This is a genomic window from uncultured Pigmentiphaga sp., from assembly GCF_937950555.1.
Lineage (GTDB): Bacteria > Pseudomonadota > Gammaproteobacteria > Burkholderiales > Burkholderiaceae_B > Pigmentiphaga.
The window spans coordinates 1-57671 of record NZ_CALFCW010000076.1 but is presented as its reverse complement, the minus strand read 5'-3'; the positions used below and the strand labels follow the sequence as shown (position 1 = coordinate 57671).

The 57671-nt window shown below is 66.3% G+C and carries 48 protein-coding genes (1 of these 48 running past the window's edge); 28 read left to right on the top strand and 20 right to left on the bottom strand.

Annotation, left to right across the window (positions count from 1 at the left end):
* Positions 1-1829, top strand: partial view of a BamA/TamA family outer membrane protein gene (locus tag Q0319_RS18910; RefSeq protein ID WP_296465448.1) — the 3' portion only. It extends 67 nt beyond the left edge of the window; only the last 1829 of its 1896 coding nucleotides appear in the window; its start codon lies off the left edge, out of view; the stop codon is at positions 1827-1829.
* Complete coding sequence (locus Q0319_RS18905; protein WP_299455172.1) at positions 1826-5938, top strand: translocation/assembly module TamB domain-containing protein; 4113 nt, start codon at positions 1826-1828, stop codon at positions 5936-5938. The genes Q0319_RS18910 and Q0319_RS18905 overlap by 4 nt, the downstream gene beginning before the upstream one ends.
* A 39-nt stretch (positions 5939-5977) precedes the next feature.
* Here the strand turns inward: Q0319_RS18905 and fahA are convergent, their stop codons facing one another.
* Genes fahA through Q0319_RS18890 form a run of 3 tightly spaced genes read right to left on the bottom strand, consistent with a single transcriptional unit; the run spans position 5978 to position 8817 of the window.
* Positions 5978-7252, bottom strand: coding sequence for a fumarylacetoacetase (gene fahA, locus Q0319_RS18900; RefSeq protein ID WP_296465440.1), 1275 nt, complete (start codon positions 7250-7252; stop codon positions 5978-5980).
* 2 nt (positions 7253-7254) lie between these two features.
* Complete coding sequence (locus Q0319_RS18895) at positions 7255-8208, bottom strand: tripartite tricarboxylate transporter substrate binding protein (RefSeq protein WP_296465438.1); 954 nt, start codon at positions 8206-8208, stop codon at positions 7255-7257.
* Positions 8209-8247: 39 nt separating this feature from the next.
* Positions 8248-8817 (bottom strand): cupin domain-containing protein, encoded by a 570-nt coding sequence (locus Q0319_RS18890; RefSeq protein ID WP_296465435.1) that lies wholly within the window; start codon positions 8815-8817, stop codon positions 8248-8250.
* 155 nt (positions 8818-8972) lie between these two features.
* On the opposite strand from Q0319_RS18890, the gene Q0319_RS18885 reads away from it, so the two are divergent.
* The 4 genes from Q0319_RS18885 to Q0319_RS18870 all read left to right on the top strand — a co-directional run bounded on the left by Q0319_RS18885 (position 8973) and on the right by Q0319_RS18870 (position 14039).
* Positions 8973-9641, top strand: a complete 669-nt coding sequence (locus Q0319_RS18885; RefSeq protein ID WP_296465432.1) for a TetR/AcrR family transcriptional regulator — start codon at positions 8973-8975, stop codon at positions 9639-9641.
* Positions 9642-9789: 148 nt separating this feature from the next.
* Positions 9790-10353 (top strand): dCTP deaminase, encoded by a 564-nt coding sequence (gene dcd, locus Q0319_RS18880; protein WP_296465429.1) that lies wholly within the window; start codon positions 9790-9792, stop codon positions 10351-10353.
* A gap of 207 nt (positions 10354-10560) precedes the next feature.
* On the top strand, positions 10561-12822 hold the full coding sequence (locus Q0319_RS18875) for an arginine/lysine/ornithine decarboxylase (RefSeq protein ID WP_296465426.1): 2262 nt from the start codon (positions 10561-10563) through the stop codon (positions 12820-12822).
* On the top strand, positions 12822-14039 hold the full coding sequence (locus Q0319_RS18870) for an NAD(P)/FAD-dependent oxidoreductase (RefSeq protein WP_299455167.1): 1218 nt from the start codon (positions 12822-12824) through the stop codon (positions 14037-14039). Before Q0319_RS18875 ends, Q0319_RS18870 begins: the two co-directional genes overlap by 1 nt.
* Here Q0319_RS18870 and Q0319_RS18865 read toward each other — a convergent pair.
* From Q0319_RS18865 to Q0319_RS18850, 4 genes are read right to left on the bottom strand one after another with little or no spacing between them, the layout of a single operon-like run.
* Positions 14036-14587, bottom strand: a complete 552-nt coding sequence (locus Q0319_RS18865) for a hypothetical protein (RefSeq protein WP_299455165.1) — start codon at positions 14585-14587, stop codon at positions 14036-14038. The genes Q0319_RS18870 and Q0319_RS18865 overlap by 4 nt on opposite strands.
* Positions 14588-14589: 2 nt before the next feature.
* Positions 14590-15861, bottom strand: a complete 1272-nt coding sequence (locus Q0319_RS18860) for an aconitase family protein (RefSeq protein WP_299455162.1) — start codon at positions 15859-15861, stop codon at positions 14590-14592.
* Positions 15862-15910: 49 nt separating this feature from the next.
* Positions 15911-16555: an RraA family protein gene (locus tag Q0319_RS18855; RefSeq protein ID WP_299455160.1), complete on the bottom strand. Its 645-nt coding sequence runs from the start codon at positions 16553-16555 to the stop codon at positions 15911-15913.
* Between the two features lie 2 nt (positions 16556-16557).
* Complete coding sequence (locus tag Q0319_RS18850) at positions 16558-17559, bottom strand: tripartite tricarboxylate transporter substrate binding protein (RefSeq protein ID WP_299455158.1); 1002 nt, start codon at positions 17557-17559, stop codon at positions 16558-16560.
* Between the two features lie 202 nt (positions 17560-17761).
* Here Q0319_RS18850 and Q0319_RS18845 point away from each other — a divergent pair, with 202 nt between their 5' ends.
* From Q0319_RS18845 to Q0319_RS18800, 10 genes are all read left to right on the top strand, one after another.
* A complete protein-coding gene (locus Q0319_RS18845) occupies positions 17762-18715 on the top strand; it encodes a LysR family transcriptional regulator (protein ID WP_299455155.1) in 954 nt (317 codons plus the stop codon).
* An 81-nt stretch (positions 18716-18796) separates the two neighbouring features.
* Positions 18797-19660 carry a class I SAM-dependent methyltransferase gene (locus Q0319_RS18840; RefSeq protein WP_296465420.1) on the top strand — a complete coding sequence of 288 codons (864 nt, stop codon included), beginning with the start codon at positions 18797-18799 and terminating at the stop codon, positions 19658-19660.
* Positions 19661-19699: 39 nt separating this feature from the next.
* Complete coding sequence (gcvT, locus tag Q0319_RS18835) at positions 19700-20806, top strand: glycine cleavage system aminomethyltransferase GcvT (RefSeq protein ID WP_296465417.1); 1107 nt, start codon at positions 19700-19702, stop codon at positions 20804-20806.
* Positions 20807-20868: 62 nt separating this feature from the next.
* Entirely contained in the window at positions 20869-21249 is a 381-nt protein-coding gene (gcvH, locus tag Q0319_RS18830; RefSeq protein WP_296465415.1) for a glycine cleavage system protein GcvH, read from the top strand.
* Positions 21250-21331: 82 nt separating this feature from the next.
* Complete coding sequence (gene gcvP / locus Q0319_RS18825) at positions 21332-24199, top strand: aminomethyl-transferring glycine dehydrogenase (protein ID WP_299455150.1); 2868 nt, start codon at positions 21332-21334, stop codon at positions 24197-24199.
* Positions 24200-25072: 873 nt separating this feature from the next.
* Positions 25073-25402 carry a hypothetical protein gene (locus tag Q0319_RS18820; RefSeq protein WP_296466861.1) on the top strand — a complete coding sequence of 110 codons (330 nt, stop codon included), beginning with the start codon at positions 25073-25075 and terminating at the stop codon, positions 25400-25402.
* Between the two features lie 87 nt (positions 25403-25489).
* The gene (locus Q0319_RS18815; protein ID WP_296466857.1) at positions 25490-26737 is read left to right on the top strand and encodes a TolC family protein; all 1248 of its coding nucleotides are present in this window, start codon (positions 25490-25492) and stop codon (positions 26735-26737) included.
* Positions 26734-27882 carry an efflux RND transporter periplasmic adaptor subunit gene (locus Q0319_RS18810; RefSeq protein ID WP_296466852.1) on the top strand — a complete coding sequence of 383 codons (1149 nt, stop codon included), beginning with the start codon at positions 26734-26736 and terminating at the stop codon, positions 27880-27882. Before Q0319_RS18815 ends, Q0319_RS18810 begins: the two co-directional genes overlap by 4 nt.
* Positions 27883-27887: 5 nt before the next feature.
* On the top strand, positions 27888-30989 hold the full coding sequence (locus Q0319_RS18805; RefSeq protein ID WP_299455146.1) for a CusA/CzcA family heavy metal efflux RND transporter: 3102 nt from the start codon (positions 27888-27890) through the stop codon (positions 30987-30989).
* Between the two features lie 61 nt (positions 30990-31050).
* Complete coding sequence (locus Q0319_RS18800; RefSeq protein ID WP_296466845.1) at positions 31051-31395, top strand: P-II family nitrogen regulator; 345 nt, start codon at positions 31051-31053, stop codon at positions 31393-31395.
* On the opposite strand, the gene Q0319_RS18795 is transcribed toward Q0319_RS18800, so the two are convergent.
* Complete coding sequence (locus Q0319_RS18795; protein WP_296466864.1) at positions 31371-31865, bottom strand: dihydrofolate reductase; 495 nt, start codon at positions 31863-31865, stop codon at positions 31371-31373. The genes Q0319_RS18800 and Q0319_RS18795 overlap by 25 nt on opposite strands.
* Before the next feature lie 213 nt (positions 31866-32078).
* Here Q0319_RS18795 and Q0319_RS18790 point away from each other — a divergent pair, with 213 nt between their 5' ends.
* Complete coding sequence (locus tag Q0319_RS18790; protein ID WP_296466842.1) at positions 32079-32747, top strand: dienelactone hydrolase family protein; 669 nt, start codon at positions 32079-32081, stop codon at positions 32745-32747.
* A gap of 68 nt (positions 32748-32815) precedes the next feature.
* On the opposite strand, the gene Q0319_RS18785 is transcribed toward Q0319_RS18790, so the two are convergent.
* A complete protein-coding gene (locus Q0319_RS18785) occupies positions 32816-33787 on the bottom strand; it encodes a thymidylate synthase (RefSeq protein WP_296466839.1) in 972 nt (323 codons plus the stop codon).
* A gap of 206 nt (positions 33788-33993) precedes the next feature.
* On the opposite strand from Q0319_RS18785, the gene yccS reads away from it, so the two are divergent.
* The gene (yccS, locus tag Q0319_RS18780) at positions 33994-36207 is read left to right on the top strand and encodes a YccS family putative transporter (protein WP_299455141.1); all 2214 of its coding nucleotides are present in this window, start codon (positions 33994-33996) and stop codon (positions 36205-36207) included.
* Positions 36208-36314: 107 nt separating this feature from the next.
* Here the strand turns inward: yccS and Q0319_RS18775 are convergent, their stop codons facing one another.
* On the bottom strand, positions 36315-37901 hold the full coding sequence (locus Q0319_RS18775; protein WP_299455138.1) for a gamma-glutamyltransferase family protein: 1587 nt from the start codon (positions 37899-37901) through the stop codon (positions 36315-36317).
* Positions 37902-38105: 204 nt separating this feature from the next.
* Here Q0319_RS18775 and Q0319_RS18770 point away from each other — a divergent pair, with 204 nt between their 5' ends.
* Complete coding sequence (locus tag Q0319_RS18770; RefSeq protein ID WP_299455136.1) at positions 38106-39986, top strand: clostripain-related cysteine peptidase; 1881 nt, start codon at positions 38106-38108, stop codon at positions 39984-39986.
* 128 nt (positions 39987-40114) lie between these two features.
* Complete coding sequence (gene ettA, locus Q0319_RS18765; protein WP_296466827.1) at positions 40115-41788, top strand: energy-dependent translational throttle protein EttA; 1674 nt, start codon at positions 40115-40117, stop codon at positions 41786-41788.
* A gap of 62 nt (positions 41789-41850) precedes the next feature.
* On the opposite strand, the gene Q0319_RS18760 is transcribed toward ettA, so the two are convergent.
* The gene (locus Q0319_RS18760) at positions 41851-43014 is read right to left on the bottom strand and encodes a hypothetical protein (RefSeq protein ID WP_299455133.1); all 1164 of its coding nucleotides are present in this window, start codon (positions 43012-43014) and stop codon (positions 41851-41853) included.
* Positions 43015-43249: 235 nt separating this feature from the next.
* Here Q0319_RS18760 and Q0319_RS18755 point away from each other — a divergent pair, with 235 nt between their 5' ends.
* From Q0319_RS18755 to Q0319_RS18740, 4 genes are all read left to right on the top strand, one after another.
* The gene (locus Q0319_RS18755; protein ID WP_296467279.1) at positions 43250-44122 is read left to right on the top strand and encodes a fumarylacetoacetate hydrolase family protein; all 873 of its coding nucleotides are present in this window, start codon (positions 43250-43252) and stop codon (positions 44120-44122) included.
* Positions 44123-44145: 23 nt separating this feature from the next.
* Positions 44146-45204: a gentisate 1,2-dioxygenase gene (gene gtdA / locus Q0319_RS18750; RefSeq protein WP_299455129.1), complete on the top strand. Its 1059-nt coding sequence runs from the start codon at positions 44146-44148 to the stop codon at positions 45202-45204.
* A 90-nt stretch (positions 45205-45294) separates the two neighbouring features.
* A complete protein-coding gene (locus Q0319_RS18745; RefSeq protein ID WP_296467269.1) occupies positions 45295-46500 on the top strand; it encodes an NAD(P)/FAD-dependent oxidoreductase in 1206 nt (401 codons plus the stop codon).
* 40 nt (positions 46501-46540) lie between these two features.
* Positions 46541-47539 (top strand): tripartite tricarboxylate transporter substrate binding protein, encoded by a 999-nt coding sequence (locus Q0319_RS18740; RefSeq protein WP_296467266.1) that lies wholly within the window; start codon positions 46541-46543, stop codon positions 47537-47539.
* Between the two features lie 94 nt (positions 47540-47633).
* On the opposite strand, the gene Q0319_RS18735 is transcribed toward Q0319_RS18740, so the two are convergent.
* Entirely contained in the window at positions 47634-47834 is a 201-nt protein-coding gene (locus Q0319_RS18735) for a glycine zipper 2TM domain-containing protein (RefSeq protein ID WP_296467286.1), read from the bottom strand.
* 262 nt (positions 47835-48096) lie between these two features.
* On the opposite strand from Q0319_RS18735, the gene Q0319_RS18730 reads away from it, so the two are divergent.
* Entirely contained in the window at positions 48097-48897 is an 801-nt protein-coding gene (locus Q0319_RS18730) for a ferritin-like domain-containing protein (RefSeq protein WP_296467283.1), read from the top strand.
* Here Q0319_RS18730 and Q0319_RS18725 read toward each other — a convergent pair.
* Entirely contained in the window at positions 48882-49214 is a 333-nt protein-coding gene (locus Q0319_RS18725; protein ID WP_296467263.1) for a hypothetical protein, read from the bottom strand. The two genes, Q0319_RS18730 and Q0319_RS18725, sit on opposite strands and share 16 nt — an antisense overlap.
* A 47-nt stretch (positions 49215-49261) precedes the next feature.
* Positions 49262-49564, bottom strand: coding sequence for a PepSY domain-containing protein (locus tag Q0319_RS18720; RefSeq protein WP_296467258.1), 303 nt, complete (start codon positions 49562-49564; stop codon positions 49262-49264).
* Positions 49565-49679: 115 nt separating this feature from the next.
* On the opposite strand from Q0319_RS18720, the gene Q0319_RS18715 reads away from it, so the two are divergent.
* From Q0319_RS18715 to Q0319_RS18705, 3 genes are read left to right on the top strand one after another with little or no spacing between them, the layout of a single operon-like run.
* The gene (locus tag Q0319_RS18715) at positions 49680-50024 is read left to right on the top strand and encodes a PepSY domain-containing protein (RefSeq protein WP_299455123.1); all 345 of its coding nucleotides are present in this window, start codon (positions 49680-49682) and stop codon (positions 50022-50024) included.
* 3 nt (positions 50025-50027) lie between these two features.
* A complete protein-coding gene (locus Q0319_RS18710) occupies positions 50028-50693 on the top strand; it encodes a response regulator transcription factor (protein ID WP_296467252.1) in 666 nt (221 codons plus the stop codon).
* On the top strand, positions 50690-52057 hold the full coding sequence (locus Q0319_RS18705) for a HAMP domain-containing sensor histidine kinase (RefSeq protein WP_296467248.1): 1368 nt from the start codon (positions 50690-50692) through the stop codon (positions 52055-52057). Before Q0319_RS18710 ends, Q0319_RS18705 begins: the two co-directional genes overlap by 4 nt.
* A gap of 46 nt (positions 52058-52103) precedes the next feature.
* On the opposite strand, the gene minE is transcribed toward Q0319_RS18705, so the two are convergent.
* From minE to Q0319_RS18675, 6 genes are all read right to left on the bottom strand, one after another.
* A complete protein-coding gene (minE, locus tag Q0319_RS18700; RefSeq protein WP_296467245.1) occupies positions 52104-52364 on the bottom strand; it encodes a cell division topological specificity factor MinE in 261 nt (86 codons plus the stop codon).
* 3 nt (positions 52365-52367) lie between these two features.
* Positions 52368-53183, bottom strand: coding sequence for a septum site-determining protein MinD (minD, locus tag Q0319_RS18695; protein ID WP_296467242.1), 816 nt, complete (start codon positions 53181-53183; stop codon positions 52368-52370).
* 21 nt (positions 53184-53204) lie between these two features.
* Positions 53205-53993: a septum site-determining protein MinC gene (minC, locus tag Q0319_RS18690; protein ID WP_296467240.1), complete on the bottom strand. Its 789-nt coding sequence runs from the start codon at positions 53991-53993 to the stop codon at positions 53205-53207.
* Between the two features lie 99 nt (positions 53994-54092).
* Positions 54093-55859 carry a glutamine--tRNA ligase/YqeY domain fusion protein gene (locus Q0319_RS18685; RefSeq protein WP_296467237.1) on the bottom strand — a complete coding sequence of 589 codons (1767 nt, stop codon included), beginning with the start codon at positions 55857-55859 and terminating at the stop codon, positions 54093-54095.
* A gap of 84 nt (positions 55860-55943) precedes the next feature.
* On the bottom strand, positions 55944-57452 hold the full coding sequence (locus Q0319_RS18680; protein ID WP_299455118.1) for an ATP-binding protein: 1509 nt from the start codon (positions 57450-57452) through the stop codon (positions 55944-55946).
* The coding region (locus Q0319_RS18675; RefSeq protein ID WP_299455116.1) for a winged helix-turn-helix domain-containing protein at positions 57449-57671 on the bottom strand (223 nt) is incomplete at its 5' end. The genes Q0319_RS18675 and Q0319_RS18680, both read right to left, overlap by 4 nt.

Below are 57671 nucleotides of genomic sequence, written 5' to 3'. Positions count from 1 at the left end.
TGGCGACGGTCATGCTGGCCCTGGGCCTGGCCCGTCCAGGGTTCGCTGCGCGACCTGAAGTCACCATCGATCCTGGCGACCTGCCGGCGAGCGCCTTGGAGGCCGTCACGCGTGCCGTCGACAGCATGGCAGCCATGGCCGACGACCAAGACGGCGGAGAAGGCATACGCCTGCGCCGCCGTGCCCGTGAGGCGACGATCGACGCGCTCGCCACCGAGGGATATTTTTCGCCGCAGGTCGAGCTCGAGGCCGGGACGGACGTCGCCGGGCCGACCTGGGACATTTCCATCGTACCGGGCGAGCGCACGGTGGTGGAGGCCGTGGATATCGTTTTTCTCGGCGCGCTGGCCGAACCCGAGTACGCGGAGCGGGCGGAGCAGCTGCGGTCGAGCTGGGGGCTCAAGGAGGGCTCGCCGTTTCGCAACGACGAATGGGAGGCCGCCAAGCGCAGTTTGCTCGATGCGGCCTCGGAACGCGATTTTCCTGCGGCCCGGCTCGTCGATACCGCCGCCGATATCATTGTGGAACGGTCCCGGGCCGTGCTCCACGTCAAGCTCGACAGCGGCCCGGCAGTGCGCCTGTCGGGCGTCGAGGTGCGCGGCCTCAAGCGCGTGCCGGCCGGCGTTGTCGAGCGCTACGTGCGGATCCGTCCGGGTGAGCCCTACGACCGTGCGCGCATGGTCGAGTGGCAGCAGACGCTGCAGGCGGCACCTTTTTTCTCCGGCGCCAAGCTCGACGTCGACCGTACTGGCATATCGGCCAACCCGGAAGAGGATCCGGGCATGATGCCGGAGAGCTTGGACTCGCAGCAGACGCGCACCGAACCGGCCTATCGCGGGCCCACTCATTTGACGCTGCCGGTGGTGGCCGACGTGGTCGAGTCGCGGCCGCGCCGCATGAGCGTCGCGCTCGGCGTGGACGACGAAGCCGGCCCCCGGATCGAAACCGTTTATCGCCAGAACGTTGTGGCCGGACAGGCGGTCGAGCTCGAAACCGGGGTGCGGCTCGACCGGCTGCGCCGGCTGGGGTACGCGGACATTCATCTCGTCCCCAATGAGAACGGATTCCGTGACAGCTTCGGGGTGCTGGCGCAGGATTCAGATATCCAGGGCGTGCATGTGCGGCGGCTCGCTGTCGGGGCGATCCGGGCCAAGACCTACCCCGCCAGCTTCAAGAGCCGGGTCGAGTACGAGACCCGCTATGGGGCGCGCCTTTCGCACGAGCGCACGGACATCGACGGCCTGAATGCATTTACTGCCAACAACGCCACCGCCACGGCCGAGTTGATCCGCCGCGACGTCAACGACAAATACGATCCGCGCGAAGGAACCTTGCTCGGATTGGGGGCTGGCGTGGGCACGGCACTCGACGCGCGCAACCGTTTCGGCCGGCTCTCGGTGCGGGGCCAGTACTGGTGGTCGCCCACCAAGCGCGACGTGATCACGGTGCGCGGCGAAGTCGGCCGCCTCTGGGCGCGGGACCTCAACCGCGTTCCCGATGACTTCGCGTTCCGCACCGGTGGCGCGCGTTCGGTGCGCGGTTACCGTTACCTCGGCCTGGGGCGCGAAGTGGGCAATGCGGTGCTCGGCGACGCCGTACTCTTCGTGGCCAGCATCGAGGGCACGCGGTATTTCGATGAACGCTTCGGCGCGGCGCTGTTCGTGGACACCGGCAACGTGGCGTCGACCTTCGGCTCGATGAAGCTCGCCACTGGCGTGGGCACCGGCCTGCGCGTGCGCACGCCCGCGGGCCCGCTTAGCGTGGACCTGGCCTACGCGGTGCGCGATAAGAACGTCCGCCTGCATTTTTCCTTGGGGATTGCATTTTGAGTCCGTCTGTCCCAGACCATCCGGAACCTGCCCGGCGTCGTCGCCGATGGCCATGGGCGCTGGCAGGCGCCGTGGCCGCGGGCGCGATGGCGCTCGCCGGCGCGGCAGCCTGGATTGCGTCGACTTCGGGCGGCGCCGCATGGGCGCTGCGCATGGGGGGGCGGCTGGCCGGCGGTGAAATACGCGCCGAGGGCGTGCGCGGATCGCTATGGTCCGGCCTCGAGATCGATGCGTTGACGGTGCGCGTGCCGGACCTCGACGCTGATGTGGAGCGCCTGCGCCTGGACGTGCGCTGGCGCGCGCTGGGTGGCATGCGGCTGCACGTGGCAGAGCTGTCCGCGCGGCGCGTGCGATTGAACCTGCGTCCCTCGGACGAGCCCGCACCACCGCCCGAGTCGCTGCGGTTGCCGCTGGCCTTGGACGTGGACAGGCTCGCGCTCGGCGCGCTCGACATCGAGACTGACGGCGAGCGATTGCCTGCGGCCTTGTCTTCCCTCGACCTGCGGGCCAGCTCGTCGGGCGAGGAGCACCGAGTCTGGCTCACGAACTTGCACATCTCCGCACCCCAAGCCGAGGCCACGCTGCGCGGCGAAGCGAGGCTGGGCGCGGCCTCGCCTTTCCCGATCGACGCGACCCTGCACGCGGGTGGCAGGCAGGCCGAGCGCGCTTTCGACATCGAGGCAAAGGGGACAGGCTCGCTCGGGCAGCTGGCCTTTACCGTGCGCGGAGACGGCGCCGGCGTGGGCATCGACGCCGAAGGCCAGGCCGCGTTGCTCGGCGGATTCCCGCTGCGAGGGCTGAGGCTCGCGCTAAAGGGCGTCGATCCTGCTGCCTGGGTTCCGGGGGCGCCGGCGGCGGCCCTCAGCCTGGATGCCGAGTTGGCCATGTCGTCCGGGACGGGGCCCGCCCTGCTGCAAGGCCCGATTGCGGTGCGCAATGCCGCGCCGCGTCCGGTCGACCGGGACGGGGTGCCCGTGAGTGCGGTTTCGGCGCGCTTGAGCGTACCGGTGGAAACGTTCGATGCGTTGGACTTGAACGAACTCGCAATCGAGGTGGCGGGCGGCGGAAGACTGGATGGGCAGGTGAGCTGGCGCCGGTCCGGCCGTCCCGATGATGCCTTCGGCCAAGTGCAGGGAAAGCTGCGCGCGGCGAACGTGGACGCTGCGCGTATTCACGGTGCGGCGATGCCTACCCGCTTGGCCGGGGTCTTGTCATTCGAGGCCGATGCGGCGGTCCAGTCCCTCGCTGCGGACCTTTCCGATCGTTCCGGGAAAATGCCGCTCGCGCTCAAGCTCGCGGCGCGCGTGCGCGAATCCGTCTTGCAGGTCTCAGAAGCCGTGTTGTCCGCGGGCGAGGCGAGGGCGCAGGGCAAAGCTGAGTTGCAGCTCGCCGAGCCCCAGCGTTTTACGGCTGAGCTGCGGCTCGACCGTTTCGATCCGGCGCATTGGGTGCGCAGCGACGTGTTGCCGCCCGCGCGCGTGTCTGCGACGGCGACGGTCGAAGGCGCGCTCGCGCCCGAGCTCGCGGGCAAGGCTGCGCTTCGCATCGACGAGGGCAGCCGCTGGAACAAGCAGCCGCTGGCCGGACGTGCGGAGCTGGCATTTGCGGGGCCGCGGATCGAGCGTGTCGATGCGGCGCTGAGCGCCGGCGGCAATCGGCTGGAGGCGCGCGGGGCATTCGGCCGGCCTCGCGACAGACTGCATTTCGACCTCGATGCGCCGTCGCTGGCGGCGCTCTCGCCGCTGCTCAACGGACAATTGACCGCACGCGGCGTCCTGGGCGAGACGCTGGATGCGCCTTTCCTCGACATGACGCTCGACGCCCGGGAGCTGCGGGTGCCGGGCGGGGTGAGCGTGGGGCGCGCCCAAGGGCGTGCCAACCTGGGGGCAGCGACTTCTTCGTCGAACGCACGCCGCGTCCAGGGCGGGTTTGCCGCCGCGCCGGCGGACCTCGACCTGCGGATCGAGCGTCTTGCGGTGTCGGATGCGCCCCAGGCCGTGATGAAGCAGGCGACTTTGGCGTTGCAGGGCACGATGGCCCGCCACGACGGCACCGTGGACGCCCAGTTCACGCCGGCGGACGGATCGGCGCCCGCGACGCTGAAGGCCGCGTTCAGCGGCAGCTGGGGCAGCACGGGCAAGGATCCGCGCACCACCGGGTGGCGCGGCGCGCTCTCGCGCCTGGATCTCGTCCGGGCGCCGCTGGGCATTCTGCTGGAGTCGCCGGTGAGCTTGAACTACGTGCCGGCGGCACCGGCACCCCAGTGGCAATGGGAAGTGGGCCCAGCCCGGATTACGCTCCAGCTCCCGGGCGGACAGCAGGGCAAACTGGTGCACGAAGGGTCGCGCGGGGCCGGCGACCGCTGGGAGACCCGCGGGCGCGCCGAAGGCCTGACCTGGACGCCAGACATCTTGATGGAAGCCATGGGCGGCAAGACGATCCCACCGGGGCGGATGCTGGTATTGGACGCTGACTGGGACCTGCGTTTCTCCGGTGCCTTGGAGGGGACGGCCGGCATCCGGCGCCGGGGCGGGGACTTATGGGTGCCGGGCACGCCGCCCTTCGCCCTGGGCTTGAGCGCGCTTGAGGCGCAGGTCCAGGCGACGCCGGACGGCAATGCGGGGCACAGCCGAGTGGTGCTGACGGGACGCATCGAGGGACAACGCATGGGCACGGTGCGCGTGGACGGCCAAGCCGGCGTGGTCGCGCGCGAAGGTTCCATCGGCCTGGACCGCGACCGGCCTGCCAACGTCGAGGCCAAGCTCGATTTGCAGGATCTGAGCTGGATCAGCCTGTTCACCGGCGACAGCGTCGAAGTGGGCGGCAAGCTGGCGGGCGCGGCGCGCGTGGTGCAAGAGGCCGGCCAATGGCGGGCGTCCGGAGGCTTCAATGGCGAAGGCATACGCGTCGTGCGCCTGGACGATGGCGTGCGGCTGCTCGAGGGGACGCTGAAAGCGTCGCTGCACGACGATCGCATCGTCCTGGACTCCCTGCGCTTTCCCAGCGTCATCCGGGTCAACCCGCGCGATTCGCGCGTGCAATCCTGGATCAAGAACGAAAGCGAGGGCGGGGAGCTCGAGATGACGGCGCAGTGGAGCTTGTCCGAATCGTCGGGAAGCGCTGCGCTCAGGGCCCAGCGCTTCCCGGTGATCCAGCGCGCGGATCGTTTCGTGGCGGGATCGGGCAAGGTGGACATGGACATCATCCCGGACCGCATGCGCATCGCCGGGCAGTTCGAGGTGGATACCGGCTGGGTGGACCTGGGCACGCAAGCCCCGCCCAAGCTCTCGGACGACGTCTACCTGCAGCGCAGTGGGGACCCCGCTCGCAAGAAACCGCTGGGCATCGCGATCGACGTGGGCGTCAAGCTGGGCGACCGCTTCTACCTGCGCGGCTATGGCCTGGATACGGGCGTGACCGGAGAGCTGCGCGTCGCCGGGACGGCGAGTGCCTTGTCGTCGAGTGGCACGGTGCGCACGCGTGGCGGTCGCTTCGAGGCCTATGGCCAGACCCTGACCGTGCGCCGCGGCGTGCTGACCTTCCAGGGGCCGATCGACGATCCCTTGCTCGACATCGTGGCGGTGCGCGTGGGGCCGCGGGTGGAAGCCGGGGTCAGCATCAGCGGGACGGCGCGGCATCCGCGCATCGCCCTGGTCTCCACGCCCGAGGTCAGTGACGTGGAAAAACTCTCCTGGCTCTTGCTGGGCCGGGGGCCCGATGAAGGCGGCGGGGGAGCGGATGCGACGCTGCTGCTGAGCGCCGCGACTTCCTTGCTCGGCCCGCAAGGCAGCGAGCCCATATCCCGCCAATTGGGGCTGGACGAAATCGGCGTGCGGTCGGGCAACGTGGGCAGCTCGCGCGGCCTGCTGCCGGACCGTACCGTCGCGGGGGACAGCACGTCGTCTTCCTATGCCTTGTCGAACAGCCAGTTCCTGGTGGTCGGCAAGCGCCTGACCGATCGCCTGTACGCCAGCTTCGAGCAAGCCCTGTCGGGCAGTGACGGCGTGGTCAAGCTGAGCTACCGGCTGTCCCGGGGCCTCTCGGCAGTGGTCAAGGGCGGCACCCTCAACGGCCTGGATCTCCTGTACTACGTGTTGTTCGACGATTGAGCCGGACGAAGCCGGGAGCTTCCCTCCGGCTGTCCGTCGTCATGGCCAGGGAGGAAGGACGCGGCCGAGGACGCAGCCAAAGCCGATGCGCAGTGCGCCGCGTTTGGCGTGGCCGCGCATGACGACTTCGTCGCCGTCTTCCAGGAAGGCGCGCGTCGAGCCGTCCGGCAGGGTCAACGGGCGTTTGCCGTTTTCCGTGATCTCCAGCAGGCAGCCGCGCGCCTGCCGCGTGGGGCCGCTGATCGTGCCCGAGCCCATCAGGTCACCCGGGCGGACATTGCAGCCGCTGCTGGTGTGATGCGCGAGCTGTTGCCCCATGGTCCAGTACAGGTGCCGGAAGTTGCTGCGCGTGACGACCATGCCCTCGCCGCCTTGCGGCCTGAGCTCCACGGTGAGCTCGATGTCGTAGGCGTGGCGGTCGCTTTCCCGCAGATAGGGCAGGGGCGCGGGGTCCTGCTCTGGCGCCGGCGCACGGAAGGGTTCGAGCGCGTCCAGGGTTACTACCCAGGGCGAGATCGAGGTCGCGAAGGCCTTGGCCTGGAACGGGCCGAGCGGCACGTATTCCCAGCGCTGGATGTCACGCGCGCTCCAGTCGTTCATCAGCACCATGCCAAAGATGTACTCGGGCGCTTCGTCCGGGGCGAGCCGCTCGCCCAGGTGGCTTTCCTTGCCGACGAAGAAAGCGGTTTCCAGCTCGAAGTCGAGCTCTCGGCACGGGCCCCATTCCGGCGCGCCGCCGGCCACCGGCAATTGCCCCATGGGACGGTGGAAATCGCGTCCGGACACGATGACCGAGCTGGCGCGGCCGTTATAGCCGATGGGCATGTGCTTCCAATTCGGCGTCAGTGCGTTGGCTGGATCGCGGAACAGCTTGCCCACGTTGGTGGCGTGATCTTCCGAGGAATAGAAGTCCGTATAGGACGCAATCTCGAACGGCAGGTGCAGCGTGCAGGCGTCCATCGGCACCAGCGCCCGCGCGCGCAGCGCCGCATCGTCGCGCAACCGCGGGTCAATGCCCGACAGCAGCTCGGCCAGGCGTGCGCGGACCGCGCGCCAGACGGGCCGGCCGGCGGCTGCGAAGGCATTCAGGCTGCCGTGGCCGAAGAGTGCGAGCGCCGGGTCGACCGGCAGCAGGCCAGCCTGCTCGAGGGCGAGGAGGTCGACGATCCACGCGCCCAAGGCGACGCCAGCGCGCTTTCCGCCGCCTGCACCGGAGAAGATGCCGTAGGGCAGGTTCTGGATGGGGAAGTCGCTGCCTTCGTCGACTTCGACGAAGGCGCGCAAGGACGGATCGATGATTTCGAAGCCGGCCATCGTCAATTGCCCGTCTTGAGCAGGCCGAGCGACTGGATCAGCGCACGGTTGGTTTCGTTGTCGCCCGCGAGCTTGGCCGCGAAGGTGGCGCCGTCGAGATAGTTCACTTGCTGGTAGAGCTGGCGCGCGGCAGTTTGGAATCCCGGCTTCTCCGTTGCCGCGTGGCAGGCCTGCTGCAGCTTGTCGCGGGCGGCTTGCGGCACGCCTTCATTGACGTAGAGGCCATTGCGCGCGATGACGGCATGCTTGACGCCGAACTCGGTGATGGCCGGCACGTCGGGCAGGCCGGGCAATCGCTTGTCGCCATACACGGCGAGGATGCGCAGGTCCTTGCCGACGACCGAGGAGACGCCCAATGCGCCGAAGTCGAGATGGCCGCCCAGGACTTGCGGAATGACCTGGGCGTCGCCGCGGAAGGCGATCTCGTTGAAGCTGACGCCCGTGGACTTGGCAAGGTTGGCCGTCGCCAGGTGCGGCACCGACCCGGGACCGGCATGGCCGTACGACAGCTGGCCAGGCCGGCGGCGCGCCTCATCCAGCAAGTCTTTGAGCGAGCCGATGGGGGATTCTTTGCGTACCGCGATGACGAACGGGTTCTCGAAGATCTGGCAGATCGGGACGATGCTCTCGGGCCGGTAAGGCACGCGGCCCATGAGGAAGGGGGCTTGGGTCAGCGGCGACGAGGGCGAGAAGAGCGCCGTGTAGCCGTCGGGACGCGCCGAGGCCACGGCGGCCACGCCTATGGTGCCGCCCGCCCCGTCGCGGTTGTTGACCACGATCTGGGTGGAAAGGATGTCCGCGAGTTCGCGGGTGAAGGCACGCGCCATGACGTCGACGCTGCCCCCGGCCGAGTACGGCACGATAACCTCGATGGAACGCGAGGGATAGTCCTGGGCGGCGGCCGCGCCGCACGCCGCGGCGAGCAGCGGAGCGAAGAGAAGCTTGCGGATTTGCATGTCGAGTCTCCCGTATTTGGATTGGACGTGGGGAAAGGGTCAGAAGTGACGGGCGATGTCTGCGTCGAACTTGCCGTCGATCAACACGAACAGCACGCGCGCCGGTTCGCTCGTGCGGTTGGTCCAGGCGTGATTGGTGCCGCGCTGGATGAGCACGTCGCCTGCCTTGAGCGTGACTTCCGAGTCGTCGAGCAGCATCGTGATCTCTCCGGACAGCACGATGGCGTAGTCAATGGTTTCGGTGCGGTGCATGAAGGGGTGGCGCTTCTTGCCGCCATGTCCGGTGAGCGCGTCCTGCCCGCCGAACATCGCGAAGGCCTGCTTGGCTGCCTCGGCGTCCACATCACGCAGCTCGAGCGAAGCGGGAGGGAATTCGATGATGCGCACGACCGTGCCCAGCGGGGGCGGGGCCAGCGATACCGGGCCGAGCGTGGGGTCCGGCCCGTTGTCGATGGGAGCGGGGGCAGTCGGCGTTTGCCACAGCTGGGTCAGGTAGTAGCCGGGGCGGCTGGCGTCATGCCTGACGTTGGGCGCGTAGCCGTCTTCCAGCACCACGGAGCGGCCCTGTTCATCGTGGCCGGTGATGACGCGGCGGATTTTTCCGTTCATGAGGCGGTGTCCTTCCTGCAAGGTGTCTTTTTTTCATGGTAAGAAGTGGCAAGGGTTTAGTCAAACGACTGATTTAATCAATTGACTGAAACAGGGTGGCGCCGCTTCCGGGTAACATAGAAAAAACAACCACTTTTCCCCGAATCGTCCCGCCCATGTCGCTTCCTCCTGCCGAAACTCCCGACGCCGCATCCACGCGCGCCCGCATCCTGGACGTCGCCGAGCGGCTGTTCGCCGAACACGGCTACAACGGCGTTTCCCTGCGCACGATCACCGCCACGGCAGGCGTCAACATGGCTGCCGTCCACTACTACTTCAGGACCAAGGAAGGGTTGCTGCGCGCCATATTCGAAGCGCGGGCAGGACGCATGAACGAGGAGCGCCGCGCGCTGCTGCAGGCCTGTTGCCCGGCCGATCCCGCGGCGCGCCCGAACGTGCGCGCGGTGCTCGAGGCCTTCATCGGGCCTGGCATGCGCCTGGGGCAGACCGAGCAAGGGGCCTGGTTCAACCGGTTGTCGGCAATCTGTTCCGTGGAGCCCGACCCCGCCGTCAAGAACATCGTGTTCGGCGTGCACGACGACGTGGCCCGTTTGTTCGTGGACTTGCTGGCCCGCGCCTGCCCGCACTTGTCGCGCGAGGAGCTCTACGTGCGCCTGCAGTGCATCTACGGGAGCATGATGTACATCCGCGCCGACAACGGCCGCGTCGCGCGCCTCATGCCCGACGTGAAGGCCGCGCCCGTCTCGGAGGAGGGCGTCGCCCAAACCCTCTCCCGGATGCTGGATTTCATGGCGGCGGGGTTGGAGGCCCCGGCCTCGCGCTGATGCCGCGGGGTGCAGGCCTCCGGTCCTGGCGGCGGGAGCAAGGTGTTGCCGGAATCCCGCGGGCTGCCCGCGGCGCCGTTCCGGACGCCCCGCCGGGGGGTACAATTCCCAGCTTTCTTCCTTGCGTCATTCGACGAGGCCCCGTCCCATGAGTATCAAAAGCGACCGCTGGATCCGCCGTGCAGCGGCCGAAGGCATGATCGAGCCATTCGCGCCTGGCCAAGTGCGGGAGCTGGATGGCAAGCGCATCGTCAGCTACGGCACCAGCAGCTACGGCTACGACGTGCGCTGTGCGGACGAATTCAAGATCTTCACCAACATCAACTCGACCATCGTCGACCCCAAGGCATTCGACGAGAAATCCTTCGTGGATTTCAAGGGCGACGTCTGCATCATTCCGCCCAATTCCTTTGCGTTGGCGCGCACGGTCGAGTACTTCCGCATTCCCCGCAATGTGCTTACCATTTGCCTCGGCAAGAGCACGTATGCACGCTGCGGCATCATCGTCAACGTCACGCCGCTGGAACCGGAATGGGAGGGCCACGTCACGCTGGAGTTCTCGAACACCACGCCGCTGCCGGCCAAGATCTACGCCGGAGAGGGATGCGCCCAGATGCTGTTCCTCGAGAGCGACGAGGTCTGCGAGACGTCGTATAAAGACCGTGGCGGCAAGTACCAGGGGCAGCAAGGCGTGACGCTGCCCAGGACGTAACGTCGCCCGCCATGGTTGTTGGGTTGTGAGTAGTTCCGTGCCCGGGAGCGACATGCGAGGCGACTCGTCCCGCGGCCGGCCGTTGTTCAACCGATTCGATCCCTGCCGCCGGCGCTCTTCCATCCAAGGCACTGAGGAACTGGCGCCCCCAGTCCGTCCATGCCTTCCGTGGGAGGGGCGCGCAAAGCGCGTAGGGGGGAGCTAGCATTGAAATTCCGCTTCCCCATCGTCATCATCGACGAAGATTTCCGCTCCGAGAATGCATCCGGGCTCGGCGTGCGTGCCCTGGCCGCGGCGATCGAGGCCGAGGGCATGGAGGTGCTGGGCGTCACCAGTTACGGTGACCTCTCGTCGTTCGCCCAGCAGCAGAGCCGCGCCAGCGCTTTCATCCTGTCCATCGACGACGAAGAGTTCGGCGATGGCATGCCCGACGACGTCGCCAACGCAGTTGCCAAGCTGCGTGCGTTCATCGGCGAGCTGCGCTTCCGCAACGCCGAGATCCCCATCTACCTTTATGGGGAGACGCGCACGTCGCGCCACATTCCCAACGATATCCTGCGCGAGCTGCATGGCTTCATCCACATGTTCGAGGACACGCCGGAGTTCGTGGCGCGCCACATCATCCGCGAAGCCAAGAGCTATCTCGAATCGTTGCCGCCGCCGTTCTTCCGGGAGCTGGTCAAGTACGCGCAGGATGGCTCGTATTCCTGGCATTGCCCCGGACACTCCGGCGGCGTGGCCTTCCTGAAGAGCCCGGTCGGGCAGATGTTCCACCAGTTCTTCGGCGAGAACATGCTGCGCGCCGACGTTTGCAACGCGGTGGACGAGCTCGGGCAGCTGCTGGACCATACCGGCCCGGTGGCGGCTTCCGAGCGCAATGCCGCGCGCATCTTCAGCGCGGACCACTGCTTCTTCGTGACCAACGGCACCTCCACCTCGAACAAGATCGTCTGGCATGCCAACGTGGCGCCGGGCGACATCGTCGTGGTGGACCGCAACTGCCACAAGTCCATCCTGCACGCCATCATCATGACCGGCGCGGTGCCGGTGTTCCTGCGGCCCACGCGCAATCACCTCGGCATCATCGGCCCCATTCCGCTGGACGAGTTCCGCCCCGAGAACATCCAGAAGAAGATCGATGCCAACCCCTTTGCCAAGGACGCGCGCAACCGCAAGCCACGCATCCTGACCATCACCCAGAGCACGTACGACGGCGTGGTGTACAACGTGGAGATGATCAAGGAGCTGCTGGGCTCGAGCATCGACACGCTGCATTTCGACGAGGCATGGTTGCCCCATGCGGCCTTCCACGACTTCTACAAGAACATGCACGCCATCGGCAAGGACCGGCCGCGCAGCACCGACGCGATGATCTACGCCACGCACTCCACGCACAAGCTGCTGGCGGGCATCTCGCAGGCGTCGCAGATCATCGTGCAGGAGTCCGAGACGCGACGGCTGGACCGGCACGTGTTCAACGAGGCGTACTTGATGCACACCTCTACTTCGCCGCAATACGCCATCATTGCGTCCTGCGACGTGGCGGCCGCGATGATGGAGCCGCCCGGAGGCACGGCGTTGGTCGAGGAAAGCATCCTCGAGGCGCTGGACTTTCGCCGCGCCATGCGCAAGGTCGAGGCCGAGTTCGGCGCCAACGATTGGTGGTTCAAGGTCTGGGGCCCGGATCACTTGGTTCCGGACGGGATCGGCGAGCGCGACGACTGGCTGCTGGAGACCGATGCGGAATGGCACGGCTTTGGCTCGCTGGCGCCCGGCTTCAATATGCTGGATCCGATCAAGGCGACCATCGTCACGCCTGGGCTGGACGTCTCCGGTACCTTCGGGCAGACCGGCATCCCGGCCTCCATCGTGACCAAGTTCTTGGCCGAGCACGGCGTGATCGTCGAAAAGACGGGCCTGTATTCGTTCTTCATCATGTTCACCATCGGCATCACCAAGGGCCGGTGGAACACGTTGCTGACTGCTTTGCAGCAGTTCAAGGACGACTACGACAAGAACCAGCCGATGTGGCGCATCCTGCCCGAGTTCTGCCACGATTACCCGCAGTACGAGCAGGTGGGCCTGCGCGACCTGTGCACGCGCATCCACGAGATGTATCGCGCCTATGACGTCGCGCGCCTGACCACGGAGATGTACCTGAGCGACATGGTGCCCGCGATGAAGCCGTCCGACGCCTTTGCCAAGATGGCGCACCGCGAGATCGAGCGCGTGGACATCGACAGCCTGGAGGGCCGCGTCACCAGCGTGCTGCTGACCCCGTACCCACCCGGCATTCCCTTGCTCATCCCCGGTGAGCGCTTTAACTCGACCATCGTCAAGTACCTGCAGTTCGCACGCAAGTTCAACGCCCAGTTCCCCGGGTTCGGCACCGACATCCACGGCTTGGTCGAGGAGGTGCTTCCCAACGGCGAGCTGCGCTTCTACGTGGACTGCGTCAAGGACGCCTGATGGCTTCCTCCAGGCCGCCCGGGGCGGCCTATGACGTAGCGGTGGTCGGCGCTGGCGCTGCCGGCATGATGTGCGCGGCGGTGGCGGGCCAGCGGGGGCGGCGCGTGGTACTGATCGATCACGCACGCAAGCTGGCCGAGAAAATCCGCATCTCCGGCGGAGGCCGCTGCAACTTCACCAATCGCGACGCCGGGCCGGCCAATTTCATTTCCGAGAATCCGCACTTCTGCCGCTCGGCGCTGTCGCGCTACACGCCGCAGGATTTCCTGGCGCTGGTCGCACGGCATCGCATCGCCTGGCACGAGAAGCATCGCGGCCAGCTGTTCTGCGACGAGTCGAGCGAAGACATCATCCGCATGCTGCGCGCAGAATGCGAGGCGGGAAACGTCTCGTGGCGGATGCCTTGCGCCGTCGACGCCATCGACGCTAGCGCGGGCGGCTTTGCCTTGCGGACGTCCTCGGGCCTGGTCCGCGCCGCACGCGTCGTGATCGCGACAGGCGGGTTGCCGGTGCCGCAAATAGGCGCCTCGGACTTCGGGCTGCGCATCGCCCGCCAGTTCGGCCTGCGCATCGTCGAGCCCCGGCCGGCGCTGGTTCCGTTGACGTTTGACCCCATTGCCTGGCGGCCCTTTGCACCGCTGGCTGGCATTGCGCTCGAGGTGGGGATACGCACCGGGGAAGGCAAGCGCGTGGCCGAGTTCCGCGAGGGCCTCCTGTTTACCCATCGTGGGTTGTCGGGGCCGGCCGTACTCCAGATTTCGAGCTATTGGCAGCCTGGCCAGGCCATCGTCGTGGACCTCGCCCCGGGCATCGATCTCGCGGCGGAACTGCTCGGCGCCAAGGCTGGCGGGCGGCAGCACCTGGCCAATGTCCTCGCCGGCTTGGTGCCGCGCCGCCTGGCCGAACAATGGCTGGCCGTCGCGCACCCGGGGGCTGGCGAGCGGCGCATTGCGGATCTTCCCGACAAGCTGTTGCGGGAGATCGCCGATGGCATGAAGCGCTGGACGCTCGTTCCGCAAGGCACGGCCGGATACAAGAAGGCCGAAGTCATGCGCGGCGGCGTGGACACGCGCGACCTGGACCAGCAGACCATGGAGGCCCGGTCCGTGCCAGGCCTGTATTTCGTGGGCGAGGTCGTGGACGTGACCGGCTGGCTGGGCGGCTACAACTTCCAGTGGGCGTGGGCGTCGGGCGTTGCGTGCGGACGCGCGGTCTAAGATGCCGGCTGGCGCGGCACGCGCATGTTGGGATGTTCGTTGAGCCAGGCCGCAAGCATGCCGCGCGTGCCTCCGCGGCGGACGGTGTCGGCCAGCAGGGGCGACAACGGCGGCAACGCCAGGCATTGCGCATTCTCCAGGTTGGAGATGGCCCCCCGCATGAAGTCGACCGCGACTCGGTCGCCGGTGCGAAATGCCTCGCAAGGGGCCGGCAGGCCGGTCAAGACGGGCACGCCTTTGGAGATCGCACCGCGCAGCGTCTTGTAGGGCATGGAGGCGCAGACGACCGAGAGTCCCAGCGCAGCCATGGCAATGAAGCCCTGGAAATGGGGTTTGCCGCAGCCGAAGTTTTCACCGGCGATGATGATGTCGCCGGGCTGCACGCGCCTCGGGAAATCCGGGTCCATCATCCTGAATAGCTCGGGAACCAGCCGGGCCGGGTCGTCGATGCGCTGGATCGCCATGTCGAAGGGAATGAGGCCGTCGTCCAGTGGGATGTCGTTGCCGAAGACGTGGCAGCGGCCCGAGCGGATAAGGGAGTGGGTCATGGCTAGGGGGCGTCCGATAGCAATGCGCGGGGGTCGGCGATGCGGCCCTCCAGGGCCGAGGCGGCGACGGTGAGTGGGCTGCCCAGGTAGGCCTGGGCGTTCTTGGAGCCGAACCTGCCTGCGTGATTCGTCGCTGCCGTGGAAATGGAGGTTTCGCCGTCGGCCAGCGGCCCCATTGCGCCGCCGGCGCACGGGCCGCAGCCGGCGGGTAGCACCATGGCACCGGCCTCCTGGAATACGTCGATCAGGCCATCGCGGGCGAGCCGGCGCGCAGTCTCTACGGTGCCTGGGACGACGAGCAGCCGCACGTGCGGGGCGATCCGGCGGTTGCGCAGCAGTGCGGCCGCGGCGGCGAAATCCTCGTACATGCCGGAGCCGCAGGAACCGATGTAGGCATGGTCAACGCGCGTGCCGGCGACCTGCTCGATGTTTACGCCCCGATGCGGACCTCCGGGAAGCGCGACCTGGGGAGGGAGGTGGCCCAGGTCGAGTTCCAGTTCGGCTTCGAAGTGCGCGTCGGGGTCGCTGGATACCATTTCCTCCGGGGCGCCGGCGGGCGGCGGAAACCATATGTTGGCAACGCCGATCTCGGTCAAGGAGTTGCAGAGCGCGACGCGCTCAGACAGTGGAAGCGCCTCCACGTAGCTGCCGGCGAGCTCGACGATGCGGTTGTCGTACGCACATAGCCGGCCGCTGGCAAATAGCGTGGTGACGTAGAAACCTACGTCGCGCGCGGTGACTCCCCGGCCCACCGGTCCGTGCAAGGTCAAGCGGACGGTTCGCGGCACCTGTTCCCATACGGTGCCGGTGGCAAGGACCGAGACGATCTCCGGGCCCGGCGCACAGGCCAGCGCGCCCATGGCGCCGAAATTCGTGCAGTGCATGTCGTAGCACGACAAGAACATGCCGGGGCGGACCAAGCCCGCCTCGATGGGGAATATGTGGCCATGGCCGCCGCGTCCCGCGTCGAAGAAGCGGCCCACTCCCCACTCGCGCGCAATCTTGCGCAGGCGGGCGCCGCGCATCGCACCCGCCGGCGTGGCGTAGGCCACTTCATGGTCGGTCACGATCACGACGCGTTCGGGATGGGCGATGCGCCGATAGCCCAGGCCGGCCAGCTCGTTGTATGCCGATTCGACGAAGCCGTCATGGATGATGACGAGCTGTGGATCGGGCGCGATGATGTCGCCGGGGCGGACATAGGGTTTGCCGCTGGCGCGGGCAAGGATTTTTTCTGCGGCGGTCTGGGGTGGCCGAAGGGCTGCATGATGCATGGCGATGGGGGCTGCGCGGCGATCAGTCGTCGTGCGTGCGGAGAGGGGGTTATTCGATGCGAGGGGACTTGGCGGCGATGACGTCGGCATATCGGCCGTCCGCGTCCACGATGCGCGAGGCTTCACGTTCGAACGCCAGGCGCGCCTGCAGGCGGTCCAGGACGGTGGCAGCCTCGTCCTGCGGGAGGACGACGACGCCGTCGTCGTCGGCGCAAATCAGGTCGCCCGCGCGCACGATCCTGCCGCCTACCGAAACGGGGTCTCCCGTGGATCCCGGCCGGCCGCGGGCCCAGCCGCTCGCGATGACGCCACGGGCGAACACAGGAAAGCGCGCGCGCCGTATTTCTGCGATGTCGCGCACGCGGCCATTGCTGACGACGCCGGCGATGCCACGGCGCCGCGCCACGGCGGTGCCGGTACCGCCCCAGGTGCAAACGTCTTGGGCCGGCCCGACGTCGATGACAATGACCGAGCCCGGCGGGGCTTCGTCGGCCGCACGGACGATTTCGTCCCCGTAGCCGGCCGGCGCGCGCACGGTGTAGGCAGGGCCTGCGCACAGCAAGTTTGGCACCAGCGCGCTGATGTCGGGCGACAAGTGGCCGCGTCCGTCCATGGCTTCGCATGCCGCGGCGGCGGAGGCGGTGCGCAGGAGCCGGCACAGTTCGGCGAGGGATGCGTCCAGCAGTGGAGTCACGTTCATTCCTGGGGGATGTGGGCAGCCTCGACGATGTCCTTCCAGCGCTTGGCGTCCGTGCGGAGGAATTGCGCGAATTGCTGCGGCGTGTTGACGGGCGCCACGGCGATGTTGGCTTTGGCGAGCCGGTCCTGCATCTCGGGCGAGGTGAGGATGTCGGTGATCGCGCGGTTCAGGCGCTGGGTGACCCCGGGCGGCATGTCTTTGGGCCCGAGCAGCCCGACCCAGCCTTCGATTTCGAAATCCTTGAGCTCCGGCAGCGATGATTGCGCCGCCGCCGGGACCCCTGGCATCTGGGGGATGGGTCCGAGGCTGGCCACGGCCAGCGCTTTCAGGCGACCTGACTCCACGTGGGGCCGGCCGGACAGCACGGCGTCGAACATGAATTGAACCTGGCCGCCTATCAGGTCCGTGAGCGCCTGCGGGCTGCCTTTGTATGGGACGCCGAGTACGTCGGTCTTGATGCGCGAGAGAAAGGCCGCGATGGCCAGGTGCTGGATCGTGCCGGTGCCGGCGGTCGCATAGGTATAGCGGCTGGGGTCCCGCCGCAGCTGCGAGACGAAATCCTCGAGGCTGGAGTAAGGCGCGTCTGCCTTGACCAACAAGACCATGGGCGCCACCGCGACCCGCACGATGGGCGTGAAATCCTCGAGGATGTTGAACGGCATGGATTTGTAAATGGCCGGGCTGATGGTTGCCGAGGTCGATGTCATCAACAAGGTGTAGCCGTCGGAATCGGCCTTGGCGACGTAGGCGGCGCCGACTTGCCCGGATGCCCCCACCTTGTTTTCCACCACAAAGGGCTGCCCGAGCCGGGCGGCGAGCTGCTCGCCCAGGAATCGTGCGGCGACGTCGGAGGAGTTGCCCGGAGGAAAGGGCGCGATGATGCGCACGGGCTTGGTCGGATATCCCTCGTCGGCCGCGGCGGGAAGGGCGGCCATGAGCACGGCGGCGCAGCTGCAGAAGGCGAGCAGGCGCCGCCCGGAAAAACGTGAACGATGCATGGCGTGTCTCCGTGTTCGCCGCGACCTCAACCCGCGCGTGCCAAGGCGGCAAGGTGTGTCCGCTCCAGGGAATGTCGGTATGCGGCAGGACGTTGTTTGCGCGCAGTGTAGGAATTCACCGAAGAATCAACAAACGAAATTATTTTCCGGATTGTTTTGGTTTTCCTTACAATCTCGCCGTGACGGACTTTCCATTCCCATCATGGCAATAGGCGGCGATCCCATCGCTTCGGTGAACCTGAAGCTCCTGCATACGTTCATGCTGGTAGGTGAAAGCCAAAGCTTCCGTACCGCGGCCGGCCGTGCGCATCGGTCAGGCTCGGCCGTCAGCAGCCAGGTCCGCAAGCTCGAGCAACAGCTGGGGCTGCGCTTGTTTCACCGAACCACGCGCCAGGTGGTGCTCACGCGCGAGGGCGAGGAACTCCTGCAATGCGTGCGCCGGGCGCTGCAAGAGGTCGAGACGGGATTGCAGAACATCAAGGAGGCGGCCGACATCCAGCGCGGCCGCATCTCGCTTGCCTGCGCGCCGACGGTCGCGGGGGCATACCTGGGCGGCGTGCTCGTCGCATTCCAGGGCCGCTACCCCGGAATCCAGGTTTCCGTCAGGGAGCTCACCGCCGCAGCGCTGTACGAGAGCGTGCGACGGCGCGAAGTCGACTTTGGCATCAGCGTGACAACCGACACCGCGGAGTTTCGCTTCGAACCCCTGTTCCAGGATGAGCTGGTGGCGCTGGTTCCGCGCAGCCTGCTCGACGACGAACGCGAATCGATCACGCTCAAGTCGCTGGCCGCCATGCCTTTGCTGGTGCTGGAAGAGGGAACCGCACTACGCACGATCGTCGAGGAAGCTCTGGCGGCCCAAGGGATGCGCCTGGCGGCGCGTTTTCAATTCATGCACTCGCAAACCCTGATCGCCATGGCGTCCGCCGGGCTGGGGGCAGCCATCCTGCCCTCGACGGCATTGCCGGAGCAGCTGGCTCCCGGCGTGCGAAGGCTCCGAATCGTGCGTCCCCGGCTGTCGCGGCACATGGCGATCATCACCTTGCCCGGCCACGCCCTGTCGCCCGCTGCGGAAAAACTCGTGCACATGCTGCGCACCATGTTGCCTTGCGGGTCGCCCGTGCCTGCGGCCCGGGGCCTGCGCGCCGGACGCTGATTTTGCGGCGACATTGAGGCACAATCAGATTCGACTCACCCACGTTCCGTCCAATCGAATCGTTACCAGAAGGGGAAATCGATGTTGCTCGCGTTGCTGGGTAGTTCGTCGCAGTCCATTTCTCTCGGCCGCCGCGCCCGGCCCTTGGCCAGCTTCCGCAGGCCAGCCATCGCGGCAGCGCTTTCGGCGCTGCTGGCGTTCACGGGTGCAGCCGGTGCGGCTTCCGATTACGTGCCCGATGTCGGACAGGAAGGCAAGGACGTCGTGTGGGTGCCCACGCCCCAGACGCTGGTCGACAAGATGCTCGACATGGCCAAGGTCACGCCCGCCGATTACGTGATCGACCTCGGGTCGGGAGACGGGCGTACGGTGATCACCGCTGCCAAGCGGGGCGTCCGCGCCCACGGGATCGAATACAACCCCGACATGGTGGAATTGGCCCGGCGCAACGCGCAGGCCGCGGGCGTGGCCGATCGCGCCACGTTCGAGCGGGGCGACCTGTTCGAGACCGACCTGTCCCGCGCCAGCGTCATCACGCTGTTCCTCCTGCCGACCATCAACGAAAAACTGCGGCCACGCCTGCTCGAGCTCAAGCCCGGCACGCGGGTGGTTTCCAACACGTTCCCGATGGGCGACTGGGAGCCCGACGAGAAGGCCACGGTCACCCAGGACTGCCAGGGCTGGTGCACGGCGCTGCTGTGGATCGTGCCGGCCAAGGTGGCCGGCACGTGGAAGCTGGGCGGCGAAGAGCTGAAGCTCACGCAGCAATACCAGCGCCTGGGCGGAACCTTGGGTTCGGCCCCGATCAGCGATGCGCGCTTGCACGGCGACGAGATCTCGTTCACCGTGAACGGCGTGCGCTATCGCGGGAAGGTGGACGGGAGCTCGATGCAGGGCACGCGTACCGGCGCCGAACCGGCCGCCTGGACCGCCGTGCGCGGGTAACGCCAGCCTACCATTCCCAACTTGGCTCCTGGGATCCGCATGACTGCAGAACGATCGCCCAAGCAAACGCCCCTCCACGCCGAGCACCTCGCCCTCGGCGCGAGGATGACTGAGTTCGGCGGATGGTCCCTGCCGGTTTCATACGGTTCCCAGATCGAGGAGCACCATGCCGTGCGACGCGATGCGGGCATGTTCGACGTGTCGCACATGCTCAACGTCGATGTCGTGGGGCCGGATGCCAAGCCCTACCTGCGTTATCTCTTGGCGAACGACGTGGATCGGTTGGCCGAGCCGGGCAAGGCACTCTACACCTGCATGCTCAATCCGCAAGGCGGGGTGGTGGATGACTTGATCGCCTATCTATTCACGCCGGAGCACTATCGCATGGTGGTCAACGCTGCCTCGGCCGACCGCGACCTGGTCTGGATGGCGCGCGTGGCCCAGGCGGGGGGCTACGAGGTCTCGATCGAGCCCCGGCGCGAGCTCGCGACGCTTGCCGTCCAGGGGCCCAATGCCCGCGAGCGGCTGGCGCAGGCCCGGCCCAGCCTGGGCGAACTTGTGCGCACCTTGCATCCTTTCGCCTCCGAGATGGTCGATGGAATGCTGGTGGCGCGCACCGGTTATACCGGCGAGGACGGCGTGGAGATCATGCTGCCTGGCGGCCAAGCGCCGGCTTTGTGGGCAGACCTGCTCCGCAGCGGCGTCAAGCCGTGCGGGCTGGGCGCGCGCGACACGCTTCGCATCGAGGCCGGCCTCAACCTATACGGCCAGGACATGGACGAGCTGACGCAGCCCGCCGAGGCCGGGCTGGCCTGGACCGTATCGGACCACGACCCGCAGCGGGACTTCGTCGGCCGTCCCGCACTTGCGTTCGGCCTGAAGTGGCAGCTGCTCGGGCTCAAGCTCCTCGACCGGGGCGTGATCCGGCCTCACATGGCTGTCCACACCGAGCTTGGCAATGGGCTCGTCACCAGCGGCACCATGTCCCCGACGCTGGGCACGTCCATCGGTTTTGCGCGCCTGCCGGAGGGCGTGGCGCCGGGCGACCGGGTCGAGGTAGAAATACGCGATCGTCGGGTGCCGGCGCTCGCCTGCAGGCTGCCTTTCGTGCGACGGGGGCAGGTCATGGAGACCTCGGCGCCGTGACCCGGTGGGCCTCGCCCGCGTCCAATACAATTCTCCCGTACCCGTTACCAGGATCGCCACCGATGAATCTCCCTCCCGAACTCAAGTACGCCAAGACTCACGAATGGATCCGCGCCGAAGGCGACCTGCTCCTGGTGGGGATTACCGACCATGCGCAGGAACAGTTGGGCGACCTGGTCTACGTCGGTGACGTCAAGGTCGGCGCCAAGCTGCGCGCGGGCGAGACCGCCGGCGTCGTGGAGTCGGTCAAGGCTGCGTCCGACATCTACGCTCCCGTGGCGGGCGAGGTCGTTGCCTTCAATGAAGAGCTGGCGGCCAGCCCTGAGCTGTTGAACCAGTCGCCCTATACCGCCTGGATCTTCAAGCTCAAGCCCGACAACATGGCGGACACCGCGGGCTTGCTCGACGCCTCCGGCTACCAGGCCGCCGTCGACGCGGGCTGACCGAAGACGGCCGCCGGGCCGCATCCCGGCAACCCCGCCCGGAATGGCTTGCCATCCATCGCAGGCAACGGAGAGGACGCCCATGCTCAAGGCGCTCGAGAACGAAGCGGCATTCGCAGCCCGTCACATCGGGCCTTCCGAGGCAGACCAGGCGCAGATGCTGCGCGTCGTCGGGGCCGACAGCCTCGACGACTTGATACGCAGGGTGGTGCCCGACAGCATCCTGGAGTCCGCCCCGCTCGACCTTCCCGCGCCGCAGGCCGAGGCGGAAGTGTTGGCAGAGCTGGCCGGCCTGGCCGATCGCAACCAGTTGTTCCGCAACTACATCGGCCAAGGGTATTACGCCACGCATACGCCGCCCGTCATCCAGCGCAACATCCTGGAGAATCCTGCGTGGTATACGGCCTATACGCCTTACCAGCCAGAGATTTCACAGGGCCGCCTGCAGGCGTTGCTGGTGTTCCAGACCATGGTGTCGGACCTTACCGGCCTGGACATCGCCAATGCCTCGTTGCTGGACGAGGCCACGGCCGCCGCCGAGGCCATGTTGCTGGCGCGGCGCACCGCGTCGAGCGCCAGCAAGGTGTTTTTCGTATCGTCCGGTTGCCACCCGCAAACCATCGCGGTACTGCGCACGCGCGCGTCCGCCCTCGACATTGAGCTCGTCGTCGGGGACGAAACGGCCGGCGTGCCGGCCTGCTTCGGCGTATTGCTGCAATACCCGTGCAGCACCGGGGAGGTGCGCCGTCACGAGGCCGTCGCCGCCGAGGTGAAGGCGGCCGGCGGCATCGTGGCGTGCGCGACCGACTTGCTGGCGCTGGCGCTGCTGCAGCCGCCCGGCGAATGGGGGGCCGATATCGCCATCGGGTCTGCCCAGCGCTTCGGCGTGCCGCTCGGTTTCGGCGGTCCGCATGCCGCGTTCATGGCCTGCCGGGATGCCTTGAAACGCCATTTGCCCGGGCGCCTGGTGGGCGTCTCGCGCGACGCCGCCGGCCGGCCCGCCTTGCGGCTGGCCTTGCAGACACGCGAGCAGCACATCCGGCGCGAGAAAGCCACCTCCAACATATGTACCGCGCAGGTCTTGCTGGCCGTTATTGCCGCCATGTATGCGGTCTGGCACGGCCCGGACGGGCTGCGCCTCATCGCCTCGCGCGTGCATCGCAGCACCGCCGCGTTGCGCGCCGCCTTGGGCGAGCTGGGCGTGCAGGCGGAGAACCCCACTTTCTTCGATACGCTGCACCTGCGCACCGGCGCCCACACCGCGGCCATCGTGCGCGCGGCGCAGGCGGCGCGCATCAACCTGCGCAGGCTGGATGCCGGCCACCTTGCGGTGTCGCTCGACGAGACAGTGACGCGCGACGATTTACAGGCGCTCATCGACGTATTCGCCGAAGGTTGCGGCCGTCCTTCCACCCCCGTCGACACCGCGCTGGCCGCCGCGAGGGACGGCATCGCCGAGCCGCTGGCCAGGACCTCGCCCATACTTGCCCACCCCGTTTTCCGTTCCGTGCGGTCCGAGACAGACATGCTGCGCTGGCTGCGCCGGCTCGCCGACATGGACCTCGCGCTGGACCGGACGATGATCCCGCTCGGCTCCTGCACCATGAAACTCAACGCGACGGCGGAGATGATGCCCATTACGTGGCCCAAGTTTTCCGGTTTGCATCCGTACGCCCCCGCGTGGCAGGCCGAGGGCTACCGCGAACTGATTTCCCGGCTCGGCCGGGCGTTGTGCGAGATTACCGGCTACGAAGCGATCAGTTTCCAGCCTAATTCGGGCGCGCAGGGCGAGTACGCGGGACTGATGGCCATACGCGCGTATCATGCGGCGCGCGGCGAATCGTGCCGCGACGTGTGCCTGATTCCCGCCTCGGCCCACGGCACCAACCCCGCTTCTGCGCAGCTGGCCGGCATGCGGGTGGTGGTCGTCGCCTGCGATCGCCAGGGCAACGTGGATGTGGAGGATTTGCGCCGCAAGGCGGCCGAGGCCGGTTCGCGCCTGGCGGCCTTGATGGTGACCTATCCCTCGACCCACGGCGTGTTCGAAGATGCCATCGGGGAGATCTGCGAGATCGTGCACGCCGCGGGCGGCCAAGTCTACCTGGACGGTGCCAACATGAACGCGCTGGTGGGCTTGGTCAGACCGGGGCGCATCGGCGCGGACGTATCCCACCTCAACCTGCACAAGACCTTCTGTATTCCGCACGGCGGGGGCGGGCCGGGCGTGGGCCCGATCGCGGTCCGGAAACACCTTGCCCCTTATTTGCCGGGAGTCCTGGGCGAGGACGGCCGGCCGGACCCGGAAGCGGCATGCGGTCCGGTGGCGGCCGCGCCGTTCGGTTCAGCCGGCATTCTCCCCATCTCGGCGGCCTATATCGCGCTGATGGGTGCCGAGGGACTGCGCCGCGCTTCCCAGGTGGCCATCCTCAATGCCAATTATGTGGCCCGGCGCCTGGCTGGCTACTATCCCGTGCTGTATACCGGGCGCGGGGGCTACGTCGCCCACGAATGCATCCTGGACCTGCGGCCCATCAAGCAGCGCTGCGGCATCGATGCCGAGGACGTGGCAAAGCGGCTGATCGATTACGGCTTCCATGCGCCCACGATGAGTTTTCCGGTGGCGGGCACGCTGATGGTGGAGCCCACTGAATCGGAAAGCCTGGCCGAATTGGATCGCTTCATCGAAGCCATGATCGCGATCCGCGCCGAGATTGCCGAGATCGAGGCCGGCACGCAAGACCGCGACGACAATCTCCTCAAGAACGCACCGCATACGGCGCAGGTGCTGCTCGCGGACGCCTGGCCACATGCGTATTCGCGCGAGCGGGCCGCGTATCCAGTGCCGCGCCTGCGCGAGCACAAATACTGGCCTCCCGTGGGCAGGGTGGACAATCTATATGGCGACCGCAACCTCGCGTGTGCCTGCCCGCCCGTGGCCGATTATGCCTGAGACCGTCCCGTGGGTTCATGCAAAAACAGCACTCCGGCAGCCGCACGACTCATCCGCATAGTCATCTAGCTGCGCTCGAGCATTGCACTTATAGTCGTTTTCGTCAGGGCGGATCACTTCCGCGGGAGCGCGATGGAAGGCGACATAAGTTTCGAGGACTTAGCCAGGCTCGATGCGGCATGGAGGGGTCGTGCCGAGCTTGGCTTGCAAAAATTGGAAGCACAGCTCAGGGCCTACGGACGGCAAGGCAGCCGGTATTTGATCCTGCGGTTCGAGCAACGGGGCGAGGCCGGTAGGCTGCAAGTCAAGTATGCAGCGACATGGCTGCGCCGGCGTCACCTGCATGCCACGGTTCATTTCGACCGGAACACCGGGGGGGTTCAATTGCACGTGCGCTTTCCGCCCCAGCCCGGGGAAAAGGCAACCATGAATCCCACTAGGATTGGTTTGGTGTCCGCAAGTTGGGAGGTAAAGCAGGACGCCTGAACGGCGTCGCCAGTTCGTGCCCGTGGCTTGCCCCCAACGGAAGCATTACCGAAATACTACGGTTCGGTATGTCTTGGAGCGCGAATTCTCCCCCCATCGCTTGGCCGCCCCTGGTGTGTGCGGCGCGGGAACGCTAGAGGCAAGGGTCAATGGCCCGGCGGCCCGCAATGGGCGCGAATTGCAAAAAGCCCCGCAGCGCCTAAAATGCTGCACATGCGTCATCGGCTCCTGCTTCTTTTTCTGCTGCTTTTGCCCCTCCAATGGGTGTGGGCGGGCGCTGCGGCATGCCGACATGAAGCCGGCGCTGCGGCCAGCCATGCGCAGAGTTGGGCCACTGGCGAGGCGCCGGCGAACGTCCCGTGGACGGCCGGCGCGAATGCTGCGGCCGTGGCGCTTTCTTTCTTGGATGCGGCGCCCGTTGCCGCGATGCCGGCGCTGCCGGGATGGGAGTTCGAGCTCTACGAGGAATTCGAGGTCGTCGAGCAAATTTCCCAGCCCGATTGGAGCGACGTTGCCATCGACACCTTTTCCTGCCGGCGTGCAGCTAATGAACAATTGCCGTCTGCGCCGCCGCCCGATCCCCACGAATTCGATCTTCCCCTGTGCCTGGTCGTGGTCGCGCCTTCGCTGTCCGACGCGCGGGCCTGCGCGGTCCCGCTGCAGCCTGAATCGGCGCCGGTATTCCGGCACGACCGGCCACCGTCACTGACGGCTTGATCTCCCGTTTCCGCCTGCGGCGCCGTGGCTGCCGCGGGTGCTTGGCCGGTGGCCTTGGGCCGCCGCGCGTTCCCGTTCTTGAAGATCATGAAATCCGTCACACTCGTCGTTTTATCCGTGTGGCTGGCCAGCGTATGTCAGCTCGCGGCGGCCGCGCCGCAGCCCTATACGCTCGACCAGCTGCTGGCTCTCGCCTTGCAGGGCAACAAGGGCGTCGATGCCGCGGCCGCGGGCGTCGATGCCGCCCGGGCCGGCATTACGAGCGCCGAAGCCTATCCCAATCCCGAAGCCGAATTCACGACTGGCCGCGTATCGGCGCGGCAGCCCGGCGCCGGCACCGGCATCGGGCAGACGCTATCGATCACCCAGCGGATCGACCTTCCCGTCCAACGCGCGTTGCGCCGCGAGCTTGCGACCGGAGCCCTGCGCGCCGCGACCGCGGAGCAGGAGCTGTTCGTGGCCCGGCTGGTGGCCCAGGTCAAGCGCGGGTTCTACGAGACGCTCCGCCGCGAGGCCGAATTCGCCGCGGCCCAGGAAGACCTCGCGCTGACGCAACAACTCTATGATCGCGCGCAGGTGCGCGTGGACGTGGGCGATTCGCCCAAGTACGAAGCCATCCGGGTCGCAGCGGAATTGCTCAACGCGCAGAAGAACAGCCAGAGCGCGCTATTGCGCGTGAACCAGGCCAAGTCGTTATTGCGGCAGCAGGTGGGAGGCATCCTGCCGGCCAGTTTCTCCGTGCAGGGGGATTTGGGCGCACTGCCGGCGCTCGAGCCCCTTGAGACGCTGCGCAGCGTGATGCTGGCGAGTAACCCGGAACTCATCCAATTGCGGGCCGAGCTCGACCGCGCCCGCGCAGCGCTGGAGTACGAACGCGCCCTGCGCTGGCCCTCCGTCGCGCTGAAAGCCACGTCCAGCAGGGATCCGGAGGTGCGCGATACCCAGGTCGGCGTCGTATTGAGCGTGCCGCTGTGGGACCGCCGTCGCGGCCCGATCGACGAGGCGGCAGCAATGGTCAACCGCGTGCGGAGCCTGCTCGAGGCGCGCGAGTTCGAGCTGACGCAGCAATTGGATGCGGCCTACCAGCAGTATCAGATCGCGGCATCGCAGGTCGAGGCGCTGCAGTCGGGCATCATGCGGCAGGCGGAGGCGGCGTTGCGCGTGGCCGAAGCCGCCTATCGATATGGCGAGCGGGGCATCATCGATTACCTCGATGCCCAGCGCGTGCTGCGCACGGCCCGCAACGACCTCATCGCCGCCCAGTTCGATCTGCAAGTCGCTGCCATAGAGATAGAGCGGCTGCTCGCCAATTCTTCCGCAGGTAGTTCATCATGATCCAGCGTTTTTCTCCTACCGTTGCATTGCTCGCGCTGTGCCTGGCATTGGGTGCCTGCGGCAAGAAGCCCGAGCCGGCAGGCGCCCCCCAAGAGCGCATCGATCCCAACATCGTCGTCGCCGACCAGGCCATGATGGCCCGGATCAAGGTTGCACCGGCAAGCGTCGAGCCATTCAGCGAAGTGCTGCGCGTGGCGGGGCGCATCGATTTCGACCGCCAGCGCATGGCGCGCATCGGCGCTTCCGTGACGGGGCGCGTGACGGACATCACGACCATGCTCGGCGCGAACGTCAAGCCCGGCGATGTCTTGGCCCGCTTGCACAGCACGGAACTTGGCAGCGCGCAGCTGGCCTACCTGAAAGCGAAGGCGCAGTCCGAGCTGCAGGAGAATGCGCGCGAACGCGCGCGGTTGCTGTTCGCCGCCGACGTGATCGGCAAGGCCGAATTGCAGCGTCGCGAAAACGAGTACGCCGTGGCTGCCGCCGAGCTCCGCGCGGCTTACGACCAGCTCAGTGTCCTAGGCATGTCGCGGGCGGCCATCGAGCGCATGGGCAGGACGGGGGAGATCAGTTCCTTTTCCCCGGTCGTCTCAACGTTGCACGGAACCGTCGTCGAGCTGAAGGTCGCGCCGGGACAGGTCGTGCAACCGGCCGACGCCCTGTTCACCGTAGCGGACCTGTCCAAGGTCTGGGCCGTGGCCGATGTTCCCGAACAGCAGGCGGACCTGGTCGCCGAAGGCCAGACGGTCGACATCGAGGTGCCCGCGCTCGGCAACCGCCGGATCCAAGGGCAATTGATTTATGTGGGCCAGGTCGTCAATCCTTCCACCCGGACAGTCCGCGTCCATACCTCCATCGACAATGCGGACGGCCGCCTCAAGCCTGCCATGCTGGCGACGATGCTGATCACGAGCCGGCCCACCGAACAGCTCGTGATCCCGGCCTCCGCCATCGTGCGTTACGACAACGAAGACTTGGTCTACGTCGAGATCGCGCCTGGTCGCTATCGTGCGACCCAGGTGCAGCTGGGCGGGACGTACCACGACAGGCGCGCCGTCGTGTCGGGCCTGAAAGCCGGCGATCGCGTGGTGATCGAAGGCGCATTCCATCTCAATAACCAGCGCATCGGCGTCGAAGTGGAGTAACCGCGATGCTAGAGAACCTCGTACGCGCTGCCTTGCGGCAGCGCCTGATCGTGGTCGTGCTCGCGGCGGTTGCGCTGGCTTTCGGCTTGGACGCCGTGCGCAAGTTGTCGGTCGACGCATTTCCCGATGTCACGAACATCCAGGTGCAAATCGCCACCGATGCGCCCGGCCGCTCTCCCGAGGAGGTCGAGCGCTTCGTGACCGTGCCCATCGAGATCGCGATGACCGGGTTGCCCGGCCTGGAGGAAATGCGGTCCTTGAATAAGCCGGGACTCTCGCTCATCACGCTGGTCTTCACGGATTCGACCGACGTGTACTTTGCACGGCAACTGGTGATGGAGCGCCTGATCGAGATCGGCTCGCGCATGCCGGCCGGCGTCACGCCCGTGCTGGGGCCGGTCTCCACCGGGCTGGGGGAGGTGTATCAATACACGCTGGACCGGCCGGACGACGGCGACCGCGAGCTGACTCCCAAGGAACTGACGGAGCGGCGCATCGTGCAAGATTGGGTGGTCAGGCCCTTGCTGCGCTCCATCCCGCAAGTCGCCGAGATCAACTCGCAGGGCGGCTACGTGAAGCAGTACCAGGTGCTCGTCCACCCGGACCGCATGAGCCACTACGGCGTGACGCTGCAGCAGGTGTACCAGGCGCTTGCGCGGAACAACGCCAATTCGGGCGGCGGCATCCTCCCGCACTATGCCGAGCAGTATCTGATCCGCGGCGTGGGCCTGATCGAGAGCCTGGAAGACATCGCCAACATCGTGCTGGCCGAGTCCAACGGCACGCCAATCTACATGCGCGACGTGGCCGAGGTCACCATGGGTCACGCCGTGCGCTACGGCGCGGTGATCAAGAACGGCGTGACCGAGGCGGTCGGCGGAATCGTCATGATGATGCGCGGGGGGAACGCGAAAGAGGTCGTCGAGCGCATCAAGCAGCGGGTGCATGAGATCAATACGCAAGGGATGCTGCCGGACGGCCTGCAGATCGTGCCCTACTACGATCGCAGCGAGCTCGTCGATGCGGCCCTGTGGACCGTGGCCAAGGTGCTGCTGGAAGGCGTGGTCCTGGTCGTCTTGGTCCTGTTCCTGTTCCTGGGCGACGTGCGCTCTTCCCTGATCGTCGTGGCGACCATGGTCCTGACGCCGCTGTTGACGTTCTTTGCGATGAACCGGCTCGGCATTTCCGCCAACCTGATGTCGCTCGGCGGCCTGGCGATCGCCATCGGCCTGATCGTCGACGGTTCCGTCGTGGTCGTGGAAAACGCATTCGCCCATCTCGGCCATGCCAGGGAAAGCGGCGAAAGCAAGGCGCGGATCGTGCTCAAGGCCGTGGCCGAAGTGGCGACGCCGGTGGTCTTCGGCATCGGGGTCATCATTCTCGTGTTCCTGCCGCTGATGACGCTGCAGGGCATGGAGGGCAAGATGTTCGCGCCGCTTGCCTACACCATTGCCATTGCGCTGGCGATTTCGCTGGTGCTGTGCCTGACGCTTTCGCCCGTGCTTTCGTCGTATCTGCTCAAGGGCGGCGCAGAGCACGATACGCGCGTCATCGCTTTCCTGAAGCGCCATTACCTGCGCATGCTGGACTGGGTCCTGCGCAATGCCAAGAAGACCGTGGCGATGGCCGTGCTGGCGTTCGCCGCCTCGGTCGCCATGCTGCCTTTGCTGGGCACCTCGTTCATTCCTGAAATGCAGGAAGGCTCGATCGTGCCGGCCATCAACCGCGTGCCCAATATCTCGCTGGAAGAGTCCATCGAGCTGGAAAAACAGGCGATGCGGCTCATCATGGAGGTGCCGGGGGTCAGATTGGCGGTTTCCAATGTCGGGCGGGGCGAGAGCCCAGCCGATCCCCAGGCCCAGAACGAGTCCACGCCCATCGTCAGCCTGAAGCCGCGCGATGAGTGGCCCGACGGCTGGACGCAGGACACCATTGCGGAAGAAATACGCAAGCGCCTGGCCGTGATCCCGAGCGCGCAAGTCGTCATGGCCCAGCCGATCTCCGACCGGGTGGACGAGATGGTGACGGGCGTGCGGTCGGACGTCGCGGTCAAAGTGTTCGGCGAAGACCTCGACCGCTTGCTGCAGAAGGCGCAGCAGATCGCGCGCGTGGCCGAAACGGTGCCCGGGGCGCGCGACGTACGCGTGGAACGGGTCAGTGGACAGCAATACCTGACGATCAACATCGACCGGCAGGCCATTGCCCGATACGGGCTCAATGTTTCCGACGTGCACGACGTGATCGAGGTCGCGATCGCCGGCAAGGTGGCGACCGAGATCTTCGAAGGCGAGCGGCGGTTCACCGCAGCGGTGCGCTTGCCCGAGGCGTTCCGCGGCAGCGTGGCCGACATCCGGCAGATCCTGCTGACCACGCCGCACGGCGTGCGGGTGCCGCTGGAAAGCCTGGCCAAGATCGAAGTGCGCGACGGGCCCGCTCAGATCAGCCGCGAAGGCGGCAAGCGCCGGGTCGTGGTCGCCATCAACGTCCAGGACCGCGACCTGGGCGGGTTCGTGGCCGAGCTGCAGCAAGCCGTCCAGGAAAAGGTTACTTTGCCGCCCGGCTACTACCTGGAGTGGGGCGGACAGTTCCAGAACATGGAGCGCGCGCTGGGCCACCTCGCGCTCATCGTTCCCGTCACCGTGGCGGCGATTTTCTTCCTGCTGTTCCTGCTCTTCAATTCCGTCCGGTATGCGACCCTGATCATCACCGTGCTGCCGTTCGCCTCCATCGGCGGCATCATCGGCTTGTTCGTCACGGGCGAGTACCTGTCGGTCCCTGCCTCGGTCGGCTTCATCGCGCTGTGGGGCATTGCGGTGCTGAACGGCGTAGTGATGGTGTCCTACATACGCAAGCTGCGGATGGAAGGCCAATCGCTGGCTGAAGCCGTGGTGCAGGGTGCGACGATGCGTTTCCGCCCGGTCATGATGACGGCGACCGTCGCCATGCTGGGGCTCGTGCCCTTCCTATTTGCGACCGGGCCGGGCTCGGAGGTCCAGCGCCCGCTCGCGGTCGTGGTGATCGGCGGGCTCATTACTTGCACGCTGCTGACCTTGCTGGTGTTGCCCACCTTATACCGGTGGTTCGACGAAGAAGCGCCGGAGGCGTGAGGGAGTGTCCCGGCGCTATTGCCGGGACTTCCCATCACCGGGTTGGATGAAGGAGATCCGAATGAAAGAAATCAAGGCCGTGATACGTCCGACCCGCCTCGATGACGTGCGGGCCGCATTGATGAAAACGCCGGGATTTCCCGGCATGACCGTATCGCACGTGGAAGGCTGCAGTGCGCCCGCCCGCCACCAGCCGCAGAACCTGAAGGAAGAGCTGCTGGACTTTGCGCCCAAGGTCCGGATAGAGATCGTCGCGGCGGACGAGCACGCAGGCGCCCTATACGAAACGATCCGCCAGGCCGCGAGCACGGGACACGTGGGCGACGGCCTGGTCTGGATGAGCGACGTTGGCCGTTGCAGTTTCCTCTGGCACCCGGACGATCAGCTCACGCCCACGCGTTCGTAAGTGACGAAGTCGTAGGCCAGCCCGTCTTCCGGCGGTTGCGGCTCGCGCGCCGTTTCGCGCCACTGGCCCGCCGGAAGCGAGGGGAAATAGGCGTCTCCTGGCACTTCGGCATGGATTTCGGTCGCGATGATGCGGTCCGCGCGGTCAAGCGCAGCGGCGTAAACCTGTGCGCCGCCGATGACATAGATCCGCTCGGCCGTACCCGCCGCAGCGATGGCCTGGTCCAGGGTCCGCACGACCGTCGCGCCTTCGGCGGAGTAGTCCGCGTCGCGGGTGAGCACGATGTTCTGCCTGCCAGGCAAAGGCCTTCCCAGGGATTCCCAAGTCTTGCGCCCCATGATGATGGGGTGGCCGAGGGTGGTGCGCTTGAAGTGGGCGAGATCGCCGCGCAGGCGCCAGGGCAGGGCGTTGTCGCGCCCGATGACGCGGTTGGCGGCGTAGGCGACGATGAGGATGAGCGGTGCGGGCATCGAATGAGGCATGACGGAGGAGGTCGCATTCAAGCCCGCAATCTAGCACGAACGGGGGAGCGGCCGCCCCGACGTCTCTCCTGGCGGGACGCAGGGCTGCCAGGAGGCTCATTTTCTGATACAACCTAGAGGCTTGGCCCCGTCCGTCGAAGGCGGGCCGCACCAAAGGATAGTCATCCATCCAATATCACATCATCAATAGACAAGGGAACCATGGGAACCAAGATCAACTTGACCGCTTCCGACGGCGTCACTATCTCCGCCTACCGTGCAGACCCCGTCGGCAAGCCGCGCGGCGGGCTGGTCGTATGCCAGGAGATCTTCGGCGTCAATCCGCACATCCGTAGCGTTTGCGACCGCTATGCGCAGGAAGGTTATCTCGCCGTGGCGCCGGCGTTCTTCGACCGTGTCCAGGCCGACGTGGAACTGGGCTACGAGCCCGACGACATCAACAAGGGCAAGGAGTTCATGCAGAAAATCTCCATCGATACCGCCCTCAAGGATGTCGCGGCTGCCATCGCCGTCGCCAGCGAGGCCGGCAAGGTCGGCATCGTCGGCTATTGCTGGGGAGGCACGATTGCATGGGCCGCTGCAGGCAGCCTGGATGGCCTGTCGGCGTCCATTCCGTACTACGGCGGCGGCATCGCGGGCATCGCCGATCGCAAGCCGCGCATTCCCACCATGGCGCACTTCGGCGAAAAGGATCACTCCATCCCGATGAGCGACGTGGAGAAAGTGCGTGCGGCACAACCGGACGTCATCGTCCACACTTACCCGGCTGGCCACGGCTTCAACTGCGACATGCGCGGGTCGTACGACAAGCCGAGCGCGGATCTCGCGCTTTCGCGCACGCTCGAATTCCTGCGCAAGCACGTAGGCTGACGATCGAACGCCGGGGCGTTTCGCCCCGGGTCCCGCAACGGAGCCGCGCCTGCCGCGAGCTCCGTTTTTTACACCGCCATGGGCGCCGTCAAGGGCGGGTGATGCTCATAGCCCACGAGGGAAAAGTCCCCGGGCTCGACGCGCTCCAGCCATTCCGGTTCGTATTTGCCCGTCACGGCGTAGTCAGGAATCCTGTCCGAAAGCGCCAGCTGCGGCAGCGGGAAGGGCTTGCGCGTCAATTGTTCGCGCAGCATGGGCAAATGGGTCTCGTAGATGTGGGCGTCGCCGATGAAGTAGCTGAACCAGCGCGGCGTGTATCCGGTTAGCCGGCCTACGAGATGCAGCAGCGCGGCGCCTTCGGCAAGGTTGAACGGCGTGCCCAGCCCCACGTCGTTGGACCGTATGTACAGGCACAGCGAGATTTCGCGGGTCGAGGCGTTGGGCAGGAACTGGTATAGCAGATGGCAAGGCGGCAGCGCCATTTCCTCGATCTGCGCCCAGTTCCAGCCATGGAACAAGATGCGGCGATCCGAGGGATTGCTGTGTATGGTGTCCAGGCATTGGCGCAGTTGGTCGACGGCCTTGTACAGCAGTACCTTGCGCTCGCCGCCTTCATCGAACTCGGTCACCCGGGCATATCCGCGCGACAGCGCGTCTTGCACCTGCGCCGCGCGCGAGGCGGGCAGCACCTTGTATGCGGGCCAGCGGCGCCATTGCACGCCATACACGGGGCCCAGGTCGTCCTCGCCTTCGCGGTAGGGATTGGCCCGCCATTGGGCGTTCTCATTGGCGTTCTGGTCCCAGACCTTGCAACCAAGGGCCCGGAAGTCGGCGGCACTGCGCGCGCCGCGCAAGAAACCGACGAGCTCGCCGATGGCAGACTTGAACGCCAGCTTCTTGGTGGTGACGGCCGGAAAACCCTGCTGCAGGTCGAAGCGCAAGGCCGCCCCTGGCATGCTCAAGGTGCGTATGCCTGTCCGGTTCGATTGCCATGAGCCCGTGTCGAGAATGGCTTGGACGAGGTCGAGATATTGTTTCATGGGCCTGGGGAGGAAACTTGAGCGTACAGGGGACGGCGGCACAGCGAACCTGCCGAGCCCGGCCGGCCCCATTCGATTATCGCACGCGTGGCGGGCAGTCCCCTGCCACCTCCGAAGGGCAAGCGCACCGGGCTCGTTGCGCGCGCGGCACGCCGGCACGCCTCCTGCATGCGATAGTTACGGTTGTTCCTTCCCCGCCCTATTCCATGCGTTTCGCCTCTTTATTCCATACCCTGCGGCGCCTGTGGGCGCACGATACCTTCGTCTATAGCCTTCGGGTTTTCATCGCACTGGCGTGCGTCATGGGCGTGTGCTGGGGCACGGACCGCATGGACCTGGTCATTCCCGCGTTTCTGGGCGTGATTGCGTCGGCGCTGGCCGAAACGGACGACAACTGGCGGGGCCGGCTGCTGGCCCAACTGGTAACGCTCGTTTTTTTCGGGGTCGCGGCCGTTTCGGTCAAAGCCTTGTTTCCCTACCCGTGGCTGTTCCTGCTGGGGATGGCGCTCTCTACGTTCTGGCTGACCATGCTCGGCGCGATCGGGGAGCGCTACCGGGCCATGGGGTACGCCACGTTGATCCTGGCGATCTACACTACGATCGGCGTGGAACAAAGCCAGGGTGCGGGCGGGTTCTGGCGGGAGCCGGCGTTGCTGATGGCTGGCGCGACATGGTATGGCGTGCTATCGGTGTTGTGGTCGGCCCTATTTGCCCACCAGCCGGTGCAGCAGCGCCTGGCCGGCTTGTACAACGTGCTGGGCGATTACCTGGTGCTGAAAGCCTCGCTGTTCGAGCCCGTGCGGGGCATAGACGTGGAGGCGCGGCGCCTGGAGCTGGCGCAGCTCAATAGCCGGGTGGTGGCAGCCCTGAATGCGGCCAAGGAGAGCCTGTTCAGCCGCCTTGGACGCAGCCGCCCGGGCCGCAAGACGACGCGTTACCTGCGCCTTTATTTCATCGCCCAAGACGTGCATGAGCGCGCCAGCTCCTCGCATTATCCATACAACGAGCTGGCCGACGTGTTTTTCCACAGCGACATCATGTTCCGCTGCCAGCGCTTGCTGGGCCTGCAAGGGCAGGCGTGCCGCCGGCTGGCGCGGGCCATACGCATGCAGCAGCCGTTCGAGGTCGGTGATGAGATGCGGCAGGCCAAAGCGGACCTGGATGCCTCGCTCGACTTCCTGCGCAGCCAGAACCGGCCGGAGTGGGCGAGGCTCCTGCGCTCGGTGAACGCCCTGTCGGCCAACCTGGCCGAGCTGGATAGGCGTCTTGGCAGTGCAAGCAATCCCGACAATCTCGATGAACAGCAGCAGGACAACAGCTTGTTCGACCGGTCGCCGCAGTCTTTCGGGGAGGCGGTCGATCGCGTGCGCGTGCAATTGACGCCGAGCGCTCCCGTATTCCGCTATGCCGTGAGGCTGACCGCCGCGATGGCGGCCGGCTACGGCATGCTGCACCTGGTCCATCCCGAGCAAGGTTACTGGATCGTGCTGACCGCGCTATTCGTCTGCGCGCCCAGTTATGGCGCGACGCGTACGCGACTGGTGCAGCGCGTGCTCGGCACGGTGCTCGGGTTGGCGCTGGGATGGGTGCTGTTCAAGTTGTTCACGAGCCTGTTCGTGCAGGCCTTGTTCGCGGTGTTGGCAGGGGTCGTGTTTTTTGCGACGCGCACGACCCGGTACACGGTGGGTACCGCGGCCATTACGGTGCTGGTATTGCTGTGCTTCAACCAGATCGGCAACGGCTACGACTTATTCGTGCCGCGCTTGGTCGATACCTTGATCGGCGCGGCGATCGCGGGCATTGCGGTGCTGGTGGTGTTGCCCGACTGGCAAGGGCGCAGGCTGAACCAGGTGGCGGCCAATGCGCTGGCGGCCAGCAGCAAGTATCTGCGCGAGATCATGATCCAGTACGAGGTCGGCAAGCGGGACGACCTGGCGTATCGGCTGGCGCGGCGCAATGCGCATAACGCCGATGCCGCGTTTTCGATGGCGGTCTCGAACATGCTCTCCGAGCCGGGGCATTTCCGGCGCGAGGCGGATGCCGCGCTGCGGTTCCTGACGTTGTCCCATACGCTGCTGAATTATTTGTCCGGCCTCGGCGCGCATCGGGAAATGTTGGCGGATCACGCGAGCGATGCCGAGATCTCTCGCTTGACGATGGGCGTGATCCGCGCGCTGGACAGCATTGCAGCGGGCCTGGCGAACCGCGCGCCCCTCGAGGCGAGCGACCCCGAAGACGAAGCCTTGGCGAAGACCTTGGAGTTGTCGCCGGATGACGACGTCGACGACGGCCATCGGCTGGTGCTGACGCAATTGGCGTTGATCGGCGGATTGCTGGGCCCTTTGCGGAAGGCGGCCAGCCGGCTCGTCAAGCAAGAGTCGCGGCAGGAAGAAGAAGGCGGGGCCGTCGCGGCGGTTTGAGGCTCCCTCGCCCTGGCTTTCCCGCCGGCTGCGATGCCCTCGGCGGCTCCGAATGCCCCGGGCAGGCCCGTGCGCCTGCCGGGCCGCGCCAGGGCGAGGAAGCGGCTTCAGTAGCCGACGGCTTGGCCGTCCCGCCGCGAGTCGGAGGCTGCGATGTAGCCGTCCTCGCTGCGATAAATCAGCTGCGCCGTGCCGAAATCCAGGCTTTGCGGCTCGGATACCTCCACGACATGCCCGAGCCTGCGCAGGCCCTCGACCACCGCTGCCGGGGTGTGCGACTCCACGCGGACCACGCCTTCGTCCACCCGGAAGCGGGGCGCGTCGCTCATTGCCTGCGGGTTTTGCTTGTAGGCGCCCAGGCGCACCATCATCTGCACGTGCCCCTGCGCCTGCATCGACCCGCCCATCACCCCGAACGCCATGACGGGCCGGCCGTCACGCGTGACGAAACCGGGAATGATGGTATGCATCGGCTTCTTGGAGGGGCCGACGCAGTTCACGTGTCCGGGCTGCAGGTTGAACCCGATGCCTCGGTTGTGCAGGGAAATGCCGGTGCCCGGCACGACGATGCCCGAGCCGAACCCCTGGAAGTTGGACTGGATGAACGACACCATCATGCCGTCTTGGTCTGCCGCGGCCAGGTACACCGTGCCGCCGACCTTGGGCGTGCCGGCGGTAGGCGCGTTCGCGCGGGCGGGATCGATCAGCGCCGCGCGCTGGGCGAGGTAGGCGGGATCGAGCAGCTCCTGCGGGGTGACGCGCATGGCAGCCGGGTCGGCGATGTGTTCGTGCAAGTCGGAGAAGGCGAGCTTCATCGCCTCGATCGTCGCGTGGTACATGGCCGGACTGTCCAGGCCCATGCCCTCGAGGTCGACGTGTTCCAGCATGCCAAGGGCGGCAAGCGCTGCAATGCCCTGCCCGCTGGGAGGAATCTCGTGCAAGGTGTAATCGCGGAATCGTTGGCTCAGGGGCTCTACCCACTGCGCCTCGTGCGCGGCGAGGTCCGCGAGGGTGATCGCGCCTCCCGTGCGGCGGGCGAAGTCGACGATCTGCTGGGCCAGTGCGCCGCGATAAAAACTCTCGCCCTTGGTCTGGGCGATGCTTTGCAGCGTGTCGGCCTGCTCGGGAAAGCGCCAGCGTTCGCCTGCCTGCGGCGCGCGGCCGCCCCGGAAGAAAGCCTCCGCGAAGCCGGGCTGGCCGGCCAGCTTAGGCGCCTGGCGCGCCCACAGCCGGGCAATTTGCGGCGTGACCTGGAAGCCTTGGCGGGCATAGTGCAGGGCCGGCTCGAACAGCCGTTCGAAGGGCAATTTGCCGAAGCGCTCGGATAGCGCCCGCCATCCGGCAACCTGGCCGGGTACGGTGACGGCGTCCCAGCCGGTGGCGGGGATGGCCGTCTTGCCACGGAAATGCTCCAAGGTCCAGGCGGCCGGGGAGCGCCCGCTGGAGTTCAGGCCATGCAGCCTTCCCTCATGCCAGACCAGCGCGAACATGTCGCCGCCTATGCCGTTCATGACCGGCTCGACCACGGTCAGCGCGATGGCGCAGGCGAGCGCCGCATCCACGGCATTGCCGCCCTCGTACAGCATGCGCAAGCCCGCCTGGGCGGCGAGCGGCTGGCTGGTGGCGACGGCGTTGTCGGCCAGGACAGGCATCTTCTGCGACGGATAGGGGAAGTTCCAGTCGAAAGGGAGCATGACGGTCGGACTTGGTGGATCAGGATCCCAGAGCATACCAAGACGGCTGGGGCGACAGCCCCTTGCGCAGGCGCGCCGCCCTACGCCGGGAGAGGCGGGCGAGAGCCGGAAGGCGTCGCGCCAGGATGTATCTTTATTGCTCAAATGTAATAAAACGATACAAAATAGCAAAATATTGTGATTTTCACAGGGAGGAGGTTATTCATGCCTACGCGTCCCCCGCCGGCTTGCGCCGGTATCCTGTTGCGCCTTTTCGCCGTTTTTTCCTTGCTCCTGGCGCTTGCCTCGTGCGGGGGCGGTTCCGGGGCGGTCCAGGCGGAAGCCGAAACGACCGTCCTGGTCTACGTCATCGCCACCGACCTCGAAGAAGGCGGAGGCGAAGCGTCGGCAAACCTCGCAGAAATGCAGAGCGTGGCGCCCAACGAAAAGGTCAACCTGGTGCTCGCCACCGGCGGCGCGCGCAAAGACGGATGGAGGACGTTGCAGCGCAAGCGGGTGCTCGGTTCGCGCATCGAGCTGCTCGAGGACCTCGGCCCGCGGGACATGGGGCAGGCCTCGACCCTTCAAGATTTCATCGAGTGGGGAGTGAAAGCCTATCCCGCCAAGCGGTACATGCTGGTCCTCTGGGACCACGGCGGCGGGCCCAACGCCGGCGTGGGGCCGGATTCCACGACCGGCTCGGTGCTGTCCTTGCCCATGTTGACGCAGGCCATCTCCAATGCCCGCGCCCAGACCGGCGCGCATTTCGACCTGATCGGCTTCGACGCGTGCCTGATGGCTTCGGTGGAAATCGCCAAGGCCCTCTCGCCGCACGCGAACTACATGCTGGCTTCGCAGGAGCTCGAACCCGGCGGCGGATGGGATTGGCGCGCCTTCATGCGGGAACTCACCGCCGATCCGGCCATCGACATCGAGCCCTTCGGCAAGGCCGTGATCGACGGCTACATCGCCAAGCAGGAGAAAGAGGAGCCCAACGGCCAGTCCACCCTCTCGCTTACCGACCTGCGTCGCCTGGGGCCGGTCATGGAGGCGCTCGACGAGATCGGCGGGTACCTGGAGGAACGGCTGCAGGCCGATCCAACGCAGGCCTGGTACGACATCACCATGGCCCGGGCACGCGCCACGGCCTTCTTGTCGCCGCGGCTGATGACAGGCGTGGACCTCGTCGACTTGCTCAGTTTCTTCAGCTGGAGCAGCTTGAACCTGCCAGCCGGCCAATACGAGAAGCTGGAAGCCGCGATGGGGGAGGCCGTGCGCTATGAGCGGCATACTGCCGTCTACCCGCAGCTGTCGGGCCTGACCATGTTCATGCCGCAACGCACGATCCTGAAGGACTCCACGATAGAGGCTTATTCCGAATTGGATTTCTCGGTGCCTATGCAGGCATTCGTGGGCGAGTACGTCAAGGTAGGCAGGAACGAGGACCTCGTGCCCCGCCCCGGGCTAGGCCCCTTGATGAAGGAGGGCGAAACCGGCATCCGCGCCACGGTCGCGAACTTCGACTCGATGGTGTACGGCTTCGTGGCGAAGGGTGTGCAGCAGGAAGGGCGGCAGTTCATCATCGCTACCAAGCCTCCCTCGGAAATCACCCGGGACGAGTCCGACCAGCTCGTCATCCGGGATGCGAATGCCGACGAGGGCTGGTTTGCGCTCGGCACCGACCGCAAGGTGCCGGTGGTCATGATCCCGGACGGCGAACGCTACGCCGTCGACGATCCCTATCGGTACATGGTTCCGGTCGTGCTGCAGTCCAAGGAGGATCCCGATGCCGTGGCCGGCGGCCTGCTCTTCGTCCGGTCGGACGAGGAAGGGGTCTTGCGCGCCTATAGCTTCCTGCCGGACATGCTGAATGATTCGCCCACCGTTGCGCGTCCGGACGAGTTGCCCACGGATGCATTGGTCGCCCCCCGCTTGATGGAAGTCGACGCAAACGGCCAGGCCTCCTGGATCTACGATCCGTCGAGCTTCGTCGACCTAGGCGACGATCCCGTGGTCCACCAGAACGTGACGTTCACGGAAGGCACGAACCACATCGGCGTCGAAGACCACCGGGGTTACGTCATCCTCAGCCAACCACCGAAATAGCCGCAGGCCGGGCCGCAAGCCGGCGGCCCGCGCATGTTTTTCCGGGCGAACCGGCCTACACTGTGGGCTTCGTCAAGCGCCGGCCGCAGGATCGCGGCCGGCGCGTTCTTTCTCGATGTGGTTCACCCATGGCTCAATACGTCTACACCATGAATCGTGTCAGCAAGATCGTGCCGCCCAAGCGGCAGATCTTGCGCGACATCTCGCTGTCGTTCTTCCCGGGCGCCAAGATCGGGGTGCTCGGTCTGAACGGTGCCGGCAAATCGACGCTGCTCAAGATCATGGCCGGCGTCGACAAGGATTTCGAGGGCGAAGCCCGCCCCATGCCCAACCTCACCATCGGTTATCTGCCCCAGGAGCCCCAGCTCGACCCCGAGCACACCGTGCGCCAGGCGGTCGAAGCCGGGCTGGGCGGCGTATTCGCAGCCAAGAAACGCCTGGAAGAGGTTTATGCCGCCTACGCCGAGCCGGACGCCGACTTCGACGCGCTGGCGACCGAGCAGGCCGAGCTCGAGGCCATCATTGCGGCGGGCAGCGGAAGCGGCAGCGATGACATCGAACACCAGCTCGAGGTGGCGGCCGACGCGTTGCGGCTGCCACCCTGGGATGCGGTGGTCGGCCACCTGTCCGGAGGCGAGAAGCGCCGCGTGGCCCTGTGCCGCCTGCTGCTGTCCAAGCCCGACATGCTGCTGCTCGACGAACCCACCAACCACCTCGACGCGGAGAGCGTGGAGTGGCTGGAAGTTTTCCTGCAGAAGTTCCCCGGCACGGTAGTGGCCGTCACCCACGATCGCTATTTCCTGGACAATGCCGCCGAGTGGATTCTCGAGCTGGACCGTGGCCACGGCATCCCCTGGAAAGGCAATTACAGTTCGTGGCTGGAACAGAAGGAAGCCCGCCTCAAGCAGGAAGAAGCGAACGAGTCCGCCCGCCAGAAAACCATCAAGAAGGAACTGGAGTGGGTACGCCAGAATCCCAAGGCGCGCCAGGCCAAGTCCAAGGCGCGCATCGCGCGTTTCGAGGAACTCAGCTCGTACGAATACCAGCGGCGCAACGAGACCTCGGAGATCTTCATCCCGGTTGCCGAGCGGCTGGGCAATGAGGTCATCGAGTTCAAGAACGTCAGCAAGGGGTACGGCGACCGCCTATTGATCGACAACCTCAGCTTCAAGGTGCCGCCGGGCGCCATCGTCGGCATCATTGGCCCCAACGGCGCCGGCAAGTCCACGCTGTTCCGGATGATTGCGGGCAAGGAGCAGCCCGATAGCGGCGAAATCCTCCGCGGCTCCACCGTCAAGCTGGCCTACGTGGAACAGACGCGTGATGCGCTCGAAGACGCCAAGACCGTCTTCGATGCGGTCGCCGACGGGGCTGACCTGCTGACGGTGGGCCGTTTCGAGATGTCGTCGCGCGCCTACCTGGGGCGCTTCAACTTCAAGGGGGCGGACCAGAACAAGCTGGTGGGCAACCTGTCGGGTGGTGAGCGCGGCCGGCTGCACCTGGCCAAGACGCTGCTGGCCGGCGGCAACCTGCTGCTGCTGGACGAACCGTCCAACGACCTCGACGTGGAAACCCTGCGTGCGCTGGAAGATGCCCTGCTGGAGTTCGCCGGCAGCGTCATGGTGATCAGCCACGACCGCTGGTTCCTGGACCGGATTGCCACGCACATCCTGGCTTTCGAGGGCGATTCGCAGGTCGTGTTCTTCGACGGCAACTACCAGGAATACGAGGCGGACAAGAAACGCCGCCTTGGTGAAGAAGGGGCCAAGCCCAAGCGTGTGCGGTTCAAGCCGCTGAAGTAGTCCTGAAAGGCGGGCCGGCCTGCGGGCCGGCCCACCCTCCGAAGGAGGCTAGCCGTTCAGGCTCAGTCGATCACGAAGTCCAGATACTCGGCGAAGCTGCCGGACCAGGTGGCACCGCCGGTCGACTGGATGGCCACGTTGCCTTGTTCCCCGGAGATGGAGAACACCGTGCTGATGTCTTCGCCGCTGGCCTTGGTCAGCATCTTGCCGGAGCTGAACCCCAGTTCGAAATCATCGATGACGATAGGCTCCTCAAGCTGGAGAGTGTAGGAGAAGTCGTCGCCCAGCTCGGGATCGCTGCCCGTGTTGGCGTAGGCCAGCTCGTTGATCGTATGGCGGATGGAGTCGCCGCTGTCGCTGCAGAGGCAGTGGAGGTCCATTTCGCCGCGGAACTCGGTGACGGTCTGGGTATAGCCTTTGCCGTCTTCCTCGAAGGAAACTTTGAGCGATTCCACGCCCTCTTGGCTGGTGGCAACGCTGACGAGGAGCGTCTCCGTGTCGCCGTCCATTTTCGCGATGATGGCGGGCTCATCATCGGGGATGACAGTGGAGAAGCGGGCGCGCATGACTCCGTCGAACTGCGTATCGGTCGCATCGACCTCCTCGCCGTCGCCGATTTGCAAGGCGGAATAAGCCACCCGCGTACCGACGGACACGGTTTGTTCCGCGTTTTTCAAGGCTTTCAGGGCTTTGGACATGACGAAGCCTTCTTGGGCGGGCGCCGAGGCGACTTTGCCGAAGAGCTCCGGCACGTTGAACTCGGTGATGACGACCCGGACCCCACCATTGATGGTGACGATATCGTCTTCCTCGTCGTCGTCGAATATCGCGATGCCGAACCCTTCGAACTCTTGGCGGCATTGCTTGAAGGCGAACCGGACCTCGTCGCCCACCGCAATCCCTTCGTTGCCCGGGTCGACGGGCGTGTACCGGGCCTGGACGGATCCGCCGTGGTCGCACGGGAATTCATCCACCGATGGGCGGGGCGGCTCGTCTTCGCCGAGGGGAGAGTGGCGATATTCGGCGTACTCCAGCGCGAGGGATGACATGAGTACGGCAGGCGATTGAACGAGCAGGCCGGCGAACAGCGAATGGCTAGAGTATTGGTGAATTTGTTCCGAGGTCAGCTTCGGCGTCGGCTCCGGCTTGCTGCCGCTTCCTCCCCCACAGGCCGTCAAGATAGCGGCGATTCCCAATCCACAAGCCAATTGCCACGTGCTTCTCATGTGTTTCCCCCATTCTTGAAATAATCAAATAATCGCAAGTAAGCGACCTGACGTTACAACTGTTTTTATTTGTAATCTAACATCGAAGTCGACTAGAGGGAAGAGTATCGGCGTGGTTGGCGGCATTTCGCGACACCGGCCGCGACCTTGCCTTGACCGGCCGGTCTCTCGTGCCTAAAATTGAGCATGCTCAAAAATTAAGAACGCCTGCCATGGGGCAGGCCCGGGAGACCGAATGAAGATTTGCCGCTACGACGAAGGCCGGATCGGCCTGGTGGAAGGGGATCTCGTCTACGACGTGACCGCCGTGAAGGACCGTTTGCCCGCGCTGGCTTGGCCGGTGCCGCCGGGGGATTTGTTCATCGAACGCCTGGAGGAGCTGAAGCCCGCGATCCAGGCCGCCAAGGCGGGCGCGTCGTCCCGGCGCCTTTCCGAGGTCAGGCTGCTGAGTCCCGTCGCCACGCCGTCGAAGGTCATCGCTGCACCGCTGAACTACCACGCCCACGTGGATGAATCCCTGGCCGATGCCCAGATCCACAACAACGTGCACATCGCCCACTACGAGGGGTTCAAGAGCCCGGTCGCAAAGTTCGGGGTGTTCCTGAAGGCGGCGACTTCCGTGGTGGGTGCCGGCGAAGGCGTGAAGATCGCTTTCCCCGGCCGCCGCAACGACCACGAAGTGGAGCTGGCGGTGGTGATCGGGCGCCGCGCCAAGGACGTCGCGGCGGCCGATGCCATGTCCTACGTCGCGGGATATTGCATCGGCCTGGACATGACCGTCCGCGGCACCGAAGACCGCAGTTACCGCAAATCGGCGGACACCTATACCGTGCTGGGGCCCTACCTGGTGACGGCGGACGAGATCGCCGACCCGGGCAATCTCGATTTCTCCATCGAGGTGAACGGCGAGCCGCGGCAGCGCGCGAATACGCGCGATTTGATCACCGGCGTTGCGGAGCTGATCGAGGTGGCATCGCACGTCTATACGCTGTATCCCGGCGACGTCATCCTGACGGGCACGCCCGAGGGGGTGAATACCGTGAAGCCCGGCGACGTCATGCACGCCCGCATCCAAGGGCTGGGCGAAATGGACGTGGCCGTGCGCTAGGCGGCCGAGGGCAGGGGAGACACATGAACCATCCGAGCCAAATGCACGCGCCCGTCGCCGACAGGGCAGCCCGCGAAGCGTTCTACGCCCGCATCGGCGCGGATAACCTCGCGCCGCTGTGGGAGCAGCTACACAACCTCGTCACGCGCACGCCGCGCTCCGATTGCCAGCCGGCACACTGGTCGTACGCCAAGGTGCGGCCTTATCTGACCGAGGCCACCGAGCTGATTACCGCCGAGGAGGCCGAGCGCCGCGTCCTCATCCTCGAGAACCCCGGCCTGCGTGGCAAGGCGGCGATCACGACTTCGCTTTACGCCGGCCTGCAGGCCATCCTGCCGGGGGAGGTCGCGCGCGCGCATCGCCATAGCCAGGCCGCGCTGCGGCTGATCCTGGAGGGCGACGGGGCCTATACGTCGGTGGACGGCGAGAAGACCATCATGCGGCGCGGCGACTTCGTCACCACGCCGTCCTGGACCTGGCACGACCACGGCAACGAAAGCAATGGGCCCATGATCTGGCTGGACGGGCTGGACGTGCAATTGGTGGCCGCGCTGGACGCCAGCTTTGCGGAGTCCTCTCCGGCCGACCGGCAGGAGCTCAGGCGCCCGGTGGGCGACAGCCTGCTGCGCTACGGGAACGGCCTCGCCCCCGTGGACTGGACCCCGACCGCCAACCGGGCCTCGCCGCTGTTCTGCTATCCCTACGAGCGCACGCGCGCATCGCTGATGGGCATGCAAGCCGCCGGCGCGCCCGACCCGCACCTCGGCTACAAGCTGCGCTACGTCGACCCCCTCACGGGCCGGTCCCCCATGCCGACCATGGGTGCGTTCGCACAGCTGCTGCCCAAAGGGTTCTCCACGGCGCCTTACCGGTGTTCGTCGGGCACGGTGTTCGCCGTGCTGGAAGGGCGGGTGGAGGTGATCTTGGACGACCGGACATTCGAGGCCGAGCCGAACGACGTTTTCGTCATTCCCAGCTGGGCAGCGCACCGGCTGGCGGCCCGCGAGGACGCGATCCTGTTCAGTTTTTCCGACCGGCCCGTGCAGGAAGTGCTGGGCCTGTGGCGCGAAAGCCGCGACTGACGCGCGCCGGCTCCGAGAGCCCGGCGCGGCGCCGTTCGCCTCGTCCCGCGCGGGCGGTTTCCGAATCCTTTCCAATACTAGAACCGAGTCATGCAACAGCATCCCGTCGTCATTTCCGGAGCCGGTCCCGTCGGCCTGGTCGCCGCCCTCTCGCTCGCACAGAAGGGGGTGGACGTCGTCATCCTCGAAAAAGAGGACCACATTCCCCAGGACCTGCGTGCCGGCACCTTTCACCCACCCACCGTGGAGATGCTCGACACGCTGGGCGTGGGCGAAACCTTGCGCAGCCGCGGGTTGCGGGTGCCTGAGTGGCAGGTGCGCGACCGCAAGGAAGGGCTGGTCGCGCAGTTCGACCTGAACCTCATCGCAGACCTGACGCCTTACCCGTTCCGGCTCCACGTCGAACAGCACAAGCTGTCCAGCATCGTGGCCGAGGCGCTGCGGGAACACAGCAATGCACGGGTACTCTTCTCGCACCAGTGCCTGGGTTATGAACAGGACGACGACGGGGTCACCGTGCGCGTCCAAGGCCCCGGCGGGACGGAAGAGATCCGCGCCAGCTATCTCATTGGCGCCGACGGCGCGCACAGCATCGTGCGCAAGACCATGGGGACGGAATTCGAGGGCTTCACCTGGCCCGAACGCTTCCTCGTCTGCGCCACCCGCTATGACCTGCGCGCAGAGGGCTATACGGGCAACGCCTACATCGCCGATCCTGACGAATGGGTCGCCATTTTCATCCAGCCGCACGACGGACCGCCCCCCATCTGGCGCATCGCGTTCCCCATCGGGCCGGAAATGGACGAAAACGAGGTGCTGTCGATGCCCTTCGTACAGAGCAAGGTCCAGGGCTTCCTGTCGCCGGAGCGCGAGTACGACATTCCGTACAAGAGCATTTACCGGGTCCACCAGCGCGTGGCCAAGGAGTTCCGCGACCGCCGGGTGTTCTTGGCCGGCGATGCCGCCCATGTGAACAATCCCCTGGGTGGGATGGGGCTGAACAGCGGCATCCACGACGCCATGAACCTGACGGAAAAGCTTGCGCAAGTCATGCTGCATGGTGCGCCGGACGACCTGCTGGACCGCTACCACCGGCAGCGCCATACGGTCAACGTGGAATACGTGCAGGCCATCACCATACGGAACAAGCGCCTCCTGGAGGAGCGGGATCCCAAGGTGCGCAAGCAGCGCCTGGACGAACTTCGTGCCACCGTGGCCGACCGGCAGGCGCACCGGCAGTTCCTCATCAATTCATCCATGATCGCCAGCGTGCGCCGGGCCAACGAAATCCAGTAGGCCGGGCGCCCAAATAGACATAACGAGAGAGGAGACCGCTATGCAAGATGCCGCACACCGTCCCGAGCGACGGACCTTCATCGCCGCCCTGGCCGCGGGCGCGCTGCTGCCGGGGCGCCTGCCCGCGGCCCAGGACACCCTGGGCCTGTCCGACAAGACCGTCCAGGTCATCGTTCCCTTCACACCGGGCACCACCCCCGACCTGTGCGCGCGGCTGTTCTCGCCCAAGCTGGCCGAGCAATCGGGCCGCACGTTCGTGGTGGAGAACAAGCCCGGGGCCTCCGGCATCATCGGCCTTGCCGCGGTGGCCAAGGCGCCGCCCGACGGCCATACCATCGCGTTCAGCACGAATACGGCGCTGACGCTGCCGCTGGTTTACGCATCGGTGCCGTTCGACGTCATCGAAAGCTTTACGCCGCTCGCAATGCTGGGTTCGACCAACTTCGCGTTGTGCGTACATCCCTCGCTCGGCGTGAACACCGCCAAGGAGTTCATCGATTACGTCAAGCGCCATCCCGGCACGGTCAACTACGGCTCGCCGGGCAAGGGAACCTTCCATCACTTGTGCATGGAAATGCTGGTGGCCCAGCTGGGGCTGAACATGGTGCACGTGCCGTACAAAGGGTCGGCGGGCGCTACCACCGACCTACTGGCGGGCCATATCAAGGCGATGTTCCAGCCCATGCACGTGGCCGTGCCGCACCAGCAGGAAAAGCGCCTGGTCATCCTCGGGGCCTCGCGCCGCGAGCAGGATGCCGCCTATCCCGCCATCCCCCCGCTGGCCACGGTGGGCGTGCCGAACTACGACGCCGACGCCTGGTACGCCGTCTGGGGGCCGCGCGGCATGAGCCCCGATCTGGTCACGCGCTACAACGCCGCCTTCAACCGCCTGCTGGAGCACCCGGAGGTGCGGGCCACCATGCTCAAACAGGGCATGACGCCGCGGCCCATGAGCTCCCGGGAACTGGGGGATTTGTCCAAGGCGGAATACGCCAAGTGGGCCGAGGTCACCAAGGCCGCCAACATCCTGCCCGAGTAGGGTTGCCGGCGCAGGCTTGATACATTTTTCGCAAAAACGCAACAGCCCCGGTCCTTTCGGACCGGGGCTGTTTGCCTTGGGGCAGGCTGCCCCTTTAGCGGCGCTTGCCGACCTGGTCGCCGACGACGCCGCCTATCGCGGCGCCGCCCACGGTGCCCAGGATGCCGCCGTCAGAGATGGCAGCACCTGCCACGCCGCCCAGTCCGGCGCCGACGACCGCGCTCTTTTCGCGGCCGGACATGCTGTCCCAGGTGGAACACCCGGTTGCCGCGACCACGAGGGCGGCACCGATCATCAGTTGGGCAAATCGTTTCGCGTTCATGAGGTGACTCCCTGAATGTGTGAGGTATGCGGCGCGGCCAGCGCGCCGCGGCTTGGAATAACAGTGACAGAATCGCCCGGCGATGTCTGTGAACGAACTCGACAAGCATTACACAAAGTAACGTCGGGGATGCACCTCCGAAAAGCCTGGAGGGACTCGAATCTCGCCGCGATTAGGCTTATCCTGCAAGGACTGCGAACTCGGAGAAATTTCGGTGGACGCTGTTGCTACTGCGATGCCCTGGCGGCTAGAAGACATCGATCTGTCGCGCATCGACCCGAGCTTGGTCGAGTCGGACGAGGCGCTGTTTTTCCTGCTTTGCAGCGCTTCGTTCATCGAGAGTGGGTCGGACCTCTACACGCGCAACCTCATCGAATATTACCAGGACGACCCGGACGTGGCCGGCTGGCTAGGGTCGCGTTGGGAGCCGGAGGAATTACAGCACGGCCGCGCCTTGCGTGCGTACATCGAGCACGTCTGGCCCGACTTCGATTGGCAAAGCGCGTTCGACAGTTTTTTCAGCGAGTATTCCCAGCGCTGTACGCTGGAGGAGTTCGAGCCCACCAAGGCGCTGGAACTGGCGGCCCGCTGCGTGGTGGAAATGGGGACGGCGTCGTTGTACCGCAGCCTGGCCGCGTACGCGCCCGAGCCGGTGTTGCGCGAGATCACCACCCACATCCGGACGGACGAAGTCCGCCACTACAAATACTTCTACCTGTACTTCAATCGGTATAACGCCCAGGAAGGCAACGGCCGGATGAAGGTGCTGCGGGCGCTGGTGCGGCGGTTGCTGGAGATCCGCAACGACGATGCCGAGTGCTCCATCCGCCATGTGTTCAATCACCGGCATCCCGGGCAAGCCAACGACAAGGCCGCCATCGACCGCATCCATGCGGCGTGCCGGCGTTTGGTGCAGCGCAACGTGAGCCCGGACATGAGCGTGAAGATGTTCCTCAAGCCCCTCAACCTGCCCCCCCGCATACAGCACGGCCTGGAGGCCCCGCTGACGCGGATGGTGCACTACGCGCTGCGCTGAAGGCCGGCGGCGGGGCGGCCGATCGTCTCCGCGTAGCGGCCGCTCAGGTAGTTGAGGATTTCGTCCGCACGGCTGGCGGGCCAGTTCCAGATTTCCGTCCAGGGCAGGTGGGGGGCAATGCCGAAATCCCGCTTGAGCGCGGCCACGACGGCGCCTTGCGCTGCATAGCCGAACTGCCGCTCACGTGCCTTGCACAGCTCGTTCAAGGCCGATTCGATGCGGTGGCGCAGGCGGCTGTCGGCGCCTATGGTGCCTGGGGCGTCGTCGCCCGCGCCGCATTGGGTTGCGGCGCCATCGGAGAATACGGACTGGTTCACGGCATCGCTCCTCGGTGCGAGGGTCTGCGGAAGGGATCTGCGGTCCATTAGTTCCGGCCGCGGGGGCGGCGGGGCAGCCATTCTTCGGGCCGGACCACTTCTCCGGTCACCGGATGGATGTAGAGCTTGATCTTGGCGCCGTTCTTGTCGAAACCCTCGACTTCCCAGCAGCCGTCGTCGGGCTCGACTTCCCGCACCTCGTAGCCCAGTTCTTCCGCCTTGCGGATGGCCTGGTCAATGGGGATCCAACGCTCGCGGGGCACGTATTCGCATTTGTCGGCCGCGTAGGCAGCGGGGCTGGCGGCGGCAGTGGCGGCAAAGGCGATGATGAAGGCAGGCAACACGCGCATGGTGGTCCTCAGGATGATTCGTTGACGATGGCTCGAAGCATAGTCGCAGCTCGCCCCGTTTCCCTGACCGCCGATGTCAGCGTCTTATCAGGCAGCGCCTGTTAGTGTGCCTCCCATGTTTGCGACTTTCTTCCCCCGCCGCCCGCGGTTCGCGCCGCGCCTGGCCGCGCCCATGCTGGCGGCGGCGCTCGCCTGCCCGGCTATGTTGGCCCATGCGCGCGACGAATCGTGCAAGAACGACCAAGACTGCGCCCGGGCGGCGTTGGTGCAGGGGGAGATCCGGCCGTTGTCCCAAGTCTTGCGCGTCGTGCGCGAGCGGGTGCCGGGCGATATCATTGAGATCGAACTCGAGCGGGAAGGCGGCATCTGGGTGTACGAAGTCAAGGTGCTGCCTTCGAGCGGACGCCGCAAGAAGCTGGAAATCGATGCCCGCACCCTGGAAATTCTCAAGATCAAATAGGTCATGCGCATTCTCGTAGTGGAAGACGAGCCCCGCATTGCGGCGGACATCCGGGCGGGGCTGGAGCGGGCGCATTACGCGGTGGATCATGCCGAAGACGGCGAGAGCGCCTGGTTTCGCGCCGGTACCGAGGAGTACGACGCCATCGTGCTGGATCTCGGGCTGCCCAAGCTCGACGGGCTCACCGTGCTGAAGCGGTTGCGCGCGGCCGACATCACCACGCCCATTCTCATCCTGACGGCGCGCGACGGCTGGCGCGACAAGGTCGAGGGCATCGACGCCGGGGCGGATGATTACCTAGCCAAGCCGTTCCAGATGGAAGAACTGCTCGCGCGCCTGCGGGCCATCATCCGGCGCGCGGCCGGCCAGTCCTCGGCGATCCTGCGTGCCGGCCCGGTGGAGGTCGATACGCGTACCCGCATGGTGACCGTCCATGGATCGGCCATGACGCTGTCTTCCTTGGAGTACCGGCTCCTGGCGTATTTCCTGCACCATCCCGGGCGGGTGTTGTCGCAGAGCGAACTCATTGAACACGTCTACGAAGCCGGAAGCGATCGCGACGTCAACGCCATCGAAGCGCTGGTGGCGCGCCTGCGTCGCAAATTGGGCGTGGATCTCATCGAGACGCGCCGCGGCCACGGTTACCTGATTCCCGACAGCACGCGATGAGCCGCCGGTCGCTGCTCGTCAGGCTGAGCTGCGCCGCGGCGTTGATGATCCTGCTCGCGCTGGCCGCGGGCGGGGTCGGACTGACGCTGATCTTCGACCGGCAGATGGAGCGTCGCGCCGTGGCCGAACTCGATCTGTATCTAAAGACGCTGGCCGGGCAGGTGCGCGTGGATGCGGGCGGCGTCCTCTCGCTCGAGGCCGCACCGTCTGATCCTCGGTTCGAACAGCCGTACAGCGGGCTGTACTGGCAAATCGACGGCCCGGACAACCAGCAATTGCGGTCACGGTCCCTGTGGGACACGGTCCTGCCCACGCTGGCGGCCGATCCCGCGCGGCCCGTCACCATTGGCAAGGTGGCCGGGCCTGAAGGCTCGCAGCTGCTTTCGGCGGAGCGGACCATCGCGCTCGATGACAGCGCTACCGGGGCCACGGTGCACTTATTGGTGGCCCTCGACCGGGCAGACCTGCAGGCCGAGCGCCGTACCTTCCTGAGCCTGCTGGTTCCTTCGCTGGCCGGGCTCGGGCTGCTGCTCATCCTCGCGATGGCCGGCTTCATTCACCTCGCCCTGCGTCCGTTCCGCGATTTGCGCGCCCACCTGCAGGCGGTGCGCAGCGGGCGCACCCGGGAGCTGCCGCGGGATGTGCCGGATGAGGTCCAACCGGTCGTGGACGAGCTGAACCGGATGATCGCGTTCCATGATGCCTCGCTCGAACGCGCACAAACGCAGGCCGGGGACCTCGCGCACGGCCTCAAGACGCCGCTCGCGGTCATGGGCGCCGCCGCGCGGCGGGCCCGCGCGGAGGGCAGGGACGCCCTGGCGGACGACATCGAAGAACAGGTCAACGCCATGCGTCGCCAGGTGGACCGGACGCTAGCGCGGGCCCGAGCGGGCATGGCGGCGGCCTTGGGGAATCGCTCCACCGTGGTGGCCGACGCCGTGCGCAAGACCTTGCGCGCCATCCAGACGCTGCCGGGGGCGCAGGCGCTCGATTGGGAAGAAGACGTCGCGCCTGACCTGCGTTTCGCCGGAGACGAGGGCGACCTGACGGAGCTGCTCGGCAACCTGCTCGACAACGCGCGCAAATGGGCTCGCGGACACGTGCGCGTGACGGCCCGGGAGTCAAGCCGTGCCGCGTGGATGTTGACCATCGAGGACGACGGCCCGGGCTTGCCCGAAGACGAGGCGGTGCGCATCGAGCGCGGAAGGCGCTGGGACGAATCCCGTCCCGGAACCGGCTTCGGCCTGGCGATCGCGCGCGACCTAGTCGAAGCCTATCGGGGAACCATCGGTTTTTCCCGCGCTCCGGAGCTGGGCGGGCTAAGGGTTTGCATCACCTTGCCGCGCCCGGCCGGCGGCGCCTAGCGGGCGCCTCCAGGGCGGCATGCCGCCGGCGCCAGGGCAAGGGGGCTCAGGTTGCCGACGGCATTTCGATCTTGACTTCCAGCACTTCTAGCGTGTCCTGGCGCTCCAGGTGCACCTTGATGTCGTCCGGATTGATCTTGACGTACTTGGAGATGACGGCCACGAGCTCTTTCTGCAGCTGGGGCAGATAGTCGGACGAACTCGAGGAGGCCGACCGTTCGTGGGCGAGGATGATTTGCAGCCGTTCCTTGGCGACACCGGCGGAGGACGGCTTTTTTTGTCCGAGGAAAAACGAAAGCAAGGACATCGATTATTTCCCTCCGAACAAACGCTTCAACAGGCCGGGCTTTTCATAGTCGATGAACCGCAGCGGCTTGTCCTGGCCCAGATAGCGGTCGACCACGTCCTGATACGCTTCGGCCACCGGCGTGCCTTTCAGGTGAATGGCGGGCAGGCCTTGGTTCGAGGCTTGCAGCACATCCTCGGATTCGGGAATGACGCCGATCAGCTTGATGCGCAGGATGTCTTCGACGTCCTTGAGCGAGAGCATCTCGCCTTCTGCCACGCGCTTGGCGTTGTAGCGGGTGAGCAGCAGGTGTTCCTTGACCGGCTCTTCGCCGTTGACGGCCCGCCGCGACTTTGCCGAGAGTATGCCCAGGATGCGGTCGGAGTCCCGTACCGAGGAGACCTCGGGGTTGGTGACGACCAATGCGTCGTCCGCGAAATAGGCGGCCATCAGCGCACCGGACTCGATGCCCGCCGGCGAGTCGCAGACGATGTACTCGAAGTCCATCTCCTTGAGGCCCTCCATGACTTTTTCCACGCCTTCCTGCGTCAGGGCGTCTTTGTCGCGCGTCTGTGAAGCAGGCAGGATGTAGAGGTTCTCGAGCTGCTTGTCGCGGATCAGGGCCTGGTTGAGCGTGGCTTCGCCTTGGATCACGTTGATCAGGTCGTACACCACGCGTCGTTCGCATCCCATGATGAGGTCGAGATTGCGCAGGCCCACGTCGAAATCGATCACGGCGGTCTTGTGTCCGCGCATGGCCAAGCCCGACGAAAAGCTCGCGCTGGTGGTGGTTTTTCCGACGCCGCCTTTGCCTGAAGTCACGACAACGATACGTGCCATGGAGAGTGGATCCTTAACGAGTTAAATGGGCAACGGTTCGACCAGCAGTTTCTCGCCTTCGAGGCGGATCAACGCCGGTTTGTCCTGGATTTCGGGCAGAGCCGTGGTCATCGGGCGGTAGACGCCCGCGATGGCGACCAGCTCCGCCTGGAATTGGGTGGTGTAGATGCGCGCCTTGGTGTCGCCGCGCGCGCCGGCCATGGCTTTGCCCCGCAGCGGACCATAGACGTGAATATTGCCATCGGCGATCACTTCGGCGCCATGGCTTACCACGCCGAGGACGATGAGATCCGCGTGCCGGGCGTAGACGCGCTGCCCGGATCGCAGCGGCTTTTCGATCACCAAGGTCGGGACCGCTTGCGGCGGCGCCGGCCGCTGTTCGGCCACCGTTTCCATCACGACTTCGGCCGCGGGCGGTGGCGAGGCCGGCGCTTGCGCCGAGGCTGGCGCTTCGCTTTTCGTCGTTGCGGTCTCGGTCGGTTCGACGGCCGGTGAGCGCGTCGGCGCGGCGGGCAGCGACAGCAGCGTCAGCCCCGCCTGCCTGGCCGACTCGGCTAGGTCCTCCGGTGCCATGATGCCTATGGCGGGCAGGTTGTGCCGCCTGAGCGCGTCGACCAGCTGCGTCCAGTCGAGCGGCGCGGTCAGGCGCGATGCGTCGATGACCACCGGCTCGTCTTCGAAAAAGCCGGCGGCTTCCTCCATGCGCTGATCGAGCGCGGCCAGGACGGCCTGGAGGTCGGAGGTGTGCAGCACCACGCGGATGGCGTAGAGCGAGGTGCTCTTGATGTCGAGTACGGGACTGGCTTCCATGGGCGGCGCCGCAAGGCGCAATTGCGCAAAGTCCAGATTCTACCGGGACAAGCGGGAGGATGGGTTAGAGGTTGTGTCCGCGGGGGCACCCCCGCGGGTTTACTTGCCCCAGGAGTCCCGCAGGGTCGTCGTGCGGTTGAACACCGGCGCCAGGGTGGAGGAGATTTCCCGGTCGGCCACGAAATAGCCGAAGCGCTCGAACTGATACGAGGTGCCGGGCGTGCCGTCCGTGCCCGGTTCGAGGTAGCCCTGGACGATTTCGATCGAATTGGGGTTCAGGTGCTCGATGAAGTCCTTGCCGCCTGCGCCGGGGTTGGGGTCGGTGAACAGGCGGTCGTAGAGGCGGATCTCGGCGGGTACGGCCGTTGGCGCGTACAGCCACGTGATGTTGCCCTTGACCTTGACGCTGTCGGCACCCGGGGTGCCGCTGCGGGTGTCGGGCAGGTATTCGGCGTGGACTTCCACGACTTTGCCGGACTCGTCCTTGACGCAGCCCGTGCATTTGACGACGTAGCCGTACTTCAGCCGGACCATGTTGCCCGGGAACAGCCGGAAGAATCCCTTGGGCGGCGTCTCGGCGAAGTCTTCCTGCTCGATCCAGAGTTCGCGCCCGAAGGGGAACGTGCGCCGGCCCATCTCCGGATGGTGGGGATGGCGCGGTGCCGAGCATTCTTCGCTCTGCCCTTCGGGATAGTTGGTGATGACCAGCTTGAGCGGCCGCAGGACGGCGACGGTGCGCGGCGCCTTGGGATCGAGGTCATCGCGCAGCGCTTGTTCCAGTAGCGAGTAATCGATGACCGACTCGGACTTTGAGGCGCCGGTGCGTTCGCACAGTAGGCGGATCGACTCCGGGGTGTAGCCGCGGCGCCGCAGGCCCAAGATGGTGGGCATGCGGGGGTCGTCCCAGCCGGTGACGTGGCCCTCGTTGACCAGCTGCGCCAGCTTGCGCTTGCTGGTGATCACGTAGCTCAGGTTCAGGCGCGCGAACTCATGCTGGCGTGGCAGCGGATCCGCGAGCAGGCCGAGGTCGCGCAGGCGGCCGAGCAGCCAGTCGTAGAAGGGTCGCTGGTCTTCGAATTCCAGCGTACAGATGCTGTGCGTGATGCCCTCGAGCGCATCTTCGATGGGATGCGCATAGGTGTACATCGGGTAGATGCACCATTTGTCGCCCGTGCGGTGGTGCTTGGCGTGACGAATCCGATAGAGGACCGGGTCGCGCAGGTTGATGTTGGGCGAGGCCATGTCGATGCGGGCCCGCAGCGCCATCGCGCCGTCCGGATGCTTGCCGTCGCGCATTTCGCGCAGGCGCGCGAGGGATTCCTCGCGGGGCCGGGAACGCCAGGGCGAATCCTTTCCCGGCTCCGTGAGGGTGCCGCGCATGGCGCGGATTTCCTCCGGGCTTTGCTCGTCCACGTAGGCATCGCCCGCCATGACGAGCGCTTCGGCGGCTTCATACATGAAGTCGAAGTAGTCGCTCGCATGGTAGTAATGCTCGGTGCCGAAACCCGTCCAGTCATAGCCCAACCAGCGGACGGCGTCGACGATGGCGTCGACGTAGCGTTGTTCTTCTTTCTCGGGGTTGGTGTCGTCCAGGCGCAAATGGCAGACACCGCCGTAGTCGCGGGCCAGCCCGAAGTTCAGGCTGATGGCCTTGGCGTGGCCGATGTGCAGGTAGCCGTTCGGCTCCGGCGGAAAGCGCGTGCGTATGCGCGCCGGGTCCAGCGGCGCTTCGGCGTGCGTCGCTGCCGGCCCGGGTTTGCCGGCCCAGCGCTTCCCGGCATAGCGTCCGGCGGCGAGGTCCGCTTCGACGATGTTGCGCAGAAAGTTGGTGGCCGGAGCTGCGGCGGGTTTATTGGGTGTGGTCATCGTTTTATGGGTGGACGAGTAGTCCTTTATTCGATTTTGCCATAATTAGGGTTCCCCCTTACGGCCCAAGGGCCTGCCGCGGGGTCAGTTCTTGGCAAGAGGCAGCCTGACGTCGACCTTCAGGCCCCCGTGCGCGGCTTGCTCCAGGGCGATGCTGCCGCCATGGGCGCGCGCGATGGCCTCCACGAGTGCCAATCCCAACCCGACATTGCCGGTCCGGCTGCGCGCCGCATCCAGGCGCGAGAACGGCTGGAGCGCTTCGGCGCGCCGCTCGGGCGGGATGCCCTGGCCGTGGTCCGTCACGCTGAGCAAGGCGTGGCCATCGAGCGCGGCGAGCGCGACGTGTATGGGCGGGGCGCCGTGCTGGAGGGCGTTGTGTATGAGGTTGTCCACCAACCGGCCCAGGGCGACGGCGTCGCCCGCCACCGTTACGTCTTCTTGTAGCGAGGTCAGTTCCACCTCGCAGCCCGTGCCCTTCCAGGTGTGCAGGCGTTCGCGCAGCCACGCGCCCAGGTCGAGGGGCGCGAAGTGGTAGGTGGCCGGATCGGTGCCTCGCACGAAGCTGATGAACTGGTCGACGATGTGCTGCATGTCTTCGGCGTCCTGCCGCAGCCCCTCCTTGACGGACGGGTCGTCCAGCATTTCGGTGCGCAGCCGCATCCGCGACAGCGGCCCCTTGAGATCGTGGGGCAGGCCGGCAAGCAGGGTGCGGCGCACGCGGTCCGACTCCTGCAGCGCGTCCAGCATCGCGTTGAAGCGTTCGCCGAGCACCCGCGTCTCGTGCGGGCCGGAGGGTTCGACCCGCTCCGGCGCGCCGGAGGCAAGTCGGTCGGCGGCGTGGGCGAGCGAAGTAATGGGGCGGGTGATGTGCCAGGAGAACCAGGCGGCCAGCAATAGGATCGCCCCGAGTCCCCCCAGCCACATGACGACCAGGGGCGTGCGGACCGGAGGATTGATGCGCTCCAGGGATATCACCAGCCATGAGCGCATCACCGGCTCGTCGTCGTTGCCGACAGCCGGGTTGAGGGAAATGAACAGGGCTGGTTCGGGCCCGCGGGAGAGGGCCACCCGCGTGCCGTCCGCCAATTGTTCGTTCAGCCGGCGGATCAGCCCGCGCAGCGCGGGCCGGGGATCGTCGTCGGCCCATCGCGGCGCCTCGCGCGGGCCGCGGCGCTCGGGGGTGAAGCGGAATTCCCCGGGCTGGAAGTCCGGGGGCATGCGTCCCCAGGACAGGGGCTCGAAGCGGCGCCGGGGCGGGTGTCCCTCGCGGCGGGGCGGGCGTTCTTCCCCGAACCGGGGCCGGGGTGGGACGGGGCGCGACACCAGGCGCCATTCGCCGCCCGAAGCTGCCGCCACGAAGGCGGCGCGCTCGCTCTCGTCGATCTGGGAGAGGGCCGCGCGCAGGGTGCGTATGGTCGTGGCGATGAAATCCGGGGCGACGTTTTCCAGGACGTCGCGCCGGTAGTGCTCGATGGCGAGGAAGGTGGCGGCCTGGGCGACCAGCACGGAGCCGAGTATCAGCAGGACGAGCCGCGCGCGCAGCGTGCGCGGCACCAGGCGTCCGCCCCAGCGTCGAAGCGAAGTCGCGCTCATGAATGCGGCGGCGTAGCCGACGCCGCATCGCCGTTGCTGGTCAGGGGCGCGAAGCGGTAGCCGATGCCCCAGACCGTCTGGATCCATTTCGGCTGTTTCGGATCGTCCTCGATCGCGCGGCGCAAGCGTAGGATGGCGATGTCGATGGCGCGATCGTTGCGCTCGCCGGCTTCGTCGTCGCGCGCCAGCGCGAGCAGCCGCTCGCGCGACAACGGCTTT

Excerpts from the sequence above, each read along its gene's own strand:
- Q0319_RS18705 (WP_296467248.1), top strand. The coding sequence starts at position 50,690 with ATGAGCCGCCGGTCGCTGCTCGTCAGGCTGAGCTGCGCCGCGGCGTTG.
- gcvH (WP_296465415.1), top strand. The coding sequence starts at position 20,869 with ATGAATCTCCCTCCCGAACTCAAGTACGCCAAGACTCACGAATGGATC.
- Q0319_RS18740 (WP_296467266.1), top strand. The coding sequence starts at position 46,541 with ATGCAAGATGCCGCACACCGTCCCGAGCGACGGACCTTCATCGCCGCC.
- Q0319_RS18790 (WP_296466842.1), top strand. The coding sequence starts at position 32,079 with ATGGGAACCAAGATCAACTTGACCGCTTCCGACGGCGTCACTATCTCC.
- gcvT (WP_296465417.1), top strand. The coding sequence starts at position 19,700 with ATGACTGCAGAACGATCGCCCAAGCAAACGCCCCTCCACGCCGAGCAC.
- Q0319_RS18815 (WP_296466857.1), top strand. The coding sequence starts at position 25,490 with ATGAAATCCGTCACACTCGTCGTTTTATCCGTGTGGCTGGCCAGCGTA.
- Q0319_RS18810 (WP_296466852.1), top strand. The coding sequence starts at position 26,734 with ATGATCCAGCGTTTTTCTCCTACCGTTGCATTGCTCGCGCTGTGCCTG.
- Q0319_RS18895 (WP_296465438.1), bottom strand. The coding sequence starts at position 8,208 with ATGCAAATCCGCAAGCTTCTCTTCGCTCCGCTGCTCGCCGCGGCGTGC.
- Q0319_RS18865 (WP_299455165.1), bottom strand. The coding sequence starts at position 14,587 with ATGACCCACTCCCTTATCCGCTCGGGCCGCTGCCACGTCTTCGGCAAC.
- yccS (WP_299455141.1), top strand. The coding sequence starts at position 33,994 with ATGCGTTTCGCCTCTTTATTCCATACCCTGCGGCGCCTGTGGGCGCAC.
- Q0319_RS18785 (WP_296466839.1), bottom strand. The coding sequence starts at position 33,787 with ATGAAACAATATCTCGACCTCGTCCAAGCCATTCTCGACACGGGCTCA.
- Q0319_RS18860 (WP_299455162.1), bottom strand. The coding sequence starts at position 15,861 with ATGCATCATGCAGCCCTTCGGCCACCCCAGACCGCCGCAGAAAAAATC.
- Q0319_RS18755 (WP_296467279.1), top strand. The coding sequence starts at position 43,250 with ATGAAGATTTGCCGCTACGACGAAGGCCGGATCGGCCTGGTGGAAGGG.
- Q0319_RS18870 (WP_299455167.1), top strand. The coding sequence starts at position 12,822 with ATGGCTTCCTCCAGGCCGCCCGGGGCGGCCTATGACGTAGCGGTGGTC.
- Q0319_RS18710 (WP_296467252.1), top strand. The coding sequence starts at position 50,028 with ATGCGCATTCTCGTAGTGGAAGACGAGCCCCGCATTGCGGCGGACATC.
- minD (WP_296467242.1), bottom strand. The coding sequence starts at position 53,183 with ATGGCACGTATCGTTGTCGTGACTTCAGGCAAAGGCGGCGTCGGAAAA.
- Q0319_RS18850 (WP_299455158.1), bottom strand. The coding sequence starts at position 17,559 with ATGCATCGTTCACGTTTTTCCGGGCGGCGCCTGCTCGCCTTCTGCAGC.
- Q0319_RS18720 (WP_296467258.1), bottom strand. The coding sequence starts at position 49,564 with ATGCGCGTGTTGCCTGCCTTCATCATCGCCTTTGCCGCCACTGCCGCC.
- Q0319_RS18805 (WP_299455146.1), top strand. The coding sequence starts at position 27,888 with ATGCTAGAGAACCTCGTACGCGCTGCCTTGCGGCAGCGCCTGATCGTG.
- Q0319_RS18735 (WP_296467286.1), bottom strand. The coding sequence starts at position 47,834 with ATGATCGGTGCCGCCCTCGTGGTCGCGGCAACCGGGTGTTCCACCTGG.
- ettA (WP_296466827.1), top strand. The coding sequence starts at position 40,115 with ATGGCTCAATACGTCTACACCATGAATCGTGTCAGCAAGATCGTGCCG.
- fahA (WP_296465440.1), bottom strand. The coding sequence starts at position 7,252 with ATGGCCGGCTTCGAAATCATCGATCCGTCCTTGCGCGCCTTCGTCGAA.
- gcvP (WP_299455150.1), top strand. The coding sequence starts at position 21,332 with ATGCTCAAGGCGCTCGAGAACGAAGCGGCATTCGCAGCCCGTCACATC.
- Q0319_RS18800 (WP_296466845.1), top strand. The coding sequence starts at position 31,051 with ATGAAAGAAATCAAGGCCGTGATACGTCCGACCCGCCTCGATGACGTG.
- Q0319_RS18685 (WP_296467237.1), bottom strand. The coding sequence starts at position 55,859 with ATGACCACACCCAATAAACCCGCCGCAGCTCCGGCCACCAACTTTCTG.
- Q0319_RS18680 (WP_299455118.1), bottom strand. The coding sequence starts at position 57,452 with ATGAGCGCGACTTCGCTTCGACGCTGGGGCGGACGCCTGGTGCCGCGC.
- Q0319_RS18885 (WP_296465432.1), top strand. The coding sequence starts at position 8,973 with ATGTCGCTTCCTCCTGCCGAAACTCCCGACGCCGCATCCACGCGCGCC.
- Q0319_RS18840 (WP_296465420.1), top strand. The coding sequence starts at position 18,797 with ATGTTGCTCGCGTTGCTGGGTAGTTCGTCGCAGTCCATTTCTCTCGGC.
- Q0319_RS18795 (WP_296466864.1), bottom strand. The coding sequence starts at position 31,865 with ATGCCCGCACCGCTCATCCTCATCGTCGCCTACGCCGCCAACCGCGTC.
- Q0319_RS18715 (WP_299455123.1), top strand. The coding sequence starts at position 49,680 with ATGTTTGCGACTTTCTTCCCCCGCCGCCCGCGGTTCGCGCCGCGCCTG.
- gtdA (WP_299455129.1), top strand. The coding sequence starts at position 44,146 with ATGAACCATCCGAGCCAAATGCACGCGCCCGTCGCCGACAGGGCAGCC.
- Q0319_RS18730 (WP_296467283.1), top strand. The coding sequence starts at position 48,097 with ATGCCCTGGCGGCTAGAAGACATCGATCTGTCGCGCATCGACCCGAGC.
- Q0319_RS18770 (WP_299455136.1), top strand. The coding sequence starts at position 38,106 with ATGCCTACGCGTCCCCCGCCGGCTTGCGCCGGTATCCTGTTGCGCCTT.
- Q0319_RS18890 (WP_296465435.1), bottom strand. The coding sequence starts at position 8,817 with ATGAACGGAAAAATCCGCCGCGTCATCACCGGCCACGATGAACAGGGC.
- minC (WP_296467240.1), bottom strand. The coding sequence starts at position 53,993 with ATGGAAGCCAGTCCCGTACTCGACATCAAGAGCACCTCGCTCTACGCC.
- Q0319_RS18775 (WP_299455138.1), bottom strand. The coding sequence starts at position 37,901 with ATGCTCCCTTTCGACTGGAACTTCCCCTATCCGTCGCAGAAGATGCCT.
- Q0319_RS18845 (WP_299455155.1), top strand. The coding sequence starts at position 17,762 with ATGGCAATAGGCGGCGATCCCATCGCTTCGGTGAACCTGAAGCTCCTG.
- minE (WP_296467245.1), bottom strand. The coding sequence starts at position 52,364 with ATGTCCTTGCTTTCGTTTTTCCTCGGACAAAAAAAGCCGTCCTCCGCC.
- Q0319_RS18745 (WP_296467269.1), top strand. The coding sequence starts at position 45,295 with ATGCAACAGCATCCCGTCGTCATTTCCGGAGCCGGTCCCGTCGGCCTG.
- Q0319_RS18760 (WP_299455133.1), bottom strand. The coding sequence starts at position 43,014 with ATGAGAAGCACGTGGCAATTGGCTTGTGGATTGGGAATCGCCGCTATC.
- dcd (WP_296465429.1), top strand. The coding sequence starts at position 9,790 with ATGAGTATCAAAAGCGACCGCTGGATCCGCCGTGCAGCGGCCGAAGGC.